The organism is Stenotrophomonas sp. STEN225, from assembly GCF_056756445.1.
Map to the genome: position 1 here is coordinate 1 of NZ_JBRRBV010000013.1, position 55,752 is coordinate 55,752.

At 66.6% G+C, this 55,752-nt stretch carries 51 protein-coding genes and 1 pseudogene (2 of these 52 cut by a window edge); 31 read left to right on the top strand and 21 right to left on the bottom strand.

The window, feature by feature from the left end; translation table 11 throughout:
• Positions 1–93: 93 nt before the first annotated feature.
• The 3 genes from glpK to ACVOJ1_RS13370 all read right to left on the bottom strand — a co-directional run bounded on the left by glpK (position 94) and on the right by ACVOJ1_RS13370 (position 3,962).
• Positions 94–1,593 carry a glycerol kinase GlpK gene (gene glpK, locus ACVOJ1_RS13360; RefSeq protein WP_277381102.1) on the bottom strand — a complete coding sequence of 500 codons (1,500 nt, stop codon included), beginning with the start codon at positions 1,591–1,593 and terminating at the stop codon, positions 94–96.
• 63 nt (positions 1,594–1,656) lie between these two features.
• A complete protein-coding gene (gene glpD, locus ACVOJ1_RS13365; protein WP_111186221.1) occupies positions 1,657–3,168 on the bottom strand; it encodes a glycerol-3-phosphate dehydrogenase in 1,512 nt (503 codons plus the stop codon).
• 158 nt (positions 3,169–3,326) lie between these two features.
• Positions 3,327–3,962 (bottom strand): OmpW/AlkL family protein, encoded by a 636-nt coding sequence (locus tag ACVOJ1_RS13370; RefSeq protein WP_053520322.1) that lies wholly within the window; start codon positions 3,960–3,962, stop codon positions 3,327–3,329.
• Positions 3,963–4,149: 187 nt separating this feature from the next.
• On the opposite strand from ACVOJ1_RS13370, the gene ACVOJ1_RS13375 reads away from it, so the two are divergent.
• The 3 genes from ACVOJ1_RS13375 (at position 4,150) to lpdA (ending at position 8,461) form a co-directional block, all read left to right on the top strand.
• Positions 4,150–4,665 carry a DNA-deoxyinosine glycosylase gene (locus ACVOJ1_RS13375; protein WP_253120377.1) on the top strand — a complete coding sequence of 172 codons (516 nt, stop codon included), beginning with the start codon at positions 4,150–4,152 and terminating at the stop codon, positions 4,663–4,665.
• A 167-nt stretch (positions 4,666–4,832) separates the two neighbouring features.
• Positions 4,833–6,545, top strand: a complete 1,713-nt coding sequence (gene aceF, locus ACVOJ1_RS13380; protein WP_193396447.1) for a dihydrolipoyllysine-residue acetyltransferase — start codon at positions 4,833–4,835, stop codon at positions 6,543–6,545.
• Between the two features lie 107 nt (positions 6,546–6,652).
• Complete coding sequence (lpdA, locus tag ACVOJ1_RS13385) at positions 6,653–8,461, top strand: dihydrolipoyl dehydrogenase (protein WP_111186219.1); 1,809 nt, start codon at positions 6,653–6,655, stop codon at positions 8,459–8,461.
• Positions 8,462–9,240: 779 nt separating this feature from the next.
• Here lpdA and ACVOJ1_RS13390 read toward each other — a convergent pair.
• On the bottom strand, positions 9,241–10,059 hold the full coding sequence (locus tag ACVOJ1_RS13390) for a hypothetical protein (RefSeq protein ID WP_053518741.1): 819 nt from the start codon (positions 10,057–10,059) through the stop codon (positions 9,241–9,243).
• A gap of 460 nt (positions 10,060–10,519) precedes the next feature.
• Between ACVOJ1_RS13390 and ACVOJ1_RS13395 the strand changes: the two genes are divergently transcribed.
• The 9 genes from ACVOJ1_RS13395 to ACVOJ1_RS13435 all read left to right on the top strand — a co-directional run bounded on the left by ACVOJ1_RS13395 (position 10,520) and on the right by ACVOJ1_RS13435 (position 17,720).
• Complete coding sequence (locus tag ACVOJ1_RS13395) at positions 10,520–10,885, top strand: hypothetical protein (protein ID WP_180876808.1); 366 nt, start codon at positions 10,520–10,522, stop codon at positions 10,883–10,885.
• Between the two features lie 30 nt (positions 10,886–10,915).
• Entirely contained in the window at positions 10,916–11,716 is an 801-nt protein-coding gene (gene atpB / locus ACVOJ1_RS13400) for a F0F1 ATP synthase subunit A (protein ID WP_053518739.1), read from the top strand.
• Positions 11,717–11,789: 73 nt separating this feature from the next.
• Positions 11,790–12,095, top strand: coding sequence for a F0F1 ATP synthase subunit C (gene atpE, locus ACVOJ1_RS13405; protein ID WP_005411133.1), 306 nt, complete (start codon positions 11,790–11,792; stop codon positions 12,093–12,095).
• Positions 12,096–12,201: 106 nt separating this feature from the next.
• Positions 12,202–12,672, top strand: coding sequence for a F0F1 ATP synthase subunit B (locus ACVOJ1_RS13410; protein ID WP_053518738.1), 471 nt, complete (start codon positions 12,202–12,204; stop codon positions 12,670–12,672).
• Positions 12,673–12,674: 2 nt separating this feature from the next.
• Positions 12,675–13,202, top strand: coding sequence for a F0F1 ATP synthase subunit delta (locus ACVOJ1_RS13415; protein ID WP_053518737.1), 528 nt, complete (start codon positions 12,675–12,677; stop codon positions 13,200–13,202).
• A gap of 44 nt (positions 13,203–13,246) precedes the next feature.
• Positions 13,247–14,794: a F0F1 ATP synthase subunit alpha gene (gene atpA, locus ACVOJ1_RS13420; protein WP_053518735.1), complete on the top strand. Its 1,548-nt coding sequence runs from the start codon at positions 13,247–13,249 to the stop codon at positions 14,792–14,794.
• 81 nt (positions 14,795–14,875) lie between these two features.
• Entirely contained in the window at positions 14,876–15,739 is an 864-nt protein-coding gene (gene atpG / locus ACVOJ1_RS13425; protein WP_053518734.1) for a F0F1 ATP synthase subunit gamma, read from the top strand.
• 38 nt (positions 15,740–15,777) lie between these two features.
• Positions 15,778–17,184 (top strand): F0F1 ATP synthase subunit beta, encoded by a 1,407-nt coding sequence (gene atpD / locus ACVOJ1_RS13430; protein WP_049429233.1) that lies wholly within the window; start codon positions 15,778–15,780, stop codon positions 17,182–17,184.
• Positions 17,185–17,297: 113 nt separating this feature from the next.
• Entirely contained in the window at positions 17,298–17,720 is a 423-nt protein-coding gene (locus ACVOJ1_RS13435) for a F0F1 ATP synthase subunit epsilon (RefSeq protein ID WP_005419509.1), read from the top strand.
• 67 nt (positions 17,721–17,787) lie between these two features.
• Here the strand turns inward: ACVOJ1_RS13435 and ACVOJ1_RS13440 are convergent, their stop codons facing one another.
• A complete protein-coding gene (locus ACVOJ1_RS13440; RefSeq protein ID WP_053518733.1) occupies positions 17,788–18,171 on the bottom strand; it encodes a GtrA family protein in 384 nt (127 codons plus the stop codon).
• 80 nt (positions 18,172–18,251) lie between these two features.
• Between ACVOJ1_RS13440 and glmU the strand changes: the two genes are divergently transcribed.
• Together glmU and ACVOJ1_RS13450 are read left to right on the top strand one after the other, a co-directional pair.
• Positions 18,252–19,619, top strand: coding sequence for a bifunctional UDP-N-acetylglucosamine diphosphorylase/glucosamine-1-phosphate N-acetyltransferase GlmU (gene glmU / locus ACVOJ1_RS13445; RefSeq protein ID WP_180876810.1), 1,368 nt, complete (start codon positions 18,252–18,254; stop codon positions 19,617–19,619).
• A complete protein-coding gene (locus ACVOJ1_RS13450; protein ID WP_193396448.1) occupies positions 19,588–20,139 on the top strand; it encodes a GNAT family N-acetyltransferase in 552 nt (183 codons plus the stop codon). The genes glmU and ACVOJ1_RS13450 overlap by 32 nt, the downstream gene beginning before the upstream one ends.
• A 94-nt stretch (positions 20,140–20,233) precedes the next feature.
• Here the strand turns inward: ACVOJ1_RS13450 and ACVOJ1_RS13455 are convergent, their stop codons facing one another.
• The 7 genes from ACVOJ1_RS13455 to ACVOJ1_RS13485 form a co-directional block, all read right to left on the bottom strand.
• Complete coding sequence (locus tag ACVOJ1_RS13455) at positions 20,234–21,586, bottom strand: sensor histidine kinase (RefSeq protein ID WP_053518729.1); 1,353 nt, start codon at positions 21,584–21,586, stop codon at positions 20,234–20,236.
• Positions 21,583–22,929: a sigma-54-dependent transcriptional regulator gene (locus ACVOJ1_RS13460; protein WP_053518728.1), complete on the bottom strand. Its 1,347-nt coding sequence runs from the start codon at positions 22,927–22,929 to the stop codon at positions 21,583–21,585. Before ACVOJ1_RS13460 ends, ACVOJ1_RS13455 begins: the two co-directional genes overlap by 4 nt.
• A gap of 123 nt (positions 22,930–23,052) precedes the next feature.
• Positions 23,053–23,445, bottom strand: coding sequence for a PDZ domain-containing protein (locus ACVOJ1_RS13465; protein ID WP_180876814.1), 393 nt, complete (start codon positions 23,443–23,445; stop codon positions 23,053–23,055).
• 1 nt (position 23,446) lies between these two features.
• On the bottom strand, positions 23,447–24,670 hold the full coding sequence (locus tag ACVOJ1_RS13470; protein ID WP_346480535.1) for an ABC transporter permease: 1,224 nt from the start codon (positions 24,668–24,670) through the stop codon (positions 23,447–23,449).
• A 16-nt stretch (positions 24,671–24,686) separates the two neighbouring features.
• Positions 24,687–25,991 carry an ABC transporter permease gene (locus ACVOJ1_RS13475; RefSeq protein ID WP_053518747.1) on the bottom strand — a complete coding sequence of 435 codons (1,305 nt, stop codon included), beginning with the start codon at positions 25,989–25,991 and terminating at the stop codon, positions 24,687–24,689.
• Between the two features lie 10 nt (positions 25,992–26,001).
• A complete protein-coding gene (locus ACVOJ1_RS13480; RefSeq protein ID WP_346480536.1) occupies positions 26,002–26,724 on the bottom strand; it encodes an ABC transporter ATP-binding protein in 723 nt (240 codons plus the stop codon).
• A gap of 24 nt (positions 26,725–26,748) precedes the next feature.
• A complete protein-coding gene (locus ACVOJ1_RS13485) occupies positions 26,749–28,026 on the bottom strand; it encodes an efflux RND transporter periplasmic adaptor subunit (RefSeq protein ID WP_053518722.1) in 1,278 nt (425 codons plus the stop codon).
• 203 nt (positions 28,027–28,229) lie between these two features.
• Here ACVOJ1_RS13485 and glmS point away from each other — a divergent pair, with 203 nt between their 5' ends.
• Entirely contained in the window at positions 28,230–30,068 is a 1,839-nt protein-coding gene (gene glmS / locus ACVOJ1_RS13490) for a glutamine--fructose-6-phosphate transaminase (isomerizing) (protein WP_253120364.1), read from the top strand.
• Positions 30,069–30,516: 448 nt separating this feature from the next.
• The gene (locus ACVOJ1_RS13495) at positions 30,517–30,948 is read left to right on the top strand and encodes a CBS domain-containing protein (protein WP_346480537.1); all 432 of its coding nucleotides are present in this window, start codon (positions 30,517–30,519) and stop codon (positions 30,946–30,948) included.
• A gap of 66 nt (positions 30,949–31,014) precedes the next feature.
• Here ACVOJ1_RS13495 and ACVOJ1_RS13500 read toward each other — a convergent pair whose 3' ends face one another.
• Together ACVOJ1_RS13500 and gloA are read right to left on the bottom strand one after the other, a co-directional pair.
• Positions 31,015–31,443 (bottom strand): VOC family protein, encoded by a 429-nt coding sequence (locus tag ACVOJ1_RS13500; protein ID WP_053518717.1) that lies wholly within the window; start codon positions 31,441–31,443, stop codon positions 31,015–31,017.
• 129 nt (positions 31,444–31,572) lie between these two features.
• Entirely contained in the window at positions 31,573–32,091 is a 519-nt protein-coding gene (gene gloA, locus ACVOJ1_RS13505; RefSeq protein WP_193396451.1) for a lactoylglutathione lyase, read from the bottom strand.
• A gap of 356 nt (positions 32,092–32,447) precedes the next feature.
• Here gloA and ACVOJ1_RS13510 point away from each other — a divergent pair, with 356 nt between their 5' ends.
• From ACVOJ1_RS13510 to ACVOJ1_RS13530, 5 genes are all read left to right on the top strand, one after another.
• Complete coding sequence (locus tag ACVOJ1_RS13510) at positions 32,448–32,855, top strand: CopL family metal-binding regulatory protein (RefSeq protein ID WP_197600914.1); 408 nt, start codon at positions 32,448–32,450, stop codon at positions 32,853–32,855.
• Positions 32,856–32,949: 94 nt separating this feature from the next.
• Entirely contained in the window at positions 32,950–35,664 is a 2,715-nt protein-coding gene (locus tag ACVOJ1_RS13515) for a TonB-dependent receptor (RefSeq protein ID WP_346480538.1), read from the top strand.
• Between the two features lie 55 nt (positions 35,665–35,719).
• Positions 35,720–36,412, top strand: coding sequence for a PepSY domain-containing protein (locus ACVOJ1_RS13520; protein ID WP_065181783.1), 693 nt, complete (start codon positions 35,720–35,722; stop codon positions 36,410–36,412).
• Positions 36,409–38,220, top strand: coding sequence for a 2Fe-2S iron-sulfur cluster-binding protein (locus ACVOJ1_RS13525; protein ID WP_346480539.1), 1,812 nt, complete (start codon positions 36,409–36,411; stop codon positions 38,218–38,220). Before ACVOJ1_RS13520 ends, ACVOJ1_RS13525 begins: the two co-directional genes overlap by 4 nt.
• A gap of 97 nt (positions 38,221–38,317) precedes the next feature.
• A complete protein-coding gene (locus ACVOJ1_RS13530; protein ID WP_065181781.1) occupies positions 38,318–39,430 on the top strand; it encodes a PLP-dependent cysteine synthase family protein in 1,113 nt (370 codons plus the stop codon).
• Positions 39,431–39,528: 98 nt separating this feature from the next.
• Here ACVOJ1_RS13530 and ACVOJ1_RS13535 read toward each other — a convergent pair whose 3' ends face one another.
• Complete coding sequence (locus ACVOJ1_RS13535) at positions 39,529–39,933, bottom strand: hypothetical protein (protein ID WP_197572356.1); 405 nt, start codon at positions 39,931–39,933, stop codon at positions 39,529–39,531.
• A 169-nt stretch (positions 39,934–40,102) separates the two neighbouring features.
• On the opposite strand from ACVOJ1_RS13535, the gene ACVOJ1_RS13540 reads away from it, so the two are divergent.
• Complete coding sequence (locus ACVOJ1_RS13540) at positions 40,103–42,133, top strand: M3 family metallopeptidase (RefSeq protein WP_346480540.1); 2,031 nt, start codon at positions 40,103–40,105, stop codon at positions 42,131–42,133.
• A 57-nt stretch (positions 42,134–42,190) separates the two neighbouring features.
• Here ACVOJ1_RS13540 and ACVOJ1_RS13545 read toward each other — a convergent pair whose 3' ends face one another.
• Positions 42,191–42,994 carry an SDR family oxidoreductase gene (locus ACVOJ1_RS13545; protein WP_053519823.1) on the bottom strand — a complete coding sequence of 268 codons (804 nt, stop codon included), beginning with the start codon at positions 42,992–42,994 and terminating at the stop codon, positions 42,191–42,193.
• Complete coding sequence (locus tag ACVOJ1_RS13550) at positions 42,991–43,557, bottom strand: DUF1415 domain-containing protein (RefSeq protein WP_053519826.1); 567 nt, start codon at positions 43,555–43,557, stop codon at positions 42,991–42,993. The genes ACVOJ1_RS13545 and ACVOJ1_RS13550 overlap by 4 nt, the downstream gene beginning before the upstream one ends.
• A gap of 193 nt (positions 43,558–43,750) precedes the next feature.
• Here ACVOJ1_RS13550 and ACVOJ1_RS13555 point away from each other — a divergent pair, with 193 nt between their 5' ends.
• From ACVOJ1_RS13555 to ACVOJ1_RS13565, 3 genes are all read left to right on the top strand, one after another.
• On the top strand, positions 43,751–45,217 hold the full coding sequence (locus ACVOJ1_RS13555; RefSeq protein ID WP_111186209.1) for a benzaldehyde dehydrogenase: 1,467 nt from the start codon (positions 43,751–43,753) through the stop codon (positions 45,215–45,217).
• Between the two features lie 17 nt (positions 45,218–45,234).
• Positions 45,235–46,362, top strand: coding sequence for an NAD(P)-dependent alcohol dehydrogenase (locus tag ACVOJ1_RS13560; RefSeq protein WP_346480541.1), 1,128 nt, complete (start codon positions 45,235–45,237; stop codon positions 46,360–46,362).
• 116 nt (positions 46,363–46,478) lie between these two features.
• A complete protein-coding gene (locus ACVOJ1_RS13565) occupies positions 46,479–47,576 on the top strand; it encodes a helix-turn-helix domain-containing protein (protein WP_346480542.1) in 1,098 nt (365 codons plus the stop codon).
• Positions 47,577–47,611: 35 nt separating this feature from the next.
• Here ACVOJ1_RS13565 and ACVOJ1_RS13570 read toward each other — a convergent pair whose 3' ends face one another.
• Positions 47,612–48,094 (bottom strand): YajQ family cyclic di-GMP-binding protein, encoded by a 483-nt coding sequence (locus ACVOJ1_RS13570; RefSeq protein ID WP_053519819.1) that lies wholly within the window; start codon positions 48,092–48,094, stop codon positions 47,612–47,614.
• A gap of 119 nt (positions 48,095–48,213) precedes the next feature.
• Here ACVOJ1_RS13570 and ACVOJ1_RS13575 point away from each other — a divergent pair, with 119 nt between their 5' ends.
• From ACVOJ1_RS13575 to ACVOJ1_RS13585, 3 genes are all read left to right on the top strand, one after another.
• Positions 48,214–49,110 (top strand): DMT family transporter, encoded by an 897-nt coding sequence (locus ACVOJ1_RS13575; RefSeq protein ID WP_065175182.1) that lies wholly within the window; start codon positions 48,214–48,216, stop codon positions 49,108–49,110.
• Positions 49,111–49,288: 178 nt separating this feature from the next.
• Positions 49,289–50,296, top strand: coding sequence for a methionine ABC transporter ATP-binding protein (locus ACVOJ1_RS13580; RefSeq protein ID WP_065181774.1), 1,008 nt, complete (start codon positions 49,289–49,291; stop codon positions 50,294–50,296).
• The gene (locus tag ACVOJ1_RS13585) at positions 50,293–50,982 is read left to right on the top strand and encodes a methionine ABC transporter permease (protein WP_053519816.1); all 690 of its coding nucleotides are present in this window, start codon (positions 50,293–50,295) and stop codon (positions 50,980–50,982) included. The genes ACVOJ1_RS13580 and ACVOJ1_RS13585 overlap by 4 nt, the downstream gene beginning before the upstream one ends.
• A gap of 84 nt (positions 50,983–51,066) precedes the next feature.
• Here the strand turns inward: ACVOJ1_RS13585 and ACVOJ1_RS13590 are convergent, their stop codons facing one another.
• A complete protein-coding gene (locus ACVOJ1_RS13590) occupies positions 51,067–51,669 on the bottom strand; it encodes a lipocalin family protein (RefSeq protein ID WP_053519815.1) in 603 nt (200 codons plus the stop codon).
• A 128-nt stretch (positions 51,670–51,797) separates the two neighbouring features.
• Between ACVOJ1_RS13590 and ACVOJ1_RS13595 the strand changes: the two genes are divergently transcribed.
• The gene (locus ACVOJ1_RS13595; RefSeq protein ID WP_053519814.1) at positions 51,798–52,118 is read left to right on the top strand and encodes a hypothetical protein; all 321 of its coding nucleotides are present in this window, start codon (positions 51,798–51,800) and stop codon (positions 52,116–52,118) included.
• 69 nt (positions 52,119–52,187) lie between these two features.
• A complete protein-coding gene (locus tag ACVOJ1_RS13600; RefSeq protein WP_053519813.1) occupies positions 52,188–54,284 on the top strand; it encodes a prolyl oligopeptidase family serine peptidase in 2,097 nt (698 codons plus the stop codon).
• Between the two features lie 74 nt (positions 54,285–54,358).
• Here ACVOJ1_RS13600 and ACVOJ1_RS13605 read toward each other — a convergent pair whose 3' ends face one another.
• A complete protein-coding gene (locus ACVOJ1_RS13605) occupies positions 54,359–55,543 on the bottom strand; it encodes a pyridoxal phosphate-dependent aminotransferase (RefSeq protein WP_111186207.1) in 1,185 nt (394 codons plus the stop codon).
• 145 nt (positions 55,544–55,688) lie between these two features.
• A pseudogene (locus tag ACVOJ1_RS13610) lies at positions 55,689–55,752 on the bottom strand (hypothetical protein); its annotated part runs 2 nt beyond the window's last position; the annotation flags it as partial.
• On the top strand, positions 55,732–55,752 hold the start of the coding sequence (locus ACVOJ1_RS13615; protein WP_481558714.1) for a S9 family peptidase. 2,055 nt of this gene lie beyond the right edge of the window; 21 of the gene's 2,076 nt are visible here — the first part of the coding sequence; it begins with the start codon at positions 55,732–55,734; the stop codon falls past the right edge of the window. The pseudogene ACVOJ1_RS13610 and the gene ACVOJ1_RS13615 sit on opposite strands and share 23 nt — an antisense overlap.

Sequence of the window (55,752 nt, forward strand, 5' to 3'; positions counted from 1 at the left end):
CGGGGGGCGGGGGTTTGTGTGGGGGGGGGCGGGGGGGCCCGGGCGGGGGGTGTGGGTTTGGTCGCGGGGGGCCGGCCCCCCCCGCTGCCGCCCTCAATCGACGTGGAAGGCCAGGGTGGCGGCGACCGCCTGCTGCCACCCGGCATACAGCGTCTCGCGCCGTGATGCCGGCATCTGCGGCTCGAAACGGCGGTCCAGTCCCCATTGCGCGGCGATCTGTTCACGGCTTTCCCAGAATCCCACCGCCAGCCCGGCCAGGTAGGCCGCGCCCAGCGCCGTGGTCTCGGTCAGCCGTGGCCGCAGCAGCGGAACGCCGAGAATGTCGGCCTGGAAGCTGGCAAGGAAGTCGTTGCCGATCGCGCCGCCGTCGGCGCGCAGCTCGCTCAGGCCGATGCCAGCATCGGACTGCATGGCATCGAGTACATCGCGGGTCTGGTAAGCCATTGCTTCCAATGCTGCACGCACGAAGTGCGACCTGCTGGTGCCCCGGGTCAGGCCGAACATCGCTCCACGCACGTCGCTGCGCCAGTAAGGCGCACCCAGGCCCACGAACGCCGGCACCAGATAGACGCCAGCGCTGTCGCCGACCTTCGCGGCCAGCGCCTGGCTGTCGCTGGCCCGATCGATCATGCGCAGGCCGTCGCGCAGCCACTGCACCACCGAGCCGGCGATGAAGATCGACCCCTCCAGTGCGTACTCCACGCGCCCGTCCAGGCCCCAGGCGATGGTGGTCAGCAGGCCATTGTGCGAACGCACGGCCTGCGTTCCGGTGTGCATCAGCATGAAGCAGCCGGTGCCGTAGGTGTTCTTCACCATGCCCGGCTGGAAGCAGGCCTGGCCGAACAGCGCGGCCTGCTGGTCGCCAGCGATACCGGCGATCGGAATCGGGTGGTCGAAGAAGAACTGCGGCCGGGTGTGCGCGTACACCGCGCTGGAGTCACGCACCTGCGGCAGCATGGCGCGCGGAATGTCCAGCAGCGCGAGCAGCTCGTCGTCCCAGTCCAGGGTGTGGATGTTGAACAGCAGCGTGCGTGCGGCGTTGCTGTAGTCCGTCACGTGTGCCTGGCCGCCACTGAGATTCCAGACCAGCCAGCTGTCGATGGTGCCGAACAGCAGTTCGCCACGCTCCGCGCGCTGTTGTGCGCCTTCCACGTGATCGAGGATCCAGCGCACCTTGGTGGCCGAGAAGTAGGCATCGATCAGCAGGCCGGTGCGTTCACGGATCAGCGCTTCGTGCCCCTGCGAGCGCAACCGCTCGCAGATGGCCTGGCTTTGCCGGGACTGCCAGACGATGGCGTTGTGGATCGGCTGGCCCGTGGCGCGTTCCCAGACCACGGTGGTCTCGCGCTGGTTGGTGATGCCCAGTGCGGCGATGTGGCGCGGGTCGATCTGTTCGCGGCTGAGCAGCTCGGTCAGCGTGGCGTAGACGCTGGTGAGGATCTCGCGCGGGTCATGTTCCACCCAACCGGGCTGCGGGAAAATCTGGGCGAACTCACGTTGCGCGCTGCCGACGATGTCGCCGGCGTGATCGAACAGGATCGCGCGCGAACTGGTGGTGCCCTGATCGATGGCCAGCACGTAGCGGGGCGTCATGCGGCGTCTCCGGTAGCGATGGGGAAATCCTACTGCATCGGCAGCGACGGGCCATGCCGGGTGTCACCGCGATCGGCCGGGCATGGCCTGGTGCTGCTGTTCCTCCAACCAGTCCTGCAGGCGTGCCACCTGTGCGGTGTCCAGCCGCAGTCCCAGCTTGCTCCGCCGCCACAGTATGTCCTCGGCGGTATGCGCCCATTCGTGATCGCGCAGGAACACGACCTCATGGGCGTGCAGCCCACCGCCGAAGTGTTCGCCGAGATCGTCCATGCCCTGCACCCCGTGCAGCAGCTCGGTGCTGCGGCTGCCATAGGCCTCGGCCCAGCGCCGCGTAGTGTCCTCAGGCAACCACGGTGCGAGTCTCCGCAGGTGAGAGCGTGCCTGCACGGCATCGCCCCAGTCGCTGCCCGGCAGCGGCGTCCCGGCTGCCGTCCATGCCGGCCCCATCTGCGGCAGGTGGGGCCGCAGCAGATCCAGCGCTTCTTCGGCCAGAACGCGGTAGGTGGTCAGCTTCCCCCCCAGCACGTGCACGGCGGGCGCGCCCTGCACCTGCAACTGCAGGCGATAGTCGCGGCTGAGTCGTGCCGCGCGCGGATCCGGGTCGGCCAGCAGCGGGCGCACGCCGGCAAACTGCCAGACCACCTCCGTCGCCGTGATCGGCTGGCGCAGATAGCGGTTGGCCGCCTCGCACAGGTATGTCACTTCCGAAGGCAGCACGTGGCAGCGCGCCGGATCGCCCTGATAGTCGGTGTCGGTGGTACCCACCAGCAGGTGGTCGTGGGTGAAGGGCAGCAGGAATACGACCCGTCCGTCGGGCTGCTGCAGCAGGCAGGCGCTGTCATCGGGCCAGGGCCGGCGCAGCACGATGTGGCTGCCCTGCACCAGGCGCAGGGCCGGTGTGCCGCTGCGCGCCTGCATGCGTTGCAGCAGGCCTCCGGCCCAGGGACCGGCCGCGTTGGCCACGGCATGTGCATGCACCGTCTGCTGCTGTCCCGCTGCATCGACCAGTACCGCCCGCCAGTGGCCCTGCTCGCCGTGCAGTTCGACGCAGCGGGTGCGAACCTGTACACGCGCGCCGCGTTGCGCGGCATCCAGCGCGTTGAGCAATACCAGGCGTGCATCGTCCACCTGCGCGTCGGTATAGCTGAAGGCCTGGTGCAACGATGGCGACAGCCACGTGCCCAACGGGTCGTGTGGCAGGTGCAGTGCGCGCGAAGCCGGAAACGCTGCGCCGCGATGGCCGAGGTGGTCATACAGCCACAGGCCGAGCCGCAGCATCCAGCGTGGCCGCAGGTGGGGTTCCCAGGGCAGCACGAAGCGCAGCGGCCGGACCAGGCAGGGCGCCTGCCTGCGGAGTACATCGCGTTCGCCCAGCGCCTTGCGCACCAGGCCGAACTCGCCCTGTTCCAGGTAGCGCAGCCCGCCATGGACCAGCTTGCTGCTGGCGCTGGAGGTATGTGACGCAAGATCGTGCTGCTCGCAGAGCAGCACGCGCAGGCCGCGGCCTGCGGCGTCGCGTGCGATGCCGGCGCCGTTGATGCCACCTCCGATCACCAGCAGGTCGACATTGTCCATCCCGATCACCGGCCTTCCGTCCTTTGCAGAGTCAAGCCCTGCTCGACGTCCGGAAAAAAGCAGTCGAGCACGACCCGACTCTACACAGAACGCGGGTGACGAAAACGACGACGGGCCCCGAAGGGCCCGTCGCGTACAGACAGTGAAGCAGACGGTGCTTAGAAGCGGGCGCCGATACCCACGCCGACAGTCCACGGATCCAGCTTGGCTTCGCCGATCTTCTCGCCACCAACCTTCACGTCCGGGCGGGCGCGCATGTAGCGGGCATCAGCACGGGCGAACCAGGTGGAGTTGATGTTCATGTCGACGCCGACGGTGCCGATCACGCCCTTGGCATCCTTCAGGCGGATGTCGGAGCTGCTGCCGTCAGCCAGCGATTCGTTGCTGAAGGCCGACTGGAAGTAGCCCACGCCCACGAACGGGCGGAACACGTTGTCGGCCTGGCCGAAGTGGTACTGGCCGCTCAGCGCGACCGGCTGCTGCTCGACGCTGCCCAGGCGGGTGTTGCCCGGACCCTTGACGCGGTGATCGAACTTGTCGGCAGCGCCCCACAGCTCAACGGCCCAGTTGTCGTTGACGTAGTAGCTGAAGCTGACGGTCGGCGCCGGGCCGCCATCGAGCTTCTTGACGCCGGTGATCGGATCATTCTTCGGCTGCAGCAGCGTGACGCCGCCAACCACGGCAAAATGCTTGCCCGAGGCGGTGTCGGTGGTGCTGCTGTCCTGGGCGAAAGCGGCCGGCGCGAAGGCGGCGGAGGTCAGCAGGGCGAGACTCAGGATACGGATGGAGCGCATGGGGGTATCTCCTAATGTTTCTTGTTTTTGGGCCCCCGGTTGCGGGGCGAGCACACCGTAGTCGCCTCAACATGAATCGAATCCGACGCGCGTTAAAAAATAGTTCGCTCTGTTCAGCGATGAGTTCGAAAAGCCTGTTTTCATGGGGTTTTTGCTCTGGAGGAATGTTCATGCAGTTGCACAAACCGTGAGCGCGCCAACGCTCTGCACCGGCCTGCCCGCGCAGGTGAACGCGCGATCGCGCGTGTTGCTGCTTGGTTCGATGCCGGGTGCTGCGTCGCTGCACGCTGGCCAGTACTACGCGCATCCACGCAATCGTTTCTGGCCGCTCATGTCCGATATCTGCGGCTTTGACGCTGGTTTGCCCTATCCGCAACGCATGCGCGCCCTGAACGCCGCCGGTGTCGGGGTGTGGGATGTGATCGGCCGATGCGAGCGCCGGGGCAGCCTGGATGCGGACATCGTGCGTGGCACGGAAGTGGCCAACGCGCTGCCGGAACTGATCGCCCTGCTGCCTGAGCTGCAGCTGATCGGCTGCAATGGTGCTGCGTCGATGCAGGCATTCCAGCGCTGGGTGCTGCCTGTCCTGGGGGAGCCACCGCGTGTGCTGGCGCTGCCCTCGACCAGCCCGGCCAATGCGGCCTGGTCGCTGCAGCGCCTGCGTCAGGCCTGGCAGCCGGTGGCCGATGCACTGGCGACATGAAGCGGACATCGTGCGGACAATACGCTACCCACTGGAGGTGCCTGCGCCCCATGGGCAACAGCGTGTCCCGACTGCGTGCGTACTGAAAACACCTGTAACGGTTGGCGCTGGCCCCCGCTGGCCGCACAATAGACGTTTCCCTACACCAGATTGCCGGAGTTATCCCCATGGCCGAAATCAAGGAAGCACTTGTCCCCGATATCGGTGACTACAGCGATATCCCGGTAATCGAGGTGCTTGTCGCCGTTGGCGATACGGTCAGGAAGGACCAGGGCCTGGTGACGCTGGAAAGCGACAAGGCGACCATGGAAGTGCCGTCTTCGGTGGCCGGTGTGGTCAAGGAGATCAAGGTCAAGGTGGGTGACACCCTGTCCGAGGGCAAGGTCGTGGCGCTGATCGAAGTGGCGGCAGACGAGGCCGCAGCGCCGGCCGCTCCGGCCCCGGCCCCGGCCAAGGCCGCTGCCCCGGCGGCTGCCACCCAGAGCGCCCCGGCCCCGGCGGCTGCCGCGCCGGCCGCCCCGGCTGCCGGTGGCGGTGCGGTTGAAGCCCGGGTGCCGGACATCGGCGATTACACCGACATCCCGGTCATCGAAGTGCTGGTCGCCGTGGGCGACACCGTCAAGAAGGATCAGGGCTTGGTCACGCTGGAAAGCGACAAGGCGACCATGGAAGTGCCGTCCTCGGTGGCCGGTGTGGTCAAGGAACTGAAGGTCAAGGTGGGGGACACCCTGTCGCAGGGCAATGTGGTGGCCATCATCGAAGCCGAGGGTGCTGCTGCGCCGGCGCCGACCCGCGAAGCGGCTGCGGCGGCCCCGGCCGCTGCCGAGACCGCCACCAAGGTCGAGCCGGTCGCTGTGCCCGCCCAGCCGGACAAGCTGGCGGCTCGTGAGATCGCGTCGGCCGGCGCTCCGTCCAGCCCGCCCGTACAGTTCAACGCCGATGGCGTGCTGCCGGCCAAGGTGCCGTATGCCACCCCGGCGGTGCGCGTGTTTGCCCGCGAGCTGGGCGTGGACCTGCTGCAGATCAGCGGTACCGAGAAGGGCGGGCGCATCACCAAGGGTGACGTGCAGAAATTCGTCAAGGCCGCGCTCAGTGGTGGCGTTCCGGCCGCGGGCGGCACCGCTGCCGCCGCAGGCGGTGGGCTGAACCTGCTGCCGTGGCCGAAGGTCGATTTCAGCAAGTTCGGCGAGACCGAAGTGCAGCCGCTGTCGCGCATCAAGAAGATCTCCGGCGCGAACCTGGCCCGCAACTGGGCGATGATTCCGCACGTCACCCAGTTCGACCAGGCCGACATCACCGATCTGGAAGCACTGCGCGTGGCACTGAACAAGGAGAACGAGAAGGCCGGCATCAAGCTGACCATGCTCGCCTTCCTGATCAAGGCCAGCGCCGCGGCGCTGAAGAAGTTCCCGGAGTTCAACGCCTCGCTGGACGCCAGCGGCGAGAACCTGACCCTGAAGAAGTACTTCAACATCGGGTTCGCCGCCGATACGCCGAACGGCCTGGTCGTGCCGGTGATCCGCGACGTCGACAAGAAGGGCGTGGTGCAGATCGCGCAGGAAACCGGCGAGCTGGCCAAGAAGGCGCGCGACGGCAAGCTGGGCCCGGCCGACATGAGTGGCGGCTGCTTCTCGATCAGCTCGCTGGGCGGGATCGGTGGCACCGCGTTCACCCCGATCGTCAATGCCCCGGAAGTGGCCATCCTGGGCGTGTCCAAGTCCTCCATCCAGCCGGTCTGGAATGGCAAGGAATTCGCACCGAAGCTGCTGCTGCCGCTGTCGCTGAGCTACGACCACCGCGTCATCGATGGCGCCCTGGCCGCACGCTTCACCACGTACCTGTCGCAGGTACTGGCCGACATGCGTCGCGTGCTGCTGTAAGGCACCCGCTTCGCCCCCACCGTGTGGCCGTCGCCCTTGGCGCGGCCGCCTGACGAAACGCAGTGACAGCCCGCCGGCCACCCCGGCCGGGCATGAGGAAAACCACCATGGCCACGATTGAAGTCAAGGTTCCCGACATCGGCGATTACAGCGATGTGCCGGTGATCGAAGTGTTGGTCGCCGTCGGCGATACGGTGAAGAAGGACCAGGGCCTGGTGACCCTGGAATCGGACAAGGCCACGCTGGAAGTGCCGTCCTCGGCCGCCGGTGTGGTCAAGGAACTGAAGGTCAAGCTCGGCGATACGCTGTCCGAGGGGGCCGTGGTGGTCCTGCTGGACACCGAAGGAGCCGCCGAGGCCCCGGCCAAGGCGTCCGCACCTGCGCCGGCGGCCGCCGCCCCGGCCAGCAAGCCGCCGGTCACCCCGTCGCATCGTGCCCCGGCCGAACCGGCCGCACCGAAGCCGGCGCTGGCCAGCGGCAAGCCGGCCGACATCGAATGCGAGATGGTCGTGCTGGGCTCCGGCCCGGGCGGCTACACCGCCGCGTTCCGCGCAGCCGATGTCGGCCTGGATACGGTACTGGTCGAGCGCTACGCCAGCCTCGGCGGCGTCTGCCTCAACGTCGGCTGCATTCCGTCCAAGGCACTGCTGCATGCGGCGGCGGTCATCGATGAAGTCGCCCATGCCGGCGATTTCGGCGTGGAGTTCGGCAAGCCGACGATCACGCTGGACAAGCTGCGCCAGTACAAGGAAAAGGTCGTCAACCAGCTGACCAAGGGTCTGGCTGGCATGGCCAAGCAGCGCAAGGTGCGCAACGTGCAGGGTGTCGGCCGGTTCCTGTCGGCCAACGAGCTGGAGATCACCGCCGCTGACGGCAGCACGCAGCTGCTGCGCTTCCAGAAGTGCATCATCGCCGCCGGTTCGCAGGCGGTGAAGCTGCCGAACTTCCCATGGGACGACAAGCGCGTGATGGATTCCACCGACGCGCTGGAGCTGGCCGAAGTGCCGGGTTCGCTGCTGGTTGTCGGTGGCGGCATCATCGGCCTGGAAATGGCGACCGTGTACGGTGCGCTGGGCAGCAAGGTCACCGTGGTCGAATTCATGGACCAGCTGATGCCGGGCGCCGACAAGGACCTGGTCAAGCCGCTGGCCGACCGCCTGAAGAAGCAGGGCATCGACGTTCACCTGAAGACCAAGGCGTCGGGCGTCACCGCCGATGCCAAGGGCATCACCGTGACCTTCGAGGCGGCCGAGGAAGGGCAGTCGCCGGCGCTGGCGCAGGGGACCTTCGACCGCGTGCTGGTCGCCGTGGGTCGTTCGCCGAATGGCAAGAAGATCGATGCCGAGAAGGCTGGCGTGCAGGTCACCGAGCGTGGCTTCATCCCGGTTGACCGGCAGATGCGTACCAACGTGCCGCACATCTTCGCCATTGGTGACATCGTCGGCAACCCGATGCTGGCCCACAAGGCCACGCACGAGGGCAAGCTGGCGGCTGAAGTGGCGGCCGGCCACAAGAAGGAGTGGGTGGCCCGCGTGATTCCGTCGGTGGCCTACACCAATCCGGAGATCGCCTGGGTGGGCGTGACCGAGACCGAGGCCAAGGCCAAGGGCCTGAAGGTCGGCGTGGCCAAGTTCCCGTGGGCGGCCAGTGGCCGCGCGATCGGCATCGGTCGTACCGAGGGCTTCACCAAGCTGATCTTCGATGAAGAGACTCACCGCATCATCGGTGGCGCGATCGTCGGTGTGCATGCCGGTGACCTGCTGGCCGAGATCGGTCTGGCCATCGAGATGGGCGCGGAAGCCGAAGACATCGGCCACACCATCCATGCCCATCCGACGCTGAGTGAATCGGTGGCGATGGCTTCGGAAATCTACGACGGCACGATCACCGATCTGTACATGCCGAAGAAGAAGTAAGGCGCTTGCGCCGGGCCATGCCCGGTGAAACGGAAAGCCCGGCGAAAGCCGGGTTTTTTGTTGGTGGCTTCTGTGGCTTCGGTGACTGTGGTCGCGAGCTTCCGGGCCGCTGCGCGGGTGGCAGGCATTTGGACACATGTCCCCCGTCGCCCGCCTGCGGCGGTCGCCTCCTCCTTTACTGTGTCCAAACGCCTGCCACCCACGCAGCGGCTCGGCGTGCGGACGGTCCAGCCGCAGAGTCACTTCAGCAGACGCGTGGAGGCCTGATACGCGGAGGGAGAGGGGGCTGCATGCGAAGTAAAGGAGGAGGTGACGGCCGCAGGCCGGCGCCGGGGGACATTCGCATGCAGCCTCCTCTCACTCCTGCGCACCCGCGATCCTGCGATTGCGGCATGTGTGATCGCGAGCGTCCGGGCCTCTGCGTGAGCGGCAGGCGCTTGGACAAATGTCCCCCGCCGTCCGCCTGCGGCGGTCGCCTCCTCCTTTACTTTGTCCAAACGCCTGCCACTCGCGCAGCGGCTCGGCGTGCGGAGGGTCCAGCCACAGAGCCACTTCAACAGGCGCGTGGCGGCCTGACACGCGGAGGGAGAGGGGGCTGCGTGCGAAGTAAAGGAGGAGGTGACGGTAGGCCGGCGCCGGGGGACATTCGCATGCAGCCCCTCTCCCTCCAGCGCTCGACCATGCCGCTTTACCCCGGCAGGACAAAGCAGCACAAAAAAACGCGGCCCCCGATGTTCCGGAGGCCGCGCCAGGAGAGAGTGCGATGGAAGGGGCAGGAATCAGAACACGAAGCTGACGCCGGCCACCGGGCCCTTGAATTCCTGCTTCAGACCGATGGTGCCGTCGCTGCCCTTCTTGTCCGCATCCAGCTTGAACCAGTCGTAGCCGGCGAACAGGCCGAAGTTCTTGGTCAGGCGGTAATCGACGATGGCATTGGCGCGGCTCAGGTCACCCTTGTAGTCGTCGAAGCTGCCCCAGCGGGTGTTGAGGTACTGACCCTGCAGGGTGATCATCCACTTCTCGGACGGGGTGAAGCTCAGGCGTGCACCGACCACCGGTGCCACACCGTCGGTCTTCTCGTCCAGGAACTGGCCTTCATACACGGTGCCCAGGTCCGCATAGCCCTTGGTGCTGACCTTGGCGTACTCCGCACCCAGCTGCAGGCCCAGATCGAAGGTGTCGGTGTCGACAACGGAGTAGTCGTAGACCAGGCTGGCCACCTGGTACTTCAGCTCGGCCTTGACGAAGCTGTCAGCCGGCACGTTGACGCCGCCGAAGGAGATGTCCTGGCCCAGCGTCTCGCGCCGGTCCTTGTCGTACTTGAAGTAGTTGAACAGGAAGCGCTGGCGGTCGCTGAGGCGGAACATGCCGTCTACCCGCGGTTCCCATTCCTTGCCGCCGAGCTTGAAATCTTCCGAGAAACCGACGTCCTGGCCGGCGACAGTGGTGTTGCCGCGCAGCGTGTTGTCCGAATCGATGTTCATCGCACCCAGGCGCAGGGCGAAACGGTCATCGCCTTCGGCGGCATGGGCGGCGCTGGCGAACGATGCGCCGGCGGCAAGCAGGGAGAGGGCGAGCAGGGTGGGGACGGAGCGCATCGAAGAGTCCTTGCAGTGGTTCATCAGAATGAAGCCCACTGTGCAGGACGCACTCGTCCACCATGCGTGAACGTATGGTCGATGGCGTGTGCACGGTTCAGCGCTGTCACGACCATGAAAAAGGATGGCCCCGGAGCCGGGCTTCGGGGCCATCGAGGACCTGCGGGGCGAAGCGTCGACGAGGTTGCTGCAGGCAGGTCGGAAGGTCGGACCGGCAAGGTCGCGGAAAGTTCCCAGGCGTGCGACCAAAGTTCAATGCGCTGCACCGCAGCATCATGTGGACGTCATTGTCCCTTGGGCGGCACGCAAAAATGTAACCGTTACCGCAACTTGCGCCCTTCCGGGATGAACAGGCAGCGGTTGTCTCGCAAATTGTCCCATTGCTATAATTTGGCGGCTCGATGAGGCCCCCCTGCTGTAGCCGCCTCAGCCCTCCACTTGCAACCACGCGGGACGTCCTGTGCTGAACTCCGTTGAAGCGGGTCGGCGACTGATGCTGCGCGCCGCGGTCTACCCGCTGGCCGCAGTGGCTGTCCTGGCCCTGGCCTTCCTGCTGGTAGGGCCGAAGTACGCGCTCGGTGCCCTGGCATCCGGCGTGGCGATCTCGGCCGGTGGCTGGGTCGCGGCACGGATGGCGCTGGGCGGGGGTGCCCTGGCTGCGGGGTCGGCAATGGCACGGCTGATCATTGCGATCGTGGCGAAGTGGGTAGTCGTTTTCGGCGTCCTGCTGGTGGGGTTCCTGGTCTTCAAGCTGCCTGCATTGGCGCTGTTGGCCGGTATCGCCGTCGGCTTGATGTTCCAGGTCCTGGCGATGGCCAGGCGTTGACAGAATTCAATTAACTAAGGTTCCGGACACATGGCGGGCGAGGCTCTAACCCCTACCAGCTACATCCAGCATCACCTGCAGAACCTGACCGCACCGGTCGGCAACGGCGACGGGATGTTCTGGCATATCCACGTCGATACCTTCCTCACCGCGGTCCTGATGGGCCTGGTGATCGTGGTCGCCTTCTGGCTGGGCACCCGCAAGGCCACGGCTGGCGTGCCGGGCAAGTGGCAGGCCTTCGTGGAGATCTGCCTGGAGTTCGTCGACCGCCAGGCCAAGGACACCTACCACGGCAAGAGCAAGCTGGTCACGCCGATCGCCATCACGATCTTCTTCTGGATCCTGATGATGAACCTCATCAAGATGATCCCGGCCGACTTCATCGCCAAGCCGCTGGAGCTGGCGGGCATCCATTACTGGAAGCCGGTGCCGACCGCCGACGTCAATGCCACCCTGGGCATGGCCATCAGCGTGTTCTTCCTGATGCTGTTCTTCGCGCTGAAGTCCAAGGGACTGGGCGGCTTCATCAAGGAGTTCCTGACGGCTCCGTTCGGCAAGTGGATGATGCCGTTCAACCTGATCCTCAACATCGTCGAGTGGCTGAGCAAGCCGATCTCCCTGGCGATGCGACTGTTCGGCAACATGTTCGGCGGCGAAATCGTGTTCCTGCTGATCTGGGTGCTGGGTGGTGCCGGTTTCTTCGGCGCCATTGCCGGTGGTGCGTTCGGCCTCGGCTGGATGCTGTTCCACCTGCTGGTGATCCCGCTGCAGGCCTTCATCTTCATGATGCTGTCGATCGTGTACCTGAGCCTGTCGGAAGACGCTCACTGAGTTTCAAGCTTCAACGCGTTTCAACCTTCATCCGTTTCATCACCCTTAGCAACTTAAGTTCCTGGAGATAACCATGTACTTCGCCGTCCTGACCAACTTCGCGCAGATTCAGAGCTCCACCGCCCTCGCCGTCGGCATCATGATCGGCCTGGCCGCGCTGGGCGCCGGTCTGGGTCTGGCCATCATGGCTGGTAAGTTCCTGGAGTCGGCCGCCCGCCAGCCGGAACTGATCCCGGTCCTGCAGGTCCGCATGTTCATCACCGCCGGCCTGATCGACGCCGCGTTCATCATCTCGGTCGCCGTCGGCCTGCTGCTGGCCTTCGCCAACCCGCTGTCGGCCGCCTTCGCCGGTGCCGTCACCAAGGCTCTGGCCGGCTGATACAGCGGTTTGAGACGACCGGGTGCTGATGCACCCGGTTTCGGATGAAGGCCGGATGCGCCGCCCCGGCGGCGCGTCCACCCCGAAACCAGCGATCGAGCTAACCATGAATATCAATTTCACCCTTCTTGCGCAGGCGCTCGCCTTCGCTGGTCTGATCTGGATCATCGCGACCAAGATCTGGCCGCCGCTGATGAACGCGATCGAAGAGCGCCAGCAGAAGATTGCTGAAGGCCTCGCTGCTGCCGACCGCAGCCAGAAAGATCTGGCCCAGGCGCAGGAGAAGGTCAACGAAGCGCTGAAGGAAGCCCGCACCAAGGCCAACGAGATCATCGACCAGGCCCACGCGCGCGCCAACCAGATCGTCGACGCAGCCCGTACCGAAGCGATCACCGAAGCCACCCGTCAGAAGGAACTGGCCCAGGCTGAGATCGACGCCGCCGCCAACCGTGCCCGTGAAGATCTGCGCAAGCAGGTGTCCGCGCTGGCCGTGACCGGTGCCGAAAAGCTGCTCAAGCGCGAAATCGACGCCAACGCCCACAAGGCGCTGCTCGACGAGCTGGCCTCGGAGATCTAAGGATGAGCCAGGCCCTCACGCTTGCCCGCCCGTACGCCCGCGCCGCGTTCGCGACCGCGCGCGACGAAGGCGCGTTCGCGCCGTGGTCGGACGCCCTGGCGTTCTCCGCCCACGTCGCCGCCGACCCGCGCGTGGCGGCCCTGCTCGCCAACCCGGAGCTCGGTCGTGACGACGCTGTCGCCCTGCTGGCGCCGGCGACCCACGGCGAAAGCTTCTCGCGCTTCCTGGCCATCCTGGCCGAATCGCATCGTCTGCCGCTGCTGCCGGAGATCTCCGGCATGTTCGACGCCCTGCGCGCCGAAGCCGAGCACGTGGTCAAGGCTACCGTGACCTCGGCCGCCGAACTGTCGGCCGGCGAGCTGGACGCGATCAAGGTCGCGCTGCGCAAGCGCTTCAACCGCGAGGTCGATGTGACCACTGCGGTCGATGCCTCGCTGATCGGCGGCGCCGTGATCGACGCCGGCGACGTGGTCATCGATGGTTCGCTGAAGGGCAAGCTGGCCCGCCTGCAGACCGCGCTCGCTAACTGAATTCATTTAACGTCCGGCCCCGCTGCCGGCACTAGGACTTGACGATGGCAACCACGCTCAACCCCTCCGAAATCAGCGAACTGATCAAGAACCGCATCGAGAAGGTCAAGCTGGCCGCGGAATCGCGCAACGAAGGCACCGTGACCAGCGTGTCCGACGGCATCGTGCGCATCTTCGGTCTGGCCGACGTGATGCAGGGCGAAATGATCGAACTGCCGAACAACACCTTCGCCCTGGCCCTGAACCTGGAGCGCGACTCGGTCGGCGCCGTGGTCCTGGGTGACTACGAGCACCTGCGCGAAGGCGACGTCGCCAAGACCACCGGCCGCATCCTGGAAGTGCCGGTCGGTCCGGAACTGCTGGGCCGCGTCGTCAACGCGCTCGGCGAGCCGATCGACGGCAAGGGCCCGCTGGGCACCGACGTGACCGCTCCGGTGGAGCGTGTTGCTCCGGGCGTGATCTGGCGCAAATCGGTCGACCAGCCGGTGCAGACCGGTTACAAGTCGGTCGACTCGATGATCCCGATCGGCCGTGGCCAGCGCGAGCTGATCATCGGTGACCGCCAGACCGGCAAGACCGCCATGGCGATCGACGCGGTGATCAACCAGAAGGGCACCGGCATCAAGTGCGTGTACGTTGCGATCGGCCAGAAGGCATCGACCATCGCCAACATCGTGCGCAAGCTGGAAGAGAACGGCGCCCTGGCCCACACCATCGTCGTGGCCGCCACCGCGTCCGAATCGGCTGCGATGCAGTACATCAGCGCCTACTCGGGCTGCACCATGGGCGAGTACTTCATGGACCGCGGCGAAGACGCGCTGATCGTGTACGACGATCTGTCCAAGCAGGCCGTTGCCTACCGCCAGATCTCGCTGCTGCTGAAGCGCCCGCCGGGCCGTGAAGCCTACCCGGGCGACGTGTTCTACCTGCACTCGCGCCTGCTGGAACGCGCTGCCCGCGTGTCCGAGGAGTACGTCGAGAAGTTCACCGAGGGCAAGGTCACCGGCAAGACCGGTTCGCTGACCGCGCTGCCGATCATCGAAACCCAGGCCGGCGACGTGTCCGCCTTCGTTCCGACCAACGTGATCTCGATCACCGACGGCCAGATCTTCCTGGAAACCGACCTGTTCAACGCCGGCATCCGCCCGGCCGTGAACGCCGGTATCTCGGTGTCGCGCGTCGGTGGTTCGGCGCAGACCAAGATCATCAAGAAGCTGTCGGGCGGCATCCGCATCTCGCTGGCCCAGTACCGTGAGCTGGCTGCGTTCGCGCAGTTCGCTTCGGATCTGGACGAAGCCACCCGCAAGCAGCTGGAACGTGGCCAGCGCGTCACCGAGCTGATGAAGCAGAAGCAGTACGCGCCGATGTCGATCGCCAACCAGGCGCTGTCGATCTACGCCGTCAACGAGGGTTACCTCGACGACGTGCCGGTCAACAAGCTGCTGGCGTTCGAAGAGGGCCTGCACGCCCACTTCGCCAACACCCAGGGCGAGCTGATCAACAAGGTCAACGCCACCGGCGGCTGGGACAACGATATCGAAGGTGCCTTCAAGAAGGGCATCGCCGACTTCAAGACCACCGGCAGCTGGTAACAGCGCATGGGGAACGGGGCCAGGCCCCGTTCCACCGTTGAACAACGCGGGGCATCAGCCCCGCGCCACGGGAAACAAGAGATGGCAAGCGGACGCGAAATCAAAACCAAGATCAAGAGCGTGCAGAACACCCGCAAGGTGACGCGCGCCCTGGAGATGGTCTCGGCCTCCAAGATCCGCAAGGCGCAGGATCGGATGAAGACCTCGCGTCCGTACGCGCAGGCGATGAAGCAGGTGATCGGCCACCTGGCGCAGGCCAGCACCGATTACCAGCATCCGTTCCTGGTCGAGCGCGAGCAGGTCAAGCGGGTCGGTTTCATCGTGATCTCCTCCGATCGCGGCCTGGCCGGCGGCCTGAACAACAACCTGTTCCGCAAGATGCTGGGCGAAGCCAAGGCATGGCAGGACAAGGGTGCGGAAGTGGATCTGGTGACCATCGGCCAGAAGGCATCGACCTTCTTCCGCCGCGTCAAGGTCAACATGGTCGGCAGCGTGACCCACATCGGCGACGTGCCGAAGCTGGAATCGCTGATCGGTGTGATCAAGGTCATGCTCGACGCCTTCACTGAAGGCAAGGTCGACCGCGTGTACCTGGTCTACAACCGCTTCGTGAACACCATGACGCAGAAGGCCAGCTTCGATCAGCTGCTGCCGCTGCCGGCGGCCGAGAAGCAGGTCGCGCACCACGACTGGGATTACCTGTACGAACCCGATGCCGCGACCGTGCTCGAGCACGTGATGACGCGTTACATCGAGTCGCTGGTGTACCAGGCATTGCTGGAAAACGTCGCCTCCGAACATGCCGCACGCATGGTCGCGATGAAGGCGGCGAGCGACAACGCCAACAAGCTGATCGGTACGCTGCAGCTCGTCTACAACAAGGCGCGCCAGGCAGCGATCACCCAGGAAATCTCCGAAATCGTCGGCGGCGCGGCAGCAGTCTGACCGCGTTCGTTCAAAGCACACATTTAGAGGATGCAGCAATGAGTCAGGGCAAGATCGTTCAGATCATCGGCGCGGTCGTCGACGTCGAATTCCCGCGTGAGTCGGTGCCGAAGGTGTACGACGCACTGAAGGTCGACAACACCGAAATCACCCTTGAAGTCCAGCAGCAGCTGGGCGACGGCGTGGTGCGTACCATCGCCCTCGGTTCCACCGATGGCCTGAAGCGCAACCTGGTCGCCACCAACACCGGTCGTGGCATCTCGGTGCCGGTCGGCGCCGGCACCCTGGGCCGCATCATGGACGTGCTGGGCCGTCCGATCGACGAAGCCGGCCCGGTCGCTGCCAGCGACAACTGGGAAATCCACCGTGCGGCACCGTCGTACGAAGACCAGTCCCCGGCCACCGAGCTGCTGGAAACCGGCATCAAGGTCATCGACCTGATGTGCCCGTTCGCCAAGGGCGGCAAGGTCGGCCTGTTCGGCGGCGCCGGCGTCGGCAAGACCGTCAACATGATGGAACTGATCAACAACATCGCCAAGGCGCACAGCGGTCTGTCCGTGTTCGCCGGTGTGGGTGAGCGTACCCGTGAGGGCAACGACTTCTACCACGAAATGAAGGACTCCAACGTCCTCGACAAGGTGGCGATGGTGTACGGCCAGATGAACGAGCCGCCGGGCAACCGCCTGCGCGTCGCGCTGACCGGCCTGACCATGGCCGAGTACTTCCGCGACGAGAAGGACGAGAACGGCAAGGGCAAGGACGTGCTGCTGTTCGTCGACAACATCTACCGCTACACCCTGGCCGGTACCGAAGTGTCGGCACTGCTGGGTCGTATGCCGTCCGCCGTGGGTTACCAGCCGACCCTGGCCGAGGAAATGGGCGTCCTGCAGGAGCGCATCACCTCGACCAAGAACGGTTCGATCACCTCGATCCAGGCCGTCTACGTTCCCGCGGACGACCTGACCGACCCGTCGCCGGCGACCACCTTCGCCCACCTGGACTCGACCGTGACCCTGTCGCGTTCGATCGCCTCGCTGGGTATCTACCCGGCCGTCGATCCGCTGGACTCCACCAGCCGCCAGATGGACCCGCTGGTCATCGGCCACGAGCACTACGACACCGCCCAGCGCGTCCAGCAGACCCTGCAGAAGTACAAGGAACTGAAGGACATCATCGCCATCCTGGGCATGGACGAACTGTCCGAAGAAGACAAGCAGGCCGTGTCGCGCGCCCGCAAGATCGAGCGCTTCTTCAGCCAGCCGTTCCATGTGGCCGAAGTGTTCACCGGTTCGCCGGGCAAGTACGTGCCGCTGAAGGACACCATCCGTGGCTTCAAGGCCATCGTCGATGGCGAGTACGACCACCTGCCGGAGCAGGCGTTCTACATGGTCGGCGGCATCGAAGAAGCGGTCGAGAAGGCCAAGAAGATGGCCGAGAAGGCCTGATCCGGGAGGGGCGGGAGCGATCCTGCCCGACCTGACGCCGGCGCCGGGCAGCCGCCCGGGCCGGTGGACCTCCACGGTGGCATCGCGCCACCGCGAACAGCGAAGAGATTTGCATGAGCACGATCCGTTGCGACATCGTCAGCGCCGAGCAGGAAATCTTCCGTGGCGAAGCGACCCTGGTCGTGGCCACCGGTGAGCTGGGCGAACTGGGCATCGCGCCCAAGCACGCACCGCTGATCACCCGCCTGAAGCCGGGCAAGGTGGTGGTGACCACGCCGAACGGCGAGCAGCTGGATTTCGCCATTTCCGGCGGCATCCTGGAGGTTCAGCCGCAGGTGGTGACCGTGCTGGCCGACACCGCGATCCGCGCGCAGGACATCGACGAAGCCTCGGTCCGCAAGGCCAAGGAAGAAGCCGAGCGCATCCTGGCCAACCGTGGTGAAGCCATGGAAGTGGCCGAAGCCCAGCAGAAGCTGGCCGAAGCCGTGGTCCAGTTGCAGGCGCTGGAGCGCCTGCGCAAGAACCTCAAGCACTGAGGCTCGCCACACCCACAGGAACGCCGGCCTCGTGCCGGCGTTTTTGTTTGTGCGCCATCACCGCCGGTCAGCGGTAGACCACGTGGCGCATCAGCAGGAACGACACCGCCGCCAGTCCGCCCTCGACCAGCGGCTTGGCCAGCCACGCGTAGCGCAGGCCCAGAGCCTGGTCGACCAGGCTGACCAGCAGCGTGCTGGCCGCCGTCAGCAGCAGCCACAGCGCGCAGAAGCGCGCAAAGCGCTTCCAGCCCAGCTTGTGCGTGCCCGGCTCGGCGAACGTGTAGCGACCGTTGAGCCAGAAGCCCAGCAGCATCCCCGCCAGCCGGCCCGTGACGTTGGCCGGTGCAACCGGCAACCCCAGTGCGGTGGCCGCCACGAAGACCACCCAGTCGACCAGCAGCTGCACGAGCCCGATGACGAGGTAGGTGCTTCCCTGGCGGATGAGGCTCATCGGCATGCTGAAGAAGGAGGGGCATCCATGTTAACGGGCCACGCTCTAGAATCGGTGTCATCGAACCACGGATTCCCCCCATGACCCAACCCCTGCACGTGATCATCCTGGCCGCAGGTGCCGGCAAGCGCATGAAGTCGGTGCTGCCGAAGGTGCTGCAGCCGATCGCCGGGCAGCCGATGCTCGCGCATGTCATCGCTGCCGCCCGCGAGCTGGACCCCGCTGCGATCCACGTGGTGTACGGCCATGGTGGCGAGGCAGTGCGGCGCCACTTCGCCGACCAGACCGACCTGCAATGGGCCGAGCAGGCACAGCAGCTGGGGACCGGCCACGCGGTCGCGCAGGCGATGCCGCAGGTGCCCGACGCCGCGCAGGTGCTGGTGCTGTACGGCGATGTGCCGTTGATCCGCGCGCAGACGCTGCGCGACCTGCTGGCGCAGCCGGGCCGGCTGGCCGTGCTTGTGGCCGATGTCGATGACCCGACCGGTTATGGCCGCGTGCTGCGCGACGCCGAGGGCCGGGTCGGCGCCATCGTCGAACAGAAGGACGCCAGCGATGACCAGCTGCGCGTGCGCACGATCAATACCGGCATCATCACCGCCGAATCGACCGCGCTGCGCCGGTGGCTCTCGCAGCTGTCCAACAGCAACGCGCAGGGCGAGTACTACCTGACCGACGTATTTGCCTTTGCAGCCCGTGAGTTCACCCCGGCCGAGATGGCACTGGTGGCCGACGTGCAGGAAGCAGAAGGGGCGAACGATCCCTGGCAGCTGGCGCAGCTCGAGCGCGCGTGGCAGCGCCGCGCAGTACGTGCGCTGTGCGCGCAGGGCGCGCGCGTGCTGGACCCGTCACGGCTGGATATCCGCGGCAGCGTGACGGTCGGCAGCGATGTGCTCATCGATGTCGATGTCATTCTCGAGGGCAATGTGGTGCTGGGAGATGGCGTGACCATCGGCCCGTTCAATCGACTCAAGGACGTGACGCTCGGGCCGGGCACCGAAGTGCGCGCGCACTGCGACCTGGAAGGCGTGGTCACCGAAGGTGCCGCATCGGTCGGTCCGTTCGCCCGGTTGCGCCCGGGCACCGTGCTCGCCGATGGCGTCCACGTAGGCAACTTCGTGGAGACCAAGAAAGTGACCCTCGGCGTGGGCAGCAAGGCCAACCACCTGACCTATCTGGGCGATGCGGTGATCGGCAGCAAGGTGAACATCGGCGCCGGCACCATCACCTGCAACTACGACGGCGTGAACAAGTCGACCACGACCATCGGCGACAATGCCTTCATCGGTTCCAACAGCTCGCTGGTGGCGCCGGTGCTGATCGGCGAGGGCGCCACCATCGCCGCCGGTTCGGTCATCACCCGCACCGCGCCGGACGGCAAGCTGACGCTGGCACGCGCACGGCAGGAAACCATCGATGGCTGGAAGCGGCCGGTCAAGAAATCCTGAGCCACGGGTTCCGCATGCCGACGAGCTCGGCGTGCTGCCGGCGATCGAACAGCGTGCCGGCGAACTGCTGAAGGGCCACGAAGCCTATCCGGTGTTCGCCGGCCACGGCCTGGATCTGCAGGCGCTGCGGGACGGCCTCCGGCGCGGCCAGCTGTGGGTGGTGGATGACGCCGACGGCGGCGGCATCGCCGGTTACCTGCTGGCAGGCGGGCTGTGCGGCGAATTCCATGTGCTGCAGATGGATGTGGACCCGACGCATGCGCGTCGTGGCCATGGTCGTGCTTTGCTGCGGCACGCGTTGGCATTGGCCAGGACCCAGGGCTATCGCTCTGCGGTGCTGACCACGCTGGCAGACGTGCCGTGGAATGCGCCGTTCTATGCCGGCGAGGGATTCGTGGGGCTTGCGCAGGAGGAATGGGGTGACGGGCTGCAGGCCGTGATGGCGGAGGAAGCCGCATTGGGGTTTCCGATGCATCTACGGGTGGCGATGCGGCGTGTCCTGTCTTCGATGGATGGCTGAAGGTCGTTCCGGCGTGCCTTCGCCAATGATGTCGGGCAGCGCCGGGTCATGCCCGGCGGGCGGAGCGGCCGCTTCCGCTTCCCGGAGCGTCACCTCACCCCGCCGGCAACAGGATCGAAACACACAACCCACCCTCACTGCGGTTCTGCAGCGACACCCGTCCACCGTGCGCCTCCACGATCTCCCGGGTCAGCGCCAGTCCCAGCCCGGTACCGTTGCGCTTGGTCGAATAGAACGGCATCAACGCATTCTGCAGTACCTGCTCGTTCATGCCTTTGCCGCGATCAAGCACATCCAGACGCAGCCACTGGGGCAGGCGGGTCAACTGCACCTGCACGTCATCGTTGGGCGGATCGGCTTCCGCGCAGGCTTCGTGCGCGTTCTTCAGCAGGTTCAGCAGTGCCTGCCCGAACTGCGCGATATCGATGCGGCTGCTCATCTCCTCGTCCGGCTCCTGCTCCATGCCGAACGGAATCTGCTGGCGCAGGCTGGACAGGAACGGGGCCCAGTGCACGGTCTGCAGCTGGGGCTGTGGCAGCTTGGCGAAGCGTGCGTATCCGCGGATGAATCCCTCCAGGTGGCGGGCGCGATCTTCGATGGTGGTGAAGATCTCCGGCAGGCGGTCGAACCGCTCACGCTTGACCAGTTCCCCTCCGGAATGCGCCAGCGAGGCAATCGGTGCCAGCGAATTGTTCAGCTCGTGGCTGATCACCCGGATCACCTTCTTCCAGGTCTGGACTTCCTGCCTGCGCAGCTCGGCGGTGAGCAGACGCACCAGCAGCAGATCATGGGGCCGTCCATTGAGATGGAACGCGCGCCGCGACAGGTGGTAGACCTGCTCGTCATCCTCGTCGCCGTCCTCGCCTTCGGCCTGCACCGCGAACAGGCTGTCGCCGCCGCGGGCGATGGCGTCGCGCAGTTCCACCGGCACCTGCTCCAGCACCTCCTCCAGGCGCTGGCCCTCCAGCTTCCAGCCACCATGCAGCAGCTTGCGCGCAGCCAGGTTGGAGAACACCACACGGGCGATGCCATCGCCGCCTGATGCGATCAGCAGCATCGCCACGGGCGTGTTCTGCACCATCGTGTCCAGCAGCAGTTCGCGTTGCACCAGACCCTGGCGCTGCTCGCGCAGCACGTCGCCCAGCTCGCGATGTGCCTTCACCAGGTCACCCAGTTCGTCGTTGCCTTCCCAGTGAACGCCGAAGTTGTACTCTCCATCGCGGTAGCTGCTGGTGGTGCCGGACAACGCACGCATCAGCGAGCGGACCGGTGCGGTGGCGCGGCGCAGCGCCCACCACATCAGGGCAAGCAGGATCACCGTGGATACGATGGCCACCGCCCAGCCGTGGTCGAGCCAGTAGGCCAGCAGCCAGGGCAGCGCGGCAGCCAGCGCCAGCACCGGCAGCAGGCGCAGGAACAGGCGGAAGGTGAACGAGCGTCGCTTCATTCGCGCGGAATGCCGTGGCGGTCCATGCGCCGGTACAGTGCCTGGCGGCTGAGACCGAGTTCGGCGGCCGCCTGCGCGATGACCCCATGATTGCGCGCCAGTACCTCCTCGATGCGCGTGCGGTCCGGATCGTTGCCGGCGCTCGGCGCCGGGCGTGGCGCAGCCGGAGCGCGTGGCAGGTTGAGATCGGTCACTTCGATGCGGTTGCCGGTGGCCAGCAGCTCGGCGCGCTGGATCACGTTGCGCAGTTCGCGCACGTTGCCCGGCCACGGGTGCCGTTGCAACGCGGCAGCGGCGGCGCTGGACAACGGCTTGCCGCCCGCCAGGAAGCGTTCGGCCAGCGGCAGGATGTCGCCGGGCCGCTCGGCCAGCGGCGGCAGCACCAGCTCCACGGTGTTGAGGCGGTAGTACAGGTCCTCGCGGAACGTGCCGTCGCGGATCATCGCCGGCAGGTCGGCATTGGTGGCGCTGACCACGCGTACCTTGACCTGGCGTTCGCGGTTGGAGCCCAAGCGCTCGAAGCGACCGGTCTCCAGCACGCGCAGCAGCTTCATCTGCCCGCCCAGCGACAGGTTGCCGATCTCATCCAGGAACAGGGTGCCTCCATCGGCCGCCTCGAACTTGCCTTCGCGCGCCTTGTTGGCACCGGTGTAGGCACCTGCCTCGGCGCCGAACAGCTCGGCTTCGATCAGCTCCGACGGCAGCGCACCACAGTTGACCGTGACGAACGGTCCCTTTGCCACCAGCGAATTGGCCTGGATGATCTGCGCGATCTTCTCCTTGCCGGCGCCATTGGGTCCGGTGATCAGTACCGGCAGTTCGGAGCGTGCGACCTGGCAGGCCAGGGTGATCACGCGTTCACTGGCAGGATCGGCGAAGACGGCACCACTGAGGTCGTACTTCTGTTCCAGCGCGGTGCGCTGGCGCTGCTCGCGTTCGCGCCGACGGTCCAGTTCGCGACGTGCTTCGGACAGTTCCAGCAGGTTGTTGACCGTGGTCAGCAGCTTGCGGTCGTCCCAGGGCTTGGCCAGGTAATCGGCCGCGCCGGCCTTGACCAGGTCCACCGCGCTGCTCAGATGGGTCCAGGCGGTCAGCAGGATCACCGGCAGGTCGGGGTGGCGTGCGCGGATCTGTGCGAACAGAGCCTCACCTTCCTCGCCGGAGGTGGTGTCCTCGCTGAAGTTCATGTCCTGGATCACCAGGTCCACCGGCTGCGATTCGAGCAGGGCCAGGCCTTCGGCCGGGCTCTGTGCCTGCAGCGTGTCGATGTCGTGCAGGGAGAACAGCACGTCCAGCGCGGTGCCCACGCTGGCGTTGTCGTCGATGATGAGGATCGCGGGCATGGACCGGTTCTGGAAAAAGGGATGGGCAGCGCCGGAGAGAGCTGTAGGTTCCAGGGCGCCGGCAGGAGCCGGCGCCACCCATCAAGCATAGCTAAAAGCTGCCGCCCTGCAGCCGGTGCCGGATCACCGTCGTGGCGGCGGCGGAGCCGGCGGCGGTGGTGGTGCGGTGGGCGGTGACAGCAGGGGCCGCCAGCCAGCCAGGGACACCGGCACGGTCAGCGTCTTTCCATCGCGCTGCAGCAGCAGCCGTACGCTGGATGCGTCGGTGGCCTGCATCGCGGCTGTCAGCTGGTCGACCTGCTGCACGGCGGTATCGTCCACGCGCAGGATGCGGTCGCCACGGCGCACGCCGAAGCGCGCCTCCGGATGCGCCGCATCGACCCGCACGTGGCCGCCCGAGGAAGCCAGCGCCACATGGGCGCCGTCGTCCTGCCAGCTCATGGTCTGCTGGTTGCTGCTGCCGGCAAGGGCCGGCAGCGGCAGCATCAGCATCATCGCCAGGAAAGGTGCGCGCATGTCAGGCCCCCCGCGTGGCGACGGCCGGAGGCACGGCGGCCGCCCGGCGCGCAGGGCCGAACACGGCGATCTGGCCCAGTGCCCACAGCAGCACCGCACCCAGCGGCAGGTACAGCAGCGGCATGCGAGGCAGCTCGTACATGTTCATCAACCACAGATTGATGGCGTAGGCCGCCAGCATGCCCAGCACGATGCCCAGCGAGGCCAGCAGGAAGTTCTCGGTCTGGAAGTAGCGCAGCACCTGGCCGCGGGTGGCACCAAGGGCACGGCGGATGCCGATCTGCTTGCTGCGCTGCTGCACCCAGAAGCTGGCCAGGCCGACGATGCCCAGCGCCGTCACCACCAGCAGGGCGATGCATACGGTGACCAGCAGCCCGACCATCGCCCGGTCGTTCTTGAAGTAGTTGTTGCGCTGGTCCTCATAGCTGAGCTTCTCGCGCACCAGGCGGTTGGGATCGTTGCGTTCCAGGGCCGCCAGGGCACCCTTCAGCACTTCATCGCGGCGTTCAGGCGTGGTGCGCAGCATGTACGGGCCGCCGCTGGCAAAGTCGGTGCGCACCGGCAGGATCATCGACAGGGTGGTGTTGTTGTTCCAGTCCGTCGGCGGCGCGAGGTGGGCAACCACGCCCACCACGTGCAGCGCCTGCCGACCCATGTAGAAGGTCTTGCCCAGCGGGTTCTGGCCCGGGAACATCTTCTCGGCCACGGCCTGGTTGAGGATCACCGCCGATGCCTTGTCCGGTGTGGTGCTGGCCGACTTGCGTGCGTCCTCGAAGTCGATGTACTCGCCGGGCAGGAAGTCACGGCCGGCCACCAGCTGCAGGCCCAGGGTGGACAACGCACCTTCGTTGAACATGTACAGCGTCGCCGAGGTCGTCGGCCGTTCCTGGTCGCGCTCGCGCGAGATGCTGGTATTGGACGAGCTGGGGCGGAACGGCAGCTGGTTGACCTTGGTCACGCTGGTCGCACCGGGAACGGCGCGCAGCGCGGCCAGGTCTTCCTGGGTACGCGCCATGGCATTGGTCTGGGTACCGATGCCACTGGTACGGACGATCACCAGTTCGTTCTCGGCCAGGCCGCTGGGCTGGGTGATCTTCTCCACGCGCTGGCTGACCAGGAACAACGCGTTGCAGACGATGGCGCAGGTCAGCGCGATTTCCAGCACGATCAGGGCAGCGGCGGTCTTGTGCCGGCGCAGCGTGCTGAGGATGGGGCGGATATCCATGGCAGTGTCCTTGTGCTTACTGCGACTTGAGCTGGATGGCGGGGGTGACCTGCATGGCACGCCAGGCCGGAAGGAATCCGGCGGCCAGGCTGGCCAGCAGGGTCAGGCCGAGGGCGAGCAGCAGCATGCTGCCGTCCAGATGGGCCAGCTGGGCGTACTCCACCGGCTGCCTGCGCACTGCGGCCAGACCGATCAGGGCCAGGCCGATGCCGAGCACACCGCCGACCACACCGATGGCACCGGCTTCGACCAGGCACTGCAGGAAGATCTGCCCACGGCTGGCACCCAGCGCACGCCGCACGCCGATCTCACCGCTGCGGCGCAGGAACTTGGCCAGCAGCAGACCGACCGTATTGACCAGGCACACGCCCAGGAAGCCCAGCGCCAGCCACATCTGCAGGCGCACGTCGCTGGGCACCGCACCGTTGAAGTCCAGCCACTCCATGACGCTGCGCACACGCACGTTGGCGGGACGCTCGAAGCGGCCTGCAGCGCGCTGCTGGTCGGAGTAGTTCACCAGATAGCGGCGGTAGTCATCGACCTTGCCCGGCTCCAGCTCGACCCAGTACTGGATCCAGGTGCAGGCCGCACTGAGCGAGTGGCTGTCGCCGCCCGGGCCGCCGTCGCGGAAGCAGTTCATGTTGCCGTTGTTGCCGAAATCCAGATCCATGGCAGTGGAGAACGGCACCAGCAGGTCCTCGTCCTTGCCGTAGGAACCGGTGGTCAGGTCGAAGAACTGCGGTTCGGGATTCCATTCCTTCATCACGCCGATCACGCGCAGCGACTGGCTGTTCACGCGTATCTCCCGGCCCACGCTGTTGGCGCCCTGGAACAGCTTTTCATTGATGGCTTTGGACAGCACCACCACGCGGCTGTGTGCATCGTCGTCGCTGGCAGACCAGGCGCGGCCGTACTGCATCGGCACGTTGAACATCGGGAAGAAGTCCGCCGAGGTCCAGCGCGTATCCACCGAGAACGGCTTGAGGGTGCTGCCCTCCGGCTCGACGATGGCACTGCCGCCACTCATCATCGCCTGGTGCACGGCGCGCTTCTCGCGCAGCAGGGCTTCGGCGTCGAACCGCGTCATCTGGCCTTCCGGCTCCTCGTCCGTCAGGTAGCCGGAGCGCGGCCGCGGATCGAGCTGCGCGTAGAACAGGCGGTCGCTCTTCTCCGGAATCGGATCGCCGGACAGGACATGGAACACGGTCAGGGTGGTCATCGAGGCACCGATGCCCAGTGCGATGGCCACCACCATCAGCGCGGTCAGTACCTTGTTGCGGCGGAAGCTGCGTACCGCCAGTCGAGCGTAGTAGGCGAACATGGGCATGCCCTCACTCGTTGGCGGCGACGATGCGGCGCGGGGTGGCCAGCACCGGCTCGCGCACCAGGTCGGTGACCTGGCCATCGACGATGTGCACGTTGCGCTGCGCACGCGCGGCCAGTTCCGGATCATGGGTGACCATGACGATGGTGGTGCCGGCCGCGTTGATTTCCTCCAGCAGCTCCATCACGCCACGTGCCATCTGCGTATCCAGGTTGCCGGTTGGTTCGTCGGCCAGCAGCAGGCGCGGGCTGCCGGCGAGGGCACGGGCAATCGCCGCGCGCTGCTGCTGGCCGCCGGACAGTTCGTTCGGGTAGTGCTTCATGCGTGAGCCCAGGCCGACCTGGGTCAGCGCCTTCTCGATGCGCTCACGGCGCTCGCCGGCACTCATCTTGCGGTAGCGAAGCGGCACGTCGACGTTGTCGAACAGGTTCAGGTCCGGAATCAGGTTGAAGCCCTGGAAGATGAAGCCGATCTTCTGGTTGCGCAGGCGGCTGCGCGCATCATCACCGAGCTGGCTGACATCCTCGCCATCAAGCAGGTAGGTGCCGCTGGTGAAGGTCTCCAGCAGGCCGGCGATGTTGAGGAAGGTGGTCTTGCCGGAGCCGGAGGGACCGGTGACGGCGACGAACTCGCCCTCCTTGACCTGCAGTTCCAGCGAGCGCAGTGCATGGGTTTCCACCTGTTCAGTGCGGAAGACCTTGGCGACCGAACGCATTTCGAGCATGTACATGGGGTGTCCTCTCTCCAGGATGTATCAGTTGACGGAGACGCGTTCGGCGTCCTTGAACAGGTCGCTGCCGGAGACCACGATACGGTCGCCCGGCTGCACACCCGACTTGATTTCCACTTCGCCCAGGCTGCTGACGCCCAGTTCCACCGGACGGCGCACCGCCGTGCGGCCATCCATCACGTAGGCCACGCCGTTGCCCTGTTCGACGAACGGGCCGCGCTCGACCTTCAGCACGTTCTTGCGGGTATCCAGCAGCACCCGGACCGACATGCGCTGGCTCTGGCGCAGGCCTTCGGGCTGCTTGTCGGCGAAGCGCACGCGGGCATTGACCTCGCCGTTCACCACTTCCGGCGACACCGCGCTGATCTCGCCCGGGAACGGCTGGCCGTTGCCGCCGGTGAGCTGTGCGGGCATGCCGATGGCCAGATCACGAGCGAAGCTTTCCGGAACCTTGATCTCGACTTCGAACTTGGACAGGTCCACCACGCCCAGCACCGGCGCATTGGCCGCCAGGTTGGTGGACTGGGTGGCCTGTACCTGGCCCACCTGGCCATCGAACGGCGCGCGCAGGGTCAGCGCATCGACCTGGCGCTGAACTTCGGCCACCACCGCCTTCTGGCGATCGGCCAGCAACCGCTTGTTGCGTGCATCCAGGTCGGCGCCCTGGCTCTGCAGGCGGGCATCGGTGGTGGCGTTGGCAAGGCTGATGTCGGCCTTCTTCAGGCTGTCCTGGGCCTTGGCCAGGTCGATCTGCGGCACCGCACCGCCGTCGAAGCCGCGCTGGTAGCGTTGCAGGTCGCGATCGGCAGCCTGGCGCTCGATGGTGGCCTGATCGGTTTCCTTGCGCGACTTGGCGCGGGCCAGTGTTGCGTCCAGCGCGGCGCGGCTGGCCTCGGCTTCCAGGCCAGCCAGGGTGGCCTGTTCCTGGGCCAGCTTGCTGCGCAGTTCCGGGCTGTCGATGATCGCCAGCTCCTGTCCCTTCTTGACCACGTCGCCGGCCACGACCTTCAGGTCCACGGTACCTGCGGAGATCGCATACAGCACCGGGCTGTTGGCGGCGATCACACGGCCGTCGGCAGCGATGTCACGCACCAGGTCGCCACGTTGCACTTCGGCGATGCGCACCCGGCTGCTGTCGAACGAGCGGCTGGCGTTTGCCCAGGCGTACACGGCCCAGCCGATGCCGGCGAGCAGGGCGATGCTGCCCAGTGCCGGCCAACGGTAGCGATGCCAGGCGGCGGCGGTCGGGCGGGCCGGGGTGGAGGAAACGATCTGGTCCTGGGCGGAAGTGTCGCGGATCATCGGGTTCGTGCCTGACGGTGGTGATCCATACCAAGCACGTTGCGTGCCAACTTTATTTCCTTTCCTATCAATAGGTTGCAATTCGAGTGGCGGTGTCCGGGTGTCCGCGGACACCTGTGCGGACACATTCATTAAGCGGACAGGAGGGGGAAACCGGACACGCACGCTAGAATGCCGCGACCGTCTTCAAGGAAATGCGTGACATGTGTGGAATCGTGGGAGCGATCGCTGATCGCGACGTGGTGCCGGTGCTGATCGAAGGTCTGAAGCGACTGGAGTACCGCGGCTACGATTCTTCAGGCATCGCGGTGATCGACGCGACCGATCGCCCTGACGTGCACCGCGTCCGCCGCACCGGCCGGGTCGCCGAGATGGCCGCTGCCGCCGCCGCCGAGGGGTTCAATGCGCAGCTGGGTATCGGCCATACGCGTTGGGCCACCCATGGCGGCGTCACCGAGGCCAATGCGCATCCGCACATCAGCCAGGGCGTGGCCCTGGTCCACAACGGCATCATCGAGAACCATGAAGAACAGCGCGAGCGGCTGCGCGCGCTGGGCTACACCTTCGAGTCGCAGACCGACACCGAAGTGATCGCCCACCTGATCCATCATCATCTGCAGAGCGGTGACGATCTGCTGGTGGCGCTGCAGCGCACCGTGAAGGAACTCACCGGCGCCTATGCACTGGCCGTGGTCAGCCGTGCCGAGCCGGAGCGCTTCGTCTGCGCACGCATGGGCTGCCCGCTGCTGGTCGGCCTGGGCGAAGGCGAGAATTTCGTTGCCTCCGATGTCTCGGCGGTGATCTCGGCCACCCGCAAGGTGATCTTCCTGGAGGAAGGCGACACCGCCGAGGTGCGCCGCGAGGGCGTGCGCATCTTCGACGAGCACGATCAGCCGGTACAGCGCGAGGTGCACCTGTCCGACGTGTCGCTGGCCTCGCTGGAACTCGGCCCTTACCGCCATTTCATGCAGAAGGAAATCCACGAGCAGCCGCGCGCGCTGGGTGACACCATCGAGGCGGCGATCGACGCCGGTGGCTTCCCGGCCGAGCTGTTCGGCAGGAATGCCGAGGCGGTGCTGGCGGGCATCGAAGGCGTGCAGATCCTGGCGTGCGGCACCAGCTACTACGCCGGCCTGACCGCGCGCTACTGGATCGAGTCCATCGCCGGCCTGCCGTGCAGCGTGGAGATCGCCAGCGAGTACCGCTACCGCGCGGCGTATGCGAACCCGAAGCACCTGGTGGTGACGATCTCCCAGTCCGGTGAAACGCTGGACACGATGGAGGCGCTGAAGTACGCCAAGTCGCTCGGCCACCAGCACACGCTGTCTATCTGCAACGTGCCGGAAAGCGCGATTCCACGCGCCAGTGAACTGGTCTGCTATACCCGTGCCGGGGCCGAGATCGGCGTGGCTTCGACCAAGGCGTTCACTACCCAGCTGGCCGCGCTGTTCCAGCTGACCGTGGTGCTGGGCAAGCTGCATGGGCGCGTCGATACCGCACAGGAAGCCGACTATCTGGAGCAGCTGCGCTTCCTGCCGGGCAGCGTGCAGCACGCGTTGAACCTGGAGCCGCAGATCGCGGCCTGGGCCGAGCGCTTCGCGCGCAAATCCAACGCGCTGTTCCTGGGCCGTGGACTGCACTATCCGATCGCACTGGAAGGTTCGCTCAAGCTCAAGGAGATCTCCTATATCCATGCCGAGGCGTATCCGGCGGGCGAGCTCAAGCACGGTCCGCTGGCGCTGGTGGACGAGGACATGCCGGTGGTGGTGATCGCCCCCAACGACAGCCTGCTGGAGAAGGTGAAGTCCAACATGCAGGAAGTCCGCGCGCGGGGAGGCGAGCTGTTCGTGTTCGCCGACCAGGACAGCAACTTCTCCGAAAGCGAAGGCGTGCATGTGATCCGTACGCCGCGCCACGCGGGCGTGCTCAGTCCGGTGGTGCATACCATTCCGGTGCAGCTGCTGGCCTACCACACCGCACTGGCGCGTGGCACCGACGTGGACAAGCCACGCAACCTGGCCAAGAGCGTGACGGTGGAGTAACTGCCGTCGGCTGCATGGGATGCTGCAGGTGAAGGGGGCCACGTGGCCCCCTTTCGTTTGCGCCGCTCACAGCGCCAAGTGGGACACCCGCAGGGTGTTCTGTCCGCGTTCGGCAGCAGGCCATCAATCTTTAACGCGCGGCACCGCGCGTGTTCAGCGGCGGTTTCAGCCGCAGTGCCATTCTCTGGATCGTCGGCAGGTTCCCACGACGTACTGTCCTATCGATGCCGGTAGTGACCGAGGGTCGCAGTCGTAGAATCGAGCCGACCGAGATACGGGTTGCGTTGCCGGACCCGCCTCGTTCGCGTTGCAGCACCTCGCCTTGCCGATGCATTCCCCATGGGCAGACCGGTGCGCCAGACGTGCGCTGAAAGGTCTGTTCCCGGGGAGGGGGCGAATCGGAAGAGCACACTTTTTTGACTTCAGTGACCTGCAACAGGAAACAAGAATGAACGTCCGCGAACTCCTGCAATCCAAGAAAGAAGCTGTCATCACCATCGATGCGGAAGACACCATCGGTGCCGCCGCCCACAAGATGAGCGCGAACAGGATCGCTGCCCTGGTGGTGATGAAGGATGATGCGCCGGTCGGCATCATCTCCGAGAAAGACATCGTGCGTACCCTGGCTGACGATGGCCCGCAGGCCGGCCGCCGGGTGATTTCCACCCTGCCGTCCACAGGACTGGAAGGCATCGCACCGGAGGCCACCCTGAAGCAGGCCATGTCGTTGATGACGTACTCGCGGCGCCGTCATCTGATGGTCACCGATGGCACGAGCCTGGTCGGCATCCTCAGTCTGGGCGACATCGTGAAGAATCTGCTGGGCGAGCTGGAGCTGGAAAAGGCCGTGCTGCAGGACATCTACATGGCCGCGCATTGACGCCGGCGCAGTAGAAGGAAAGAAGCCGGGCACTGCCCGGCTTCTTCGTTCACGGCATCGGTGGAATCAGAACGTCACCTTCACCGAATCGGCGCTGTAGCGCGCCGGGCCGTGATAGACCACCTCGATGTTGTTGCCATCCGGGTCAAGCACGAACGCGCCGTAGTAGCCCGGATGATAGGGGCGCTCGCCCGGTGCGCCGTTGTCGGTGCCGCCAGCGGCGATGGCGGCAGCATGAAACGCATCGACGGTCGCCGCATCGCGCGCCTGGAATGCCAGGTGGTGGCGTCCGGTCAGCTGGCCGGCAGCGGCTTCGCTGCTGGCGGTGGAAATGAACAGCTCGTCAGCCCAGAAATAGTCCGGCCCTTCGCCGGCAACCGGAATGCCGATCGTGTCGAACACCGCCTGGTAGAAGCGGCGGCTGGCCGGCAGGTCGCGCACCACCAGCTGCAGGTGATCGATCAGTCGACCGCGGTGCAGTTCCATAGTTTCCATGCGTACCTCTACAGAAAAGGGGACAGTGTGGATAGCGCCGGGCCGCGCCCGGCGAGCGCGCAGCGCGGCCTGCTTCCCATGCGATGAATATCGGAGCAAGGCCGCCGGGCAATTGTGCCCCTTTCCGGATCAGGCGTTGGCGATGATTTCCACCCAGTAGCCGTCGGGGTCCTTGATGAAGGCGATGTTCTTCATGCGACCGTCGGTCAGGCGCTTCTGGAACGGCACGCCCAGATCTTCGAAGCGCTGGCAGGCAGCTTCCAGCTCGGGCACCGAGACGCAGATGTGGCCGAAGCCGCGCGGATCGCTGTTGCCGTCGTGGTAGACCGGGCCATCCTGGGCTTCAGTGCCGTGGTTGTGGGTCAGCTCCAGCACGCCCGGCAGGCCGGCCATCCACAGGCGGCGCTCGGCATCGTCTTCCGGCACCACGGCGCCGGACGGCACGTAGGCCAGGAAATACAGGCTGAACTGCGCTTCGGCGAAGTCACGCTTGTCGATCAGCCGGTAGCCCAGCACGCGGGTGTAGAAGTCCAGCGAGGCGGTGATGTCCTTCACCCGCAGCATGGTGTGGTTGAACACGAAGCCGGTGGTTTCGGCCGGCGTCTGGGCGGCGACGCCGGGGACCTGTTGGAGGGAAGAAAGGCTCATGATTCGCGTCCTGTCAGCAATGGGGGGAAATGACCCGCGGAGAGTGGCTGGAAGTTGCATCTGAAACCGGCAGTTGCCGGAACCCGCACTTCGCTTGCATCCTCGTTGTCGATCTGGGATCGTCGGGTCATGTTGCAGCGCAGGATAATCGGTGTGCGTCCGCAATGGGATGAGCGCTTCCGCAACGCCGGGTGAAATGCCTGCAACCAGAGCAGTACGGCGCGGCAGTGGGACGCAGGGGAATCCGGCAGGGATGGCGAGACGCCCGCGCATCGTCGCGGGCGGTTGACAGCCCGTTGCCTGCCGCGCTAATGATTGTATGTATATACAAATAACCGAGGGTCTTCAGGGGTCCCATGCCTTACCGCCGATGGCTGCCGCTGCTGCTGATGGCCGTGCTCCTCTTCGAAGGTGTCTTCGGAGCGTGGGCGGGGACGCGCATGGCGCTGCCTGGCGGGGACGCTGCAGGCTCCGCGGGCCGGGCGATTGCGGGCTGCCAGGCAACACCGCGCAGCGCGGCACCGGCGTCGGGCCACACCCGCCATGATCAGGCGCCGGTGGCCGCCGGCGACGTGCACAAGGATCACTGCAGCTGTGTCGATGCGGCCGGCTGCGACTGCCGCTGCCTGTTGAGTCTCTACCCTCCGATGCCATCGCCGCTGCTGCCCAGCGCCCATCCGCGCATCGCGCTGGACATTGCGCTGCCGGCACTGATCCTGCCTGCCAGCAAACTTTCCCGCGTATTCCGACCTCCCATCGCCTGAGCGGCTGTCCCCGCGTCGACATGACGCCGTCGTGTCCCTTTGCCCGAATCGTGGAGGGGGCACCCAGAGACAGTATTCCTGCGGGAGAGAGAACATGTATCTGAAGTCCAATGCCATGGCTGCGGCCATCGGCAGTCTGCTGTGCGTCTCCGTTGTCCACTCCGTCGCCGCGCAGGATGCGCAGTCGCCCGATGCGAAGGCACGCACGCTGGATACCGTGCAGGTGACCGGCAGCCACATCAAGCGCGCGCAGCTGTCAGGCGTCGGCCCGGTGAGCGTGGTCGATGCCGAGGCCATCGAACGTTCCGGCGCCACCTCGGTGGAAACCCTGCTGCAGCGCCTGCCGGCCTCGGCAGGGTTCGCGGGCAGCCAGAGCAATGCGTACTGGGCCGAGAACGGCTACGGCACCACCCAGGTCAATCTGCGCGGTCTCGGTATCAACCGGACCCTGGTCCTGCTCAACGGCCGGCGCATCGTCAATGGCGGCACCGGCGCCAACAGTTCGGTCGACCTCAATGTCATTCCGGTCTCACTGATCGAGCGCGTGGAGGTGCTCAAGGACGGTGCCTCGGCAATCTATGGCGCTGATGCGGTGGCTGGCGTGGTCAACATCATCACCAAGCAGGGATTCGAGGGTGCCGAAGCGGTGGTGCGCTATGGCCAGACCAGCCGGGGCGACGGCGAGGAAACCTCCGTCGATGTCAGCTGGGGCGTCAGCAGCGAACGCGGCTCGCTGATGGCTGCGGTCAGCTACTTCGACAGCGGCGCGGTCAACATGGCCTCGCGCGCGCCCTGCGGCCTGATCGAATCCGATGGCCGGCTGGTCTGCTCCGGCAGTTCGTCCACCATCGGTGGTCGTGCACTGCTGGCGGATGGCCGACGGGTCAACTTCAACCAGGTGCCCGGAGGCGACGGCGATTTCTACGAGCCCTATTCGGCGGCCAAGCACAACTACAACGGCAATCCCACGCTCAACGCGGTCAACCCGATCGAGAGGCTCAGCCTGAGCGTGTTCGGCGACAGCCAGTTGAATGACAGCACACGCGCGTTCATCGAAGCGATGTACACCAACCGCCAGTCCAGGCAACTGGCGACCTCGGGTGGGCTGGGCGTCTACCGGCCGATCAACATCGCCGCCGATCATCCGACCAATCCCACCGGGCAGGATCTGCTGCTGCAGCGCCGGCGCCTGGAAGAGGCCGGTCCCCGCCACTTCTTCCAGGAGACCGACACCTACCGGGTGGTAGCGGGCCTGAAAGGCCAGTTCGGCACCAGCTGGGACTGGTCGGTGGCCTTCAACTGGGGGCGCAACACCGGCGTGGATGGTTCGGACAATGTCGCCAACCTCGATCGCGTCGACCAGACGCTGGACCGGTCCCTGTGCAGTACCGCGCCCGGCGCAGCGATTCCCTGCGGCGACTATCTCGGCTACGGGGACCTGAGCCGCGACGTGCTGGATTACATCCTGTACACCTCGCGCGATACCGGCGGAAACGAGCAGAAGAGCTTCACCGCCAATCTCAGCGGGCAGATCTTCGAGCTGCCGGCAGGCTGGGTGGGATTCGCCGCGGGCGTGGAGGTGCGCAGGGAGCGCGGTTGGCGTGATCCGGATCCGTTGACCGTGCTCGGCATCGGCAACACCAACCAGCAGGATCCGATCGCCGGGCGATACACGGCCAAGGAAGCGTACATGGAGCTGGCGGTGCCGCTGCTGCAGGACGCGGTCATCGCAGATTCGCTGTACCTCAACCTGGCCGGCCGCGTGTCCGACTACGACCTGTTCGGGCGCGACTTCAACTACAAGGCCGGGCTGGACTGGCAGGTCAGCTCTTCGCTGAAGCTGCGCAGCACCTATGCTACGGCATTCCGCATTCCCAACATCCCCGAACTGTTCGGTGGCGTGTCCGAGGGCAACCTCACCACCACCGACCCCTGCAGTGGCTGGAGCGGACTGCCGGCCAGCTCGATCGTGCGTGCGAACTGCCAGGCCGATGGCGTGCCGGCTGGTTACGTGCAGCCGGGCAACACCATCCTGACCACGTCCGGCGGCAATGCGGATCTCGAGCCGGAAGATGCGACCTCCTTCACCGCCGGGGTGGTGTGGACACCCACGTTCGCACCCGGGCTGACGCTCACCCTGGACTACTACCGCATCCGCATCGAAAACGCGATCCAGCGCATCGCCGGTTCCACCAAGCTGGCCATCTGCTACAACACTCCCTCGCTGGCGCATCCGTTCTGCGACGCCAGCAACTTCACCCGGGACCCGCGCACCGGCGAAGTGAACTACCTGTCGTCGCAGCCGGTGAACACGGCCGATGAACAGGTCAGTGGCTACGACCTGGGCGCACTCTACGAGTTCAAGCCGTGGGGCATGGACGCCAGCATCAGTGCCGACATCTCCTACCTTCAGCGTTATGACGTGCGCCCGTATGCCGGAGCAGAGGTGATCACGTATGCCGGCAGGATCACCGGCGGCCGTGGCAGCTATGCCAAGTGGCGTGGACTGATGTCGATGAACGCGTCCCGTGGGCAATGGTCCGGTACCTGGACCACCCAGTACATCGGCCGGGCCGACGACATCAATGCCGCGCGTGGCGACATCGGTGATCATGCGCCATCGGTGTTCTATCACAATCTCCAGCTCAGGTACGCGGTCAGCAAGGCGCTGGATGTGGCGCTGGGCGTGGACAACGTCTTTGATCGCTCGGCGCCGTTCATCCAGAGCTATACCGACGCCAACACAGACACCATGACCTACGACCTGCTCGGTCGTCGCTGGTATGCACGCATCGGCTACCGCTGGTGATCGCACGCGCCCCCGTCGCCTGCGGCGGGGGTGCTCCGCAAGGGAGACAAGGTAGATGAAACCCGCATTCTGGGCGCGCCGCGCCCACAAATGGATCGGACTGGTGATCGGTGTGCAGGCGCTGCTGTGGATGCTCAGCGGGGTCTACATGACCGTGGTGCCGCTGCAGGTGATCCATGGCGACCACCTGGCGCATGTCCGTGGCGAACCGCTGGCGCCGGTGCATGATCGGGTCGGTGTCGATGTGCTGGCCGCGCGTTATCCCGGCCTGCAGTCGTTCCGCCTCAAGCGGCTGCTGGAGCGTGAGGTCTACGACGTCCAGCGCGGACCGGAACGCTTCCTGGTCGATGCCCGCAGTGGAGAGCGCCTGCCGCGGCTGGACCGGGATGGCGCCATCGCGCTGGCCACAGCGCTGTACCAGGGCGCAGGCGAGGTCGCGCGGGTGGAATGGGTGACCCGTGCGCCGTCGGAAGTGAAGACGCGACCGGTGCCGATGTGGGCCGTCCATTTCGCTGACCGCGGAAGCACCACGCTGTACCTGTCACCGGACAGCGGTGAACTGCTGGCGCGCCGGCACAGCCTGTGGCGCTGGTTCGATTTCCTGTGGATGTTCCACATCATGGACTACGAGCAGCGCACCGACGTCAACAATGGCCTGCTGCGCGTCGCATCGGTGATCGGACTGGCATTCGGTCTCAGTGGCGTGTGGCTGCTGTTCTACAGCTTCGGCCAGAGGAGGCGCGCATGACGCCGTGGCTGCGCCGGTTGCACAGGTGGATCGGGGTGCTGGTCGGACTGCAGTTCCTGGTTTGGCTCGGCAGTGGACTGGGCATGAGCCTGCTTGACCCGGACCGGATCGCCGGCACTTCGCAGCGGGCTGCGCCCCCGGCGCCCCCGGCATGGCCGGCAGACAGCGTCTCACCGGCCGATGCACTGCGAGCCGCACGATGGCCGGCCGCGACCCTGGACAGCGGCTGGCTGCTGCAGACGCCGGTGTATCGACTGCAGTCAGCGGAAGGCACCGAGGTGATCGATGCGCGTGATGGCAGGCGCATCACCATCGATCCGGTGATCGCGCTGCGCGTCGCGCAGGCCGCCTACCGTGGCCAGGGCGTGCCCGCAGCGCCGGTGCATCTGGCGCACAGTCTGGAGACGCGCGGCCATCCCGACGCGGTGTGGCGGGTGGACTTCGGCGATGCGCAGGACACCACCGTCTACGTCTCCGCCGACAGCGGACAGGTGCTCGAGCATCGCACCGCAACGTGGCGGCTGTTCGATGTGTTCTGGATGCTGCACATCATGGACTACGCCGCGCGGGCCAACTTCAACAATCCGCTGGTGGTGGGGATGGGGCTGGGGGGGCTGTGGATGGCCTTGACCGGCGCGTGGCTGCTGCTGGCGAGCGTCCGCCTGCATGAGTTCGTTCCACATCGATGGCGCAGCCGCCGGCAGTTGGCAGTGTTCGCCCCAGGAGGCACGCACCTGCGCACGGTGGCTGCGGCGCAGGGGGACAGTGTTTACCTGGCGCTGGCCCGCGAAGGCGTGAACCTGCCCTCCAACTGCGGCGGCGGGCAGAGCTGTGGACTGTGCGAAGTCCGGGTCCGTGGACAGGCCGGAACCCCTTCCGCCGCAGATCGGGCGCACCTGGCCGGATCGCGCCTGAAGGTCGGCTGCCGGCTCGCCTGCAACCTGCAGGTGGGGGCGGATATGGAGATCGAGGTGTCCGGCGGTGCCAGCCTGTGGACCGAGCATGAGGCAACGGTCGAGCGGATCGAAGCGGTGACCCCGTTCCTGCGCGAGATCCACCTGCGTCCGGACCACGCCGCCGACGCACTCTATCAACCCGGCTGCTACCTGCAGCTGCATGTGCCCGAATACGAGTTGCCCCGTTCCGCGCTCTGGCATCCGGACGAACACCGGCAGGACTGGGCACCGTTGGCCCTGCCGGAAACCCTGCACAACAAGGCGGCGGTGCGTCGTTCGTACTCGCTGGCGATGCCGGTTGCCGCCGAAGCGGGGCGCCTGGTGCTGCTGGCCCGGTTCAGCCCCGGCTGGCAGCAGGGCAAGCGGCATCCGCCGGGCAAAGGGTCCAGCTATCTGTACTCGTTGCGCCCCGGCGATCGCGTCCGCTACAGCGGACCGTTCGGTGATTTCGCGCTCAGCGGCGTGTCCCGGGAAAAGATCTTCATCGGAGCCGGCGCCGGCATGGCGCCGCTGCGGGCGATGATCGAACATCGGCTTTCCGAGGGAGGGCAGGAGCGCATCCACTACTGGTACGGTGCCCGCAGCGACCGCGATTGCCCCTACATGGCGCAGATGCAGGCCCTGCAGGCAGCGCACGCGAACTTCAGCTGGCATCCCGTCTGGTCCGGGCAGGGAACTGGCCGGCGCGTGCATGACGCCATCCATGAGGATCTGCTGCAGCGGCATCCGGATCTTTCCGGCTGCGAGTTCTACCTGTGCGGGCCACCACCGATGCTGGCCGCGACCCGGCAGCTGCTGCAGCGGCTGGGGGTGACGGAAGAGCGGATCGCATACGACGATTTCAAGATCTGAAGTGGAGGCGCCGTGGCCGTGCAGGGCGGCCGCGGCGCCCGTTGCAGCGGTGCGGGCGGAGTAGAATGCCCAGCTGTACTCACCGAAGTGGCGTTCCATGTCCCAGCGCGCCTGGGTGGCTGCGGCCATCCGCAAGATCGAAGCCGATTTCAACCGGTCCGCCGATACCCACCTGATCCCGATGGCGCTGCCCGGGTTCGAAGGCATCGATGTCTACCTGAAGGATGAATCCAGCCACCCCACCGGCAGCCTCAAGCACCGCTTGGCGCGTTCGCTGTTCCTGTACGCGCTGGCCAACGGCTGGCTGCGCGAAGGGCGGCCGGTGATCGAGGCGTCGAGCGGCTCGACCGCGGTGTCCGAAGCGTATTTCGCACGCCTGCTGGGGCTGCCCTTCATCGCGGTGATTCCGGCCACGACCTCGCCGGAAAAGATCGCTGCCATCGAATTCCATGGTGGCCGCTGCCACCTGGTCGAGCGCGCCTGTGATCTCAACTGCGAATCGGAACGGCTGGCGCGCGAAACCGGCGGTCACTTCATGGACCAGTTCACCTACGCCGAACGGGCCACCGACTGGCGCGCCAACAACAACATCGCCGAGTCCATCTTCAAGCAGATGGCCGAAGAGCCCAGCCCGGTACCCGAGTGGATCGTGTGCAGCCCAGGCACCGGCGGCACTGCGGCCACGCTGGGCCGCTACGTCAGCTACCGGCGGCACGACACCCGCATCCTCTGCGCGGATCCGGAGATCTCGGTGTTCTTCGAGGGCTACCAGGCGGCGGTGGCGGGCGAGCAGCAGTGGCGTGACCTGACCTGCAGCGGTGGCTCCCGTGTGGAAGGCATCGGCCGACCGAGGGTGGAGCCGAGCTTCATTCCAACCAGCGTCGATGCGATGGTGAAGGTGCCGGATGCATTGAGCCTGGCAGCCATGCGCCACGTCAGCCGGCAGCTCGGTCGGCGCGTGGGAGGCTCCACCGGCACCAACTTCATCGGTGTGCTGCAGGCGGCGCAGTGGATGCGCGAAGCCGGCCGCCACGGCAGCATCGTCAGCATCCTGTGCGACAGTGGCGAGCGCTACGCGCAGAGCTATTACGACCCGGCGTGGTACGCACGACAGGGCATCGATGTGGACGGTGCCGATGCGCAGCTGGCCGCGGCCGTGGCGGGTCAGGGCCTGCCTGCGCTGCCGTGCTGCAGCCTGGAAGCGCTGTAAGCCTGCGGTGCCTCCGCCGGGCATGGCCCGGCGCTACCAGAGCCCGTCGATCGCGGTAGCGCCGGGCCAAGCCCGGCGAGCGCAGCGGCGCATCCCGATCAGTATCCCGCCGCAGTGAACGCGTCGAGCACCGCATCGCGCAGCGCATCAGGCAGCGCCTCGATGTCCATCGCGCGATCATCCAGGTGCAGCCGTGGGTCCAGGCTGCTGATGCGGTCCTGGGCCAGCGCCTGCAGCCACAGCAGCACGCAGATCACGAACTCACGCTCGTGCCCCGGGTGCAGGTGGCGGGCACCGCGTTCGATCACCTCGAACGGGTACCACTCCTGCTCGTCGTTGAGGATGCCGCCCTGCTGCATGAGCACCTGCAGCTCCTGCAGATGGCGCCGGGCATCATCGCCGGGATCGCACAATGTGGCGATCCAGGACAACTCCTCCGCGCTGGCAGACAGCGCCAGCGACCGGACCGGCAACGCGGTCGCAACCTGAGCCAGACCTTCCATGTGGGGCCTCTATCGGCATGTTCCGCTGCGGACTCCCCCGCACCCAGAGCTTCCGCGCGACCCCGTAAGGCCGACGTGAATGATCGGCGCGCCCCCCTTGTCTGCGGCTCCGGCCAGCGCCATATCGACTGGGCTGCCCGCTCCTCGGGCCCGTAACTGGAGATCTGCCGTGACCGCTGCCAACCCCCTGCTCGATTTCTCCGGCCTGCCGCGCTTCGAGGCGATCCGCCCCGAGCACGTGGCGCCGGCGCTGGACGTGCTGCTGGCCGAGGCCGAGGCCGCCGTCAACGCAGCCGAGCAGGTGCAGCCGGTCCGCTGGGACACCTTCGTGGTCCCGCTGGACGATGCCACCGAGCGGCTGTGGCGCGCCTGGGGCCTGGTCGGCCACCTGCAGGGCGTGGTCAACACGCCGGAACTGCGCGAGGCCTACAACAGCAACCTGCCGCGGGTGACCCGCTTCGCCAGTGCGCTGGGCCAGAACCTGGCGCTGTACCGCCAGTACCAGGCACTGGCCACCGGCCCGGAGGCGGGGACGTTCGATGAGGCCCGGCGCAAGGTGCTGGACAATACGCTGCGCGACTTCCGCCTGGGGGGCGCGGAGCTGGCGCCGGACGCCCAGCAGCGGTTCGCCGCGATCAAGGAAGAACTGTCGGCGCTGTCCGCGAAGTTCTCGCAGAACGTGCTGGATGCCACCGATGCGTGGTCGTTGATCGTGGAAGACGAAGCACGCCTGGCCGGCGTGCCGGACGACGTGAAGGCTGCCGCGCGTGCGGCAGCGGCGAACGATGGCAGGGACGGTTGGAAGTTGACGCTGCAGATGCCGTGTTACCTGCCGGTACAGACCTGGGCCGAAGATCGTGACCTGCGCGAGATCCTGTACCGGGCCAGCGCGCAGCGCGCTTCCGAATTCGGCGATGACGCGTTGGACAACAGCGGCAACATCGACCGCATCCTGGCCCTGCGGGCCGAACTGGCCGCACTGCTCGGCTTTGATTCCTACGCCGACTACTCGGTGGCCACCAAGATGGCGCAGGACCCGGCCGAAGTGCTGGGCTTCCTGCGTGACCTGGCGTCGCGCGCCAAGCCGTTCGCGGCCAGAGACCGTGCCGAACTGGAGCAGTTCGCGCGTGACCACCTGGGCATCGACAGCCTGCAGGCCTGGGACCTGGCGTTCGCGGCCGACCGCCTGAAGCAGGCGCGCTACAGCTATTCCGAGCAGGAGGTGAAACAGTACTTCACCGAGCCGAAGGTGCTGGGTGGATTGTTCTCGGTGATCGAGCAGCTGTATGGACTGCGCGTGCAGGAGGACAGCGCGCCGGTCTGGCACGAGGACGTACGCTTCTTCCGCCTGGTCGATGCGCAGGACGCGCTGGTAGGCCAGTTCTATCTGGATCTGTACGCCCGTGAGGGCAAGCGCGGCGGTGCGTGGATGGACGATTGCCGCAACCGGCGCGAGCGTGCCGATGGCAGCGTGCAGACGCCGCTGGTGTACCTGGTGTGCAACTTCGGTCGCGGTGCCAGCGGCAGGCCTGCTACGTTCAGCCACAATGAAGTGACCACGCTGTTCCATGAAATGGGCCATGGCCTGCACCAGCTGCTGACCCGGATTGGTGAGCTGGGCGTGGCCGGCATCAATGGCGTGGAATGGGATGCGGTGGAGCTCCCCAGCCAGTTCATGGAGAACTTCTGCTGGGAATGGGACCACCTGCAGCGCATGACTGCGCACGTGGAGACGGGTGAACCGCTGCCACGTGCGCTGTATGAGCGCATGCTGGCCGCGCGCAATTTCCACAGCGGCATGGCGACTGTCCGCCAGCTGGAGTTCGGTCTGTTCGACATGCTGCTGCACAGCCAGTTCGAGCCCACGCAGGACAGCGTGCTGGCACTGCTGGAGCGCGTGCGCGGCGAAGTGGCGGTGAATCATCCGCCAGCCTGGAACCGCTTCCCGCATCAGTTCAGCCACATCTTCGCCGGTGGCTATGCGGCCGGCTACTACAGTTACAAATGGGCCGAGGTGCTCAGTGCCGATGCCTATGCGGCGTTCGAGGAAGCACCGCAGGCGTTGGCCGCGACCGGTGCACGTTTCCGCGACGAGATCCTCTCGCGCGGGGGCAGCCGTCCAGCGGCCGAGAACTTCAAGGCCTTCCGTGGCCGTGCGCCGCAGATCGATGCACTGCTGCGCCATTCGGGCATGGCCTGATCCCACGTCGGCTGTGAGGGGTGCCCCCCATGGCGGGCACCCCTCGACGGGCATCGGTCACTCGGCGTAGATCATCCTGCGGGTCATGCCGCCATCGACGATGAAATCCTGGCCGGTGGTGAATCCGGACAGCGGCGACAACAGGTACACCGCCAGCGCGCCGATGTCTTCCGGGCGGCCGACGCGGCCGACCGGATGCTGTGCGTGGTCGATGGCCGAATACTCGGGCGCATGGCGCCGGGAGGGCGCCTGCCACTCGCTGGTGCCGATCCAGCCCGGACTGATGCTGTTCACCCGTACCGCCGGTCCGGCGCTGATTGCCAGCGCGTGGGTGAATGCCACCAGTCCGCCCTTGGCCGCGGCATAGGCTTCGCTATGGGCTTCGGACTGCCGGGCGCGGGTCGAGGCGATGTTGATGATGGCGCCGGCGCCACCGGATGACAGTGCCGGCAGGGCATGCCGGCTGCACAGGAAAGCGCCATGCAGCGATGACAGGCGGCGCTGCCATTCGTCCCACGCCATGTCCTGCAGCGGAGTACCGTGCGCACCGGCGATGCCGGCATTGTTGACCAGGCCATCGATGCCGCCAAACCGCTGCACCGCCGTGGCGATGAACGCGCGCACGCTGGCTTCGTCGGTGATGTCCAGGGGCTGGAACGCCGCATCGTCATCGCGCTGCCATTCGGCCAGGCAGGCGTGGCCGGCTTCCGTATCCAGATCGCCGATCAGCACGCGGCCGCCGGCACCGAGCACGGCCTGGGCGATGCCGCGGCCGATGCCATTGGCGCCACCGGTGACCAGCACCACCTTGCCCGCCAGCGGCGCGGCAGGCCAGGCAGCGATCGGCGGAGCCGCGCTCATGACAGGTCTTCGCCACGCAGGCGGCGATGCCAGCCGTCCACGCCGATGCGGTCCAGCGTCTGGATGTTGCGCTCGACGATCACGTCCGGATCGGGGAAGGCGTCCACCGCGCGTGCCACGCTGTCCTCGCGCAGCAGGTGCAGCGTGGGATAGGGCGCGCGGTTGGTGTAATTGCTGGCGTCGTTGGCGGCCACGCCTTCGAACTGGTAGTCCGGATGGAAGCTGGCCACCTGCAGGATGCCCTGCAGATCGAGCGCCTCGATCGCCGCGTCGGCGTTGTCGAGGAAGTCGTTGTAGTCCAGGAAATCCGTCAGCACCTGCGGGTGCACGATCAGGGTGGTGTCGATCTGCTCGGCCGGCGTGTCCCGCAGCAGCACCAGTTCCTCGGCCAGCTGTTCGACCAGTGCTTCGGGGGTGGTGGCATCACTGAGCACGAAGCGGACCTGGTCCTTCACATATACGGCCTTGGCGAACGGACACAGGTTCAGGCCGATGACGATGCGCTCCAGCCACAGGCGGGTGGCGGCGATCGGGTCGTCGGTGGGCAGGGCGATATCGGTCATGGCGGGCACATCGGCGGGCGAGGTCGCCATTGTAGGCAGTGTGCCGCCGCTGCGCTGTTCACTGTGCAGGAACTGGACAGTCGCCATGCTGCAAATCCCCGCCGATTCAAGCCTTTGCAGGCCACCGGCAGATGGCCGATTGCCTGCTGCGGGCGGTAGGCGTGGAATGGACGCACGACACAGGAGGACACCCATGACTGCATCTTCTCCGTGGCTGCCGGACGCCCTTTGGGCCGGCGCCCTCTTCGATGGCCGGTGGCAGGCGGCCGCGCAACGGCAGCCGGTGATCGAGCCGGCCACCGGTAACACGCTCGGCCAGATCGGCCTGGCCGACGCGGCGCAGGTGGCGCGCTCGGCGGCGGCCGCTGCGCAGGCGCAGCAGGCGTGGGCGGCGGCTCCGTACGAACAGCGCGCTGAAGTGCTGCGCAAAGCGGCACGCCTGGCCGAAGAACACATCGACACCCTGGTCGAATGGCTGGTATGCGAAAGCGGCTCCACCCGCCTGAAGGCAGGTTTTGAAGCCAAGGTGACCATCAAGGCACTGCACGAGGCTGCGGCGCTGCCGTCGCGCAGCACCGGCGAGATTCTGCCTTCCGAGCCGGGCCGGCTGAATCTGGCGCGGCGCCGACCGCTGGGTGTGGTAGGGGTCATCTCGCCTTTCAACTTCCCGCTGTATCTGGCCATGCGCGCGGTGGCGCCGGCCATCGCGCTGGGCAACGCGGTGGTACTCAAACCTGACCCGCGCACAGCGGTGTGCGGCGGGGCGGTGATCGCACGCCTGTTCGAGCAGGCCGGCCTGCCGGCAGGCGTTCTGCACATGCTGCCCGGTGATGGCGCGGCCGGCGCTGCGCTGACCAGCGATCCGCACGTGGCGATGATCCAGTTCACCGGCTCCACCGCCGCCGGGCGCAAGGTCGGAGAGGCGGCGGGCAAGCATCTGAAGAAGGTCTCGTTGGAGCTGGGCGGCAAGAACTCGTTGATCATCCTCGATGATGCCGACCTCGACCTGGCGGTGGCCAACACCGCGTGGGGGGTCTACCTGCATCAGGGCCAGATCTGCATGGCGACCGGCCGCGTGCTGGTGCAGCGGAAGATCCACTCCGCGTTCCTGCAGAAGCTGGTGGCCAAGGCCAATTCATTGAAGGTGGGCGATCCGGCGCGCGAAGACGTGGCGATCGGTCCGCTGATCAATGCCGGCCAGCGCGACCACGCCACGCGCGTGGTCGAGCAGGCAGTGCAGGCCGGTGCCTCGCTGGAGGCCGGAGGTACCTATCGCGATCTGTTCTTCGCGCCGACCGTGCTTGGCAACGTCGCTGCTGACAATCCGGCGTTCAACGAAGAAATCTTCGCGCCGGTGGCGGTGGTGGTGCCGTTCGACGATGACGACGATGCCGTGCGCCTGGCCAACGACAGCGAGTACGGCCTGTCGATGGCCATCGTTTCCAGCAATGTCGGCCGCGCACTGAAGCTCGGCGAGCGCCTGCGCACCGGGCTGCTGCACATAAACGATCAGACCGTGAACGACGAGGTGATCAATCCCTTTGGCGGCGTCGGAGCATCCGGCAATGGCACCAGTATCGGCGGCCCCGCCAACTGGGAGGAGTTCACGCAGTGGCAGTGGTTGACCGTCAAGGGCGAGGCGCCCGCTTACCCGATCTGATCGAAGGAGCCATCACGATGAACGACAATACGGCAACACGCGAGATCACCGCCGCAGTGGTCCGCGGCAAGGAACAACCCTTCGTCATCGAGCAGGCCCGGCTGCGCGGCCCGCAGGAGGATGAGGTCCTGGTGAAGGTGGTAGCCACCGGCCTGTGCCACACCGACCTGATCGTGCGCGATCAGTACTACCCGGTGCCGTTGCCCGCGGTGCTGGGTCACGAAGGCGCCGGCGTCGTGGAGGCGGTCGGCCCCAACGTAAAGGAACTGAAAGCAGGGGATCACGTGGTGCTGACCTATGGCGCCTGCGGCCACTGCAATCCGTGCCGGGGCGGTCATGGCGCCTACTGCAGGGATTTCTTCGCGCTGAACTTCGGGGGCGATGATGGCCACGGCCATACCGCCATCACCGATGCGCAGGGTCAGCCGTTGCACGACCATTTCTTCGCGCAGTCTTCGTTTGCCACCTATGCGCTGGCGCGCGAGATCAATGCGATCAAAGTGCCCGACGATGCGCCTCTGGAACTGCTGGGCCCGCTGGGCTGCGGCATCCAGACCGGTGCCGGCGCGGTACTCAATTCGCTGAAGGTACGCTCGGGCAGCAGTTTTGCCAGCTACGGTGCCGGCGCAGTCGGTCTGAGTGCGGTGATGGCGGCCAAGGTCGCCGGTGCCACGACCATCATCGCCATCGATGTGGTGCCGTCGCGGCTGGCACTCGCGCTGGAGCTGGGCGCCACCCACGTGGTCAACAGCCGCGAGACCGATGTGGTCGAGGCCGTGCGCGCCATCACCGGCGGTGGCGCTGATTTCGCGCTGGAATCGACCGGTCGCCCGGAGGTGCTCTCTGCGGGTATCGAGGCCTTGGGGGGCTTGGGCATGATGGGCGTGGTCGGTGCACCAAAGCTGGGCACCACCGTCAGTTTCGACGTGAACAACCTGCTGCTGGGTGGCCGCAGCATCCGTGGCATCGTGGAAGGCGACAGTGTGCCGCAGGTGTTCATTCCGCAGCTGGTCACGCTGTTCCAGCAGGGCCGCTTCCCGTTCGACAGGCTGGTGAAGTTCTACCCGCTGGAGCAGATCAACCAGGCGGCCGAGGACAGCACCCGGGGCATCACCCTGAAGCCGATCCTGCGCATCGCGGCGTGATCTGAGGGCAGGGCTGCAGGGCTTCGCCCTGCACCTGCCGGATGGGCGGCAACCGCAGGCCAATACCTCATCGGAGCGTAACGTGGCGTTGCCGCTGGCCGGTGTACGCTGCGCCCATGATCGCAACCTCCGTCGGGCAACAGCAGTTGGTAGCAGTACGCGCGGCCTTTGCCGAGGGCGATGCGCGCTCATTGAACGTGTTGCCGCAGCCCTTGCAGCAGTCGTGGATGCGCTCGCGCGCGGCTGGCCTGCAGCCCGGGCAGGAACCGGTCTACCTGCCGCTGCAGAGCGATGGCCGGCATCTGCCCCAGCGCGACGACCGTCGCCTGGCACGCTGCGTGCAACCGGAGCTGGAACAGCTGTGGGCCGCTTTCGGCGGACGTGGCTGGACGATGTTCTGCGCCAACCGCGAGGGCATGGTGATCGCGCGGCAGGCGCATGGCCTGGAAGACTCGCCCCTGCTGCGGCCGATCCAGGTCGGGCGGCGGCTGGGCGAAAGCGAGATCGGCACCACCGCGCCGGCGGTCAGCCTGGCCGACGACCTGCCAGCGCTGGTGCGCGGCAATGAACATTACCTGCAGCGTTTCGCTCCGGTGTTCTGCCTCAGTGAACCCCTGCACGATCTCGACGGGCGGGTATGCGGAGTGATCGATATCACCGGGCTGGGTGAGCGCGATCCTTCGCTGCTGCAGGGCTATTTCCGGCAGGCCGCACTGGCCAGCGAGAATCGCCTGTTCCACACGCTTGCCGATGTGCACCTGCTGGCGCTGCAGCATGATCCGCGCTGGCTGGCGTCACCCTTGCAGGGGCTGCTGGCGGTGCAGGAGGATGGCCAGCTGCGCGCCGCCAACCGTGTGGCCCGGCGTCTGTTGGGCCTGCCGCGGCGCGGGCCACTGCCGTTGCTGGATATTGCAGCGGTGTTTGCCGGCGCCAGTGCCGCACAGCGGCGGCGCCTGCTGCAGCCGGGGGCGCCGCATCGGGTCCGGTTGGGCGAGGGCAGTGCGGTCTACCTGCAGCATCTGCAGGCGCCGCGCAAGGTCGCTGGCAACAGCGTGCGACGGTCTTCACCGGCGACGATGGCGGCGCCGGCGCTGCGCGATCAGCAGCGTGAAGCGGCGCGCCGGGCGGCGCAGGCGGCGGACGGCAATCTCAGTCTGGCCGCACGCCAGCTGGGCATCTCGCGCACCACGCTGTACAAGCTGCTGCGTGATTGATCGAGCGCGGTGCCGGGCCACGCCCGGCGGAGCAGTCAGTCGCGGAAATTGTTGAACTGCAGCGGCAGCTCGAACTTGCCGGCCTTCAGTACTGCGATCGCGTCCTGCAGATCGTCGCGCTTCTTGCCCTGCACGCGCAGCTTGTCGCCATTGATCTGGCTTTCCACCTTCAGCTTGGCGTCCTTCAGTGCGGCGGCGATCTTCTTGGCCACCTTCTGCTCGATGCCCTGCTTGACGGTGATCTTCTGCCGCGCCTGCGCCAGATTTGTCTCGATGTCGCCGAACTCCAGGCTCAGCACGTCGATGCCGCGCGCTGCCAGACGCGCACGCAGGATGTCGTTCATCTGCTTGAGCTGGAACTCGGTCGGCGCGAACTGGTTGATGACATCGCCATCACGCTCGAACTTGGCGTCCACGCCCTTGAAATCGAAGCGGGTGCTCAGTTCGCGGTTGGCCTGGTCGATGGCGTTGGTCAGCTCGTGGGTGTCGACTTCGGAGACGACGTCGAAGGAAGGCATGGGCGATGCTCCACAGAATTCAGTGCGGACATTCTATCGCGCCGGCCAGCCTGCCCGCTTTCCGTGGCGCTGGGCATCGCTGCAACGGCATCCCGCCGCCGGCTCGGCGATAATGGGCCATGAACGTGCAACGCTCCCCCTCGCGCGCGGTGGCCTGGATGGTCGCCGCGGTCGCCTGCTTCTCCCTGATGGACGCCGGCATGAAGCAGCTGGCGGCCAGCTATCCCACCCTGCAGGTGACCTTCCTGCGCGGCGCGGCGTCGTTGCCGTTCGTGCTGGTCTGGGTGCTGGTCAGCGCGGGCCCGCGTTCGCTGGTGCCACGTCGCTGGGGCCTGCATCTGCTGCGTGGCGCGCTGGGCATGGCGATGATCGGCTGCTTCGTGTTCGCGTTGCGCGATCTGCCACTGTCCACCGCCTACACCATCTACTTCGTCGCGCCGCTGCTGATCGCGGCCCTGTCGGTGCCGCTGCTGGGCGAACGGGTCGGACCGCGTCGCTGGGTGGCCATCGGCATCGGCCTGGTCGGCGTGCTGGTGGTGCTGCGGCCCGGCGTGGATGGGTTCATCTCGGTGCCGGGCCTGATGGTGCTGGCCGCGGCCACCGCCTACGCCGTTGCCGCGATCACGGTCAGCCTGCTGACCCGTACCGACACCTCGCAGTCGATGGTGGTCTGGTTCCTGGTCATCATGGCGATCGGCGCGGGCCTGCTGGCGATTCCCGGCTGGAGGCCGCTGCTGCTGGCGCACGCGCCGCTGATCGCGGGCATGGGGCTGGCCGGTGCGCTGGGTCAGATCGCCCTGACCAAGGCCTTCCAGCTGGGCGAGGCATCCATGATCGCGCCCCTGGAGTACAGCGGCCTGGTCTGGGTGATCGGATGGGATCTGGCTTTCTGGGGGCAGTTGCCGGATGGCTACACCTGGGTGGGGGCGGCGATCATCGTGGCGTCGGGCCTGTACCTGCTGCACCGCGAGCGGGTGAACCGCCAGCAGCCGCCGAAGCCGCTGGATCATCCCTGAACCGGTTTGGCCGGGGAGCGGGGTCAGAGCCCCTGCGGGGATCCGACCCCGGAATCCGCGCCGGAGCAGGCGCCTTAGAACCAAAAGGAATAACATTCTGGCCCATGGCGCGGGCGCGCGACCGCCGGCGCTGGTAGGCTGCACGCCCCCTTCTGTCGCCTGCCGGTGAGCCGCTCCCGTGATCGAGTTCCAGCGCCTGCACAAATCCTATGCCGTTGCCGGCCGCGCGGTCAGCGCGCTGCAACCGCTGGACCTGACCATCGAGGCCGGCGAGGTCTTCGGCATCATCGGTCATTCCGGTGCCGGCAAATCGACGCTGATCCGCATGATCAACCGCCTGGAAGAGCCTTCCGGTGGCCGATTGCTGATCGGCGGCGAGGACATCACCGCGCTGGATGCCGACGGCCTGCGCTCGCTGCGCCGGCGAATCGGCATGATCTTCCAGCACTTCAACCTGCTGTCCTCGCGCACGGTGGCGGGCAACGTCGCCTTCCCGCTGGAGCTGGCCGGTACACCGAAGGCGGAGATCGACAGCCGGGTGGCCGAACTGCTGCAGACCGTCGGCCTGCAGGCACACGCACAGAAGTACCCGGCGCAGCTGTCCGGAGGCCAGAAGCAGCGCGTGGGCATCGCCCGTGCCCTGGCCACCCGCCCGCAGATCCTGCTGTGCGACGAGGCCACCAGTGCTCTCGACCCGCAGACCACCGCGTCGGTGCTGGCGCTGCTGTCGAAGATCAACCGCGAGCTGGGCCTGACCATCGTGCTGATCACCCACGAGATGGATGTGATCCGCCGCGTCTGCGACCGGGTGGCGGTGCTCGATGCCGGCCAGCTGGTGGAGACCGGTCCGGTCACCCAGGTGTTCCTGCATCCGCAGCATCCCACCACCCGCCGTTTCGTCAGCGAATCGGAGCATGTGGACGAAGGAACGCTGCACCGTGATTTCGACGCCGTGAGTGGGCGCATCGTGCGCTTGACCTTCCTCGGTGGCGATACCTACGAACCCCTGCTGGGCAGCATCGCGCGCCAGACCGGGGTCGATTACAACATCCTGTCCGGGCGTATCGACCGGATCAAGGACACACCGTATGGCCAACTGGTCGTGGCCCTGGTCGGTGGCGATCACGCCGCCGCGCAGGCCGCATTCGTGGCCGCTGGCGTGCATGTCGAGGAACTGCGTCGATGATCATTGCTGCTGCGGACGGATTCTTCCGCCACCTGGACGCCGGCAAGTGGGCCGATATCGGCCAGGCCACCATCGACACCCTGCTGATGCTGGCCGGTTCGCTGCCCTTGACCCTGGCCATCGGGCTGCCGCTGGGCGTGCTGCTGTACCTGTTCGGTGCGCCGCAGATGAAGCGTCGTCCGTTCGCCTATGGCGTGCTGGCGCTGGTGGTCAACCTGCTGCGCTCGGTGCCCTTCATCATCCTGATGATCGTGCTGATTCCGGTGACGCTGTTCATGATGGGGACGTCGCTGGGTGTTCGCGGTGCGATCGTGCCCCTGGTGATCGGCGCCGCACCGTTCTATGCGCGGCTTGTGGAAACCGCGCTGCGCGAAGTGGACCGTGGGGTGATCGAGGCGACCCAGGCGATGGGCGCAACCACCTGGCAGCTGGTCACCCGTGTGCTGCTGCCGGAAGCGCGGCCGGGCCTGATCGCAGGTGCCACGGTCACCACCGTTGCGCTGATCGGCTTCACCGCCATGGGCGGTGCGATCGGCTCGGGCGGCCTGGGCGATCTGGCGTTCCGTGATGGCTACCAGCGTTCGCACACCGACGTCGCCCTGGTGACCGTGGTGCTGCTGCTGGTGCTGGTGCAGCTGCTGCAGATGCTAGGCGACCGTCTGGTCGCACATTACACCCGCAGGTAACCGGCACGTCCGCCGGGCATGGCCCGGCGCTACCCTGCCACGCGGACGTTCCAGTAGCGCCGGGCCATGCCCGGCGGCGTCGTCTCACCGCGCGTTGGGCACTTCATAGCCCAGTTTGCCGACCTGGTCCGGGCGCTGCGGCACCCGCTTGAGCTTGTCGGTATTCACTCCGTACTCGTCGCGCAGGCGCTCGGCCAGCTCCTTGTACAGCGTCTTGTCCATGTCAGGCCGACGGGCAAAGATCCACGCCATCTCGCGGCCCGGATAGCCGATCAGTGCCCAGGAGTAATCCGGCGCCACTTCCAGAACGCGCGAATGGGTCGGCACCACGCGGTAGAACCAAGTCCGCCAGCCATGGTTGCCGCTGTCCGGGTCGACGCTGGCACGGGCGCGGATCTCCTGTTGCGGTTCGCTGAAGCCGTTGCGGTAGCGGTAGGTGATGGCAACCTTGTGATCGTCGCGCAGCGCGTACTCGTTGACGCTGGCAACGTGACCGCGCTCGACGAAGTTCGGTACGCGGCCGATCACGTACCAGGTGCCCATGAAACGTTGCAGATCGATCGGCGCGTTCGGATCGGGGGCGCGGGGCGCCGCGGCACGCGGCGACGGCGGATCGCTGGCAGCCAGCGCCGGGCCCGCCAGGGACAGGGCCAGCAGCACGGCGCAGAGCGGGCGGATCGAAGTCATGCGGGAGCGGGCTCCAGTGGGCTTGCACGCGCATGGTCGACTGTGTGCACGCGGTCCGTCAATGGTGTCGCAGCGTATGAGAAGGCCCTTGCCCAAGCTGTGTCGCATTGTCCACCGGAGAAACCCGCATGAGCGCACGCCTCACACGCCGCCCCTCGACTGAACGCGTCAGCGAACGCGCCGATCCGCGCCTGCTGCGGGGTGTACAGCACCTGGCACTGGCCGGCGTCGCACTGGTCCTGGTGTGGCCGGCCGCCCGTGGCAGCAGTGCCTGGCTGGGTTGGCTGCCCCTGTGGCTGATCGGCATGCCGCTGGTGGCCTGGTGGGCGTTGCTGCGCTGCCCATTGCCGTCGCTGCGGCGGCGGTCGTCGCGTCGTACCGGTGGACAGGCGCGCCGCCGGAGGGCAGCCGGCGCGCGCGGCCGGCGCGGCGCGACGGCCGCGGCCTGACCTTCGACACGGGGGGCGGTGTCCGGATCCGTGCTAGCGTTCCACGGCTTATGACTGCCTGGAGCTGCAATGTCACGACTCGCTTCCGCCTGCCTGCTGGCTGGCATGATGACCGCTGCCTCGGTGGGGACCGCCGTGGCTGCTGAAGATACCGACCGTTATGCCTGGCTGGAGGACGTCACCGGCGACAAGCCGCTGTCCTGGGTCAAGGAGCAGAACGCCAAGGCCGAGGCGCGCCTGGCGCAGACTCCGGCCTTCAGGCAGATGGAGGCCAGCATCCGTGAGGTGCTCGATTCGGATGCCAAGATTCCCGGCGTGCAGAAGATCGGCGACTACTACTACAACTTCTGGAAGGACAAGCAGCACGAACGTGGCCTGTGGCGGCGCACCACCCTGGCCGAGTACCGCAAGGCCTCGCCGCAGTGGGAAACCGTGCTTGACCTGGACGCACTGAACAAGGCCGAGGGCGAGAACTGGGTCTGGCACGGCGCCGACTGCCTGCGCCCGGACTACAGCCGCTGCCTGATCGCGCTGTCACGCGGCGGCGCGGATGCCGATGTCACCCGCGAGTTCGATCTGTCGACGAAGCGCTGGATCGAGGATGGCTTCTTCCGTCCCGAGTCGAAGGGCGGCCTGAACTGGATCGATCGCGATACCGTGTTCGTCTACACCGATTTCGGTGCCGGCACCATGACCACCTCCGGCTACCCGCGCGTGGCCAAGCTGTGGAAGCGTGGGACGCCGATGTCGTCGGCCAGCGTGGTGTACGAAGGCAAGCCGGAGGACATGTACATCGCGGCGATGCACGATGACACCCCGGGCTTCGAGCGCAACCTGGTCAGCCGCACGCTGGCGTTCTACAACAATGAGGTCTACCTGCGCGGCGACGATGGCACGCTGACCAAGATCGATGCGCCGAACTCCGCCGAGAAGGGCCTGCACAAGCAGTGGCTGACCCTGGAGCTGCGCGACGCCTGGACCGTGGGCGGCAAGACCTACGCGTCCGGCTCGCTGCTGGCGACCCGGCTCGATGACTTCCTGGCCGGCAAGCGTGACTTCGAGGTCCTGTTCACCCCGACCGCGACCACCTCGCTGGCCGGTGCGACCTGGACCAAGAACCACCTCGTCCTGAACGTGCTGGACGATGTGAAGAATCGCCTGTCCGTGCTGACCCCGGGCGCCAATGGCTGGCAGAAGAGCGCGTTTGTCGGCGCGCCGGCATTCGGCACTCTGGCCGTGGGCGCAGTGGACAGCGACGACAGCGATGCGGTCTGGCTGACCGCCACCGACTATCTGACGCCGACCACCCTGGCTTTGGCCGAGATCGGCAAGGCACCGGAAACGCTGAAGACCATGCCGGCCTTCTTCAATGCCGAGGGCAAGGTGATCGAGCAGCACTTCGCCACCAGCAAGGATGGCACCCGTGTGCCGTACTTCGTGGTGCATGCCAAGGACATGAAGCTGGACGGCTCCAATCCGACCCTGCTGTACGGCTACGGCGGTTTCGAGATTTCGCTGACACCCAGCTATTCCGGTGGCATGGGCCGCGCCTGGCTGGAGAAGGGCGGTGTGTACGTGGTGGCCAACATCCGTGGTGGCGGTGAGTACGGCCCACGCTGGCACCAGGCGGCGCTGAAGCAGAATCGTCACAAGGCCTACGAGGACATGGCCGCGGTGGCACAGGATCTGGTCAAGCGCAGGATCACCAGTGCCAGGCACCTGGGCGTGCAGGGCGGCAGCAACGGCGGCCTGCTGACCGGCAACATGCTGACGCAGTACCCGGAGCTGTTCGGTGCGGTGGTGGTGCAGGTTCCGCTGCTGGACATGAAGCGCTACAGCCACCTGCTGGCCGGCGCGTCGTGGATGGCCGAGTACGGCAACCCCGATACCAGCGACTGGGAGTTCATCAAGACCTTCTCGCCGTACCACCTGTTCGACGCGAAGAAGAACTACCCGCCGGTGCTGTTCACCACCTCCACCCGCGATGACCGCGTGCACCCGGCCCATGCCCGCAAGATGGCGGCGAAGATGATCGATGCCGGCAAGGATGTGACCTACTACGAGAACATCGAAGGTGGTCATGGCGGCGCAGCCAACAACGCGCAGGCCGCGCACATGGCGGCCCTGGCCTACAGCTTCCTGTGGGAGCGCCTGGGCGGTAAATGACGAAATGAAAAACGCCGCCCCCGGGCGGCGTTTTTCATGGGCGGCGCTGCGCGCTCGCCGGGCATGGGCCGGCGCTACCGGAAATGTTGCAGCCCGCGCGCGATGCGCTCCACCGCTTCCTGCAGCCGCGGGATTTCCTGGGTATAGGCCAGGCGCACATGCTGGTTGGCGCGGTGGAAGCCGAAATCCAGGCCCGGGGTGAAGGCCACATGCTCGGTTTCGAGGAAGTGCGCGCAGAACGCCTGGGCATCATCGGTGAACGCACTGACATCGGCATACAGATAAAACGCGCCCTGCGGCTCCACCTCGATGCGGAAGCCCAGCTCGCGCAGCGCCGGCAGCAGGAAATCGCGACGCTGGCCGAAGGCCTCCCGTCGCTGTTCGAAGATCGCCATCGATTCATCGGTGAAACAGGCCAGGGCTGCATGCTGGGCGATGCTCGACGCACTGATGTACAGGTTCTGCGCCAGCTTCTCCAGTTCGGGCACCGCTGCGGGCGGCGCCACCAGCCAGCCCAGGCGCCAGCCGGTCATGCCGAAGTACTTCGAGAAACTGTTCAGCACGAACGCGCTGTCATCGACCTGCAATACGCTGGCCGCGTCCACGCCGTAGGTCAGGCCGTGATAGATCTCGTCCACCACCAGGTGCCCGCCGCGTGCGTGCAGTGTGCGTGACAGCGCCGCAAGTTCATCGGCCGACAGCACCGTGCCGGTGGGGTTGGCCGGCGAGGCGACGAGTGCGCCGACGCTGTCCGTGTTCCAGTGCTGTTGCACCAGCGAGGGTGTGAGCTGGTAGGCGGTCTGTGGACCGACCGGGACCAGCTGTGCGGCACCTTCCACCAGGCGCAGGAAATGCCGGTTGCAGGGATAGCCGGGATCGGCCAGCAGCCAGTGCCGGCCCGGGTCGACCAGCAGGCTGCTGGCCAGCAGCAGCGCGCCGGAGCCGCCAGGAGTGACCAGGATGCGTTCCGGATCCACATCCAGCCGGTAACGGCTGCGATAGAAACCGCTGATCGCCTGGCGCAGCGCAGGCAGGCCGCGTGCGGCGGTGTAGCGCGTGTGCCCGGCGGCCAGGGCCGCCTGGCCGGCACGCACCACCGGCCCGGCCGTGGTGAAGTCCGGTTCGCCGATCTCCAGGTGGATGACATCGTGGCCGGCCTGTTCCAGCGCCTGCGCGCGGGCCAGCAGGGACATCACGTGGAACGGAGCGATTTCATGGCTGCGCCGGCTGTAGACCGGCGGGTGGGGCAGGGTACTCATGCGCCCATGGTACGCCGACCGCTGCCGGCGGGTCCGCACCGTGACGACCTGCAGGGTTGTGGTGCCGACGGGATTGGGGTCAGATCGCTGTTCGGGGAAGGGAACCGATCCCGTCGAAGACCATTGCATTGAAGCGCCTGGAGCCTTATCTCATGAAGCCCACCCTCTGCCTGTTGCTCGCCAGCCTGATGACCAGCACCGCTACCGCC

Coding starts and splice junctions, on each gene's coding strand:
- glpK (WP_277381102.1), bottom strand. CDS start 1,593: ATGACGCCCCGCTACGTGCTGGCCATCGATCAGGGCACCACCAGTTCG.
- glpD (WP_111186221.1), bottom strand. CDS start 3,168: ATGGACAATGTCGACCTGCTGGTGATCGGAGGTGGCATCAACGGCGCC.
- ACVOJ1_RS13370 (WP_053520322.1), bottom strand. CDS start 3,962: ATGCGCTCCATCCGTATCCTGAGTCTCGCCCTGCTGACCTCCGCCGCC.
- aceF (WP_193396447.1), top strand. CDS start 4,833: ATGGCCGAAATCAAGGAAGCACTTGTCCCCGATATCGGTGACTACAGC.
- lpdA (WP_111186219.1), top strand. CDS start 6,653: ATGGCCACGATTGAAGTCAAGGTTCCCGACATCGGCGATTACAGCGAT.
- ACVOJ1_RS13390 (WP_053518741.1), bottom strand. CDS start 10,059: ATGCGCTCCGTCCCCACCCTGCTCGCCCTCTCCCTGCTTGCCGCCGGC.
- atpB (WP_053518739.1), top strand. CDS start 10,916: ATGGCGGGCGAGGCTCTAACCCCTACCAGCTACATCCAGCATCACCTG.
- atpE (WP_005411133.1), top strand. CDS start 11,790: ATGTACTTCGCCGTCCTGACCAACTTCGCGCAGATTCAGAGCTCCACC.
- ACVOJ1_RS13410 (WP_053518738.1), top strand. CDS start 12,202: ATGAATATCAATTTCACCCTTCTTGCGCAGGCGCTCGCCTTCGCTGGT.
- ACVOJ1_RS13415 (WP_053518737.1), top strand. CDS start 12,675: ATGAGCCAGGCCCTCACGCTTGCCCGCCCGTACGCCCGCGCCGCGTTC.
- atpA (WP_053518735.1), top strand. CDS start 13,247: ATGGCAACCACGCTCAACCCCTCCGAAATCAGCGAACTGATCAAGAAC.
- atpG (WP_053518734.1), top strand. CDS start 14,876: ATGGCAAGCGGACGCGAAATCAAAACCAAGATCAAGAGCGTGCAGAAC.
- atpD (WP_049429233.1), top strand. CDS start 15,778: ATGAGTCAGGGCAAGATCGTTCAGATCATCGGCGCGGTCGTCGACGTC.
- ACVOJ1_RS13435 (WP_005419509.1), top strand. CDS start 17,298: ATGAGCACGATCCGTTGCGACATCGTCAGCGCCGAGCAGGAAATCTTC.
- ACVOJ1_RS13440 (WP_053518733.1), bottom strand. CDS start 18,171: ATGAGCCTCATCCGCCAGGGAAGCACCTACCTCGTCATCGGGCTCGTG.
- glmU (WP_180876810.1), top strand. CDS start 18,252: ATGACCCAACCCCTGCACGTGATCATCCTGGCCGCAGGTGCCGGCAAG.
- ACVOJ1_RS13450 (WP_193396448.1), top strand. CDS start 19,588: ATGGCTGGAAGCGGCCGGTCAAGAAATCCTGAGCCACGGGTTCCGCAT.
- ACVOJ1_RS13455 (WP_053518729.1), bottom strand. CDS start 21,586: ATGAAGCGACGCTCGTTCACCTTCCGCCTGTTCCTGCGCCTGCTGCCG.
- ACVOJ1_RS13460 (WP_053518728.1), bottom strand. CDS start 22,929: ATGCCCGCGATCCTCATCATCGACGACAACGCCAGCGTGGGCACCGCG.
- ACVOJ1_RS13465 (WP_180876814.1), bottom strand. CDS start 23,445: ATGCGCGCACCTTTCCTGGCGATGATGCTGATGCTGCCGCTGCCGGCC.
- ACVOJ1_RS13470 (WP_346480535.1), bottom strand. CDS start 24,670: ATGGATATCCGCCCCATCCTCAGCACGCTGCGCCGGCACAAGACCGCC.
- ACVOJ1_RS13475 (WP_053518747.1), bottom strand. CDS start 25,991: ATGTTCGCCTACTACGCTCGACTGGCGGTACGCAGCTTCCGCCGCAAC.
- ACVOJ1_RS13480 (WP_346480536.1), bottom strand. CDS start 26,724: ATGTACATGCTCGAAATGCGTTCGGTCGCCAAGGTCTTCCGCACTGAA.
- ACVOJ1_RS13485 (WP_053518722.1), bottom strand. CDS start 28,026: ATGATCCGCGACACTTCCGCCCAGGACCAGATCGTTTCCTCCACCCCG.
- glmS (WP_253120364.1), top strand. CDS start 28,230: ATGTGTGGAATCGTGGGAGCGATCGCTGATCGCGACGTGGTGCCGGTG.
- ACVOJ1_RS13495 (WP_346480537.1), top strand. CDS start 30,517: ATGAACGTCCGCGAACTCCTGCAATCCAAGAAAGAAGCTGTCATCACC.
- ACVOJ1_RS13500 (WP_053518717.1), bottom strand. CDS start 31,443: ATGGAAACTATGGAACTGCACCGCGGTCGACTGATCGATCACCTGCAG.
- gloA (WP_193396451.1), bottom strand. CDS start 32,091: ATGAGCCTTTCTTCCCTCCAACAGGTCCCCGGCGTCGCCGCCCAGACG.
- ACVOJ1_RS13510 (WP_197600914.1), top strand. CDS start 32,448: ATGCCTTACCGCCGATGGCTGCCGCTGCTGCTGATGGCCGTGCTCCTC.
- ACVOJ1_RS13515 (WP_346480538.1), top strand. CDS start 32,950: ATGTATCTGAAGTCCAATGCCATGGCTGCGGCCATCGGCAGTCTGCTG.
- ACVOJ1_RS13520 (WP_065181783.1), top strand. CDS start 35,720: ATGAAACCCGCATTCTGGGCGCGCCGCGCCCACAAATGGATCGGACTG.
- ACVOJ1_RS13525 (WP_346480539.1), top strand. CDS start 36,409: ATGACGCCGTGGCTGCGCCGGTTGCACAGGTGGATCGGGGTGCTGGTC.
- ACVOJ1_RS13530 (WP_065181781.1), top strand. CDS start 38,318: ATGTCCCAGCGCGCCTGGGTGGCTGCGGCCATCCGCAAGATCGAAGCC.
- ACVOJ1_RS13535 (WP_197572356.1), bottom strand. CDS start 39,933: ATGGAAGGTCTGGCTCAGGTTGCGACCGCGTTGCCGGTCCGGTCGCTG.
- ACVOJ1_RS13545 (WP_053519823.1), bottom strand. CDS start 42,994: ATGAGCGCGGCTCCGCCGATCGCTGCCTGGCCTGCCGCGCCGCTGGCG.
- ACVOJ1_RS13550 (WP_053519826.1), bottom strand. CDS start 43,557: ATGACCGATATCGCCCTGCCCACCGACGACCCGATCGCCGCCACCCGC.
- ACVOJ1_RS13555 (WP_111186209.1), top strand. CDS start 43,751: ATGACTGCATCTTCTCCGTGGCTGCCGGACGCCCTTTGGGCCGGCGCC.
- ACVOJ1_RS13560 (WP_346480541.1), top strand. CDS start 45,235: ATGAACGACAATACGGCAACACGCGAGATCACCGCCGCAGTGGTCCGC.
- ACVOJ1_RS13565 (WP_346480542.1), top strand. CDS start 46,479: ATGATCGCAACCTCCGTCGGGCAACAGCAGTTGGTAGCAGTACGCGCG.
- ACVOJ1_RS13570 (WP_053519819.1), bottom strand. CDS start 48,094: ATGCCTTCCTTCGACGTCGTCTCCGAAGTCGACACCCACGAGCTGACC.
- ACVOJ1_RS13575 (WP_065175182.1), top strand. CDS start 48,214: ATGAACGTGCAACGCTCCCCCTCGCGCGCGGTGGCCTGGATGGTCGCC.
- ACVOJ1_RS13585 (WP_053519816.1), top strand. CDS start 50,293: ATGATCATTGCTGCTGCGGACGGATTCTTCCGCCACCTGGACGCCGGC.
- ACVOJ1_RS13590 (WP_053519815.1), bottom strand. CDS start 51,669: ATGACTTCGATCCGCCCGCTCTGCGCCGTGCTGCTGGCCCTGTCCCTG.
- ACVOJ1_RS13595 (WP_053519814.1), top strand. CDS start 51,798: ATGAGCGCACGCCTCACACGCCGCCCCTCGACTGAACGCGTCAGCGAA.
- ACVOJ1_RS13600 (WP_053519813.1), top strand. CDS start 52,188: ATGTCACGACTCGCTTCCGCCTGCCTGCTGGCTGGCATGATGACCGCT.
- ACVOJ1_RS13605 (WP_111186207.1), bottom strand. CDS start 55,543: ATGAGTACCCTGCCCCACCCGCCGGTCTACAGCCGGCGCAGCCATGAA.